A 57671-nucleotide genomic window follows, 5' to 3' on the forward strand; every position below is an offset into this window, starting at 1 on the left:
TAACTGCAATAAAATTGAAGAATTTTAACCTTTAACTAGATAATAAATAGTACCGCTAGATATCAATAGCTACTTTAAAAAACCAAAAATGAATTATAAACATACCTAAAAAAAGCTTAATTTCATTTAAAGTGCTGTTTAAAACAAATTACAATGGATTCTTAACCTCTACTACATACAACATTCTATTATATCATAAACATAATCAAGAAAAACAATAAAAAATAGGTTAAATTTATAGAAATTACACTACTATTAACCACCATATAACCAAACCAAAATGAAAGATTTTTTTTTACTCCTACTACTTCTTACAACCTTTTCTTGTAAAAATACCTCTAAACCAGAAAATAAGAATACAACCCCAAAAGAAACTATACATACAGAAAATCATACTCACTACGATGACTCTAATACCCCCTCAGAAAACTATTTAAAGTTTCAAGTAAATGATAAAGAAATAAAAGAAGTTAGTTATAATTTTAGCAGTACAGGAACTAAAGATATTGGGTTAAAGAGTAAATTTAATTTCGAGATACCCCAAGATGTTTTTGATGATAAAATTCATGAAATCTATTTTAGTGCACTAAAAAACTCTTTACCTCATAAACTACAGGTAGGCAGTTATAGTATAGAAGGGATTGAAAATGATCAAAGTGTCCTTAAAAAAGACGATAAATTTTATTGTATGAAAGCATTAAGCTTAAGTACTTATCAAAAAATGGTAGAAACATATGGAAAAATGAGCGAAGAAGATTTTCTAAAAGTTATACATTTTGATTTTATTGTATTGCCTGATGATAACAATAAATTTAATATCCAGTCTATAAAAAAAATACCAGGAACTAAAGAATTCATAGAAATTTCTGACGGAAAAGGTATGACCAGAAATACGTTTTTGATACAAGGAAACATTCAGCTAAAATTAATGAAAATATCCTCTAAAAAAGAATTTATAATTAATACTCAATTCCGATCCAACTATGAATATACCTACTCCGATTTTTAATAGATGCTAATACTTATAGTATAAGTATATCTAAAAAGTTTTACCTTATTAAGACCTATAGCCTTCTAATGCAATTATGAGGGTTCTCTCCTACCTATTATCATACTCTAATATGGCGTAAACTTAATCTCAAAAAAAGAGTAAACCACCTCGGAACAAACATACAAGGCATTTGTTAAAAAAATAGTTTTGGTATCGAGGCAAGCCTCAGAACATTAAAATCTCACTTAATCAGTAAAAAATAAGTTAGATTTGTAAAAAAATAGAATCGGTATTGCTATACTCATATCTGTATAGTCGTATAAAGTATACTGTAAATGAGCCTCAACAATTCAATCCTATCAGAAATCTTTAAAGACGTCTCTTTCTCACAGAAAGAAATAAACCTTATCGAAAGTAATATCGAAAAATTGAGTTTAAAAAAAGGAAGCACCCTACTAAAAGCAGAAGAGATAGTTAACAATCAATATTATGTCTATGAAGGATGTTTAAGAACTTATTTTATTGACAAATCTGGTAAAGAACACACCCTACAATTCGCGATCAATGATTGGTGGATAAGTGACTATACAGCCTTCTTTACTACAACCAAAGCCATAATGAATATAGAAACTATTCAGGATGCAACTCTATATAAAATTTCTAGAAAAAGTATGGAAGATTTGTTTTGCAAAATACCACAATTAGAAACTTTTTCTAGAAAAAAAATGGAAAGAGCTTTTGTAAGCTTCCAAAAGAGAATATTAGCCAGTTTAACACAATCAGCCAAAGAAAGATACGTTTCTTTTATACATACCTACCCTAATATCGAAAAGAATATAAAAAACTATCATATCGCTTCTTATCTAGGGATTACAACAGAAAGCCTAAGTAGAATTAGAAAAGAACTAACGAATAATTAGGTTTATTACCATACATCAATTTCTACCCCCTTTTTTCATTATAATTTTGTCACTCCCAAACAATCAATTCATTCTCTAATGAAACGAATAACAATAATGATAATCAGTATAGTTTTATGTTTCTCTTGTAGTAAAAACACAAAAGAAAGTAATCCTATCAAGCAAAAAATAAGCACTAACACCAAAAAAAATATCGCAATGAAAAAAGTATTATTTGTAGTAACAAGCCATGAAGACTTAGGAAATACAGGACACAAAACTGGTTTTTGGGTTGAAGAATTTGCAACTCCTTATTATATCTTAAAAGATAAAGGAATTAAAATCACTATAGCATCACCAAAAGGAGGACAACCACCAATTGACCCAAAAAGTAATGAAGCCGATTTTCAAACCCCTGCAACAGTAAGATTTAATGACGATAAAGAAACCCAAGAAATCTTATCTAAATCAGTAAAATTAGAAACTGTAAACCAAGCAGATTATGATGCTATATTTTATCCCGGAGGACACGGACCATTATGGGATTTAGCAGAAGATAAAAATTCAATCGCCTTAATAGAAGGTTTTTATAAAAATAATAAACCTGTTGCTGCTGTTTGTCATGCTCCAGCTATTTTTAAACACACCAAAAACACCGATGGAACACCCCTAGTTAATGGAAAAAAAGTAACCGGATTTACCAACGGAGAAGAAGAAGCTGTTCAATTGACTTCTATTGTTCCCTTTTTGGTAGAAGATATGCTAAAAAGTAACGGTGGTATCTACTCTAAAAAAGCAGATTGGAATCCTTATGCTGTAGAAGATGGTCTATTAATAACCGGACAAAACCCTGCCTCTTCTGAATTAGTTGCCGAACTTTTATTAGAAAAATTGAACTAAAAAACATTCATAATCATATAGTGAAGATATAAAATAAGCTTGGAAAGCAACTCTAAAGAAAAATTTACGGATTTGTAAAGCAAACTGGGAGTAATATTAACAACAATATTACATAAAAAAGCGACTTTGATACTATCAAAGTCGCTTTTTTATATATTTACTGAAGTTGCTACCTAATATTTAAGACAATTTCTGTGACAACAAACTAAAAAAAATTGAACCATGAAAATAGAATTTGAAATTGACGACAAAGAAACAATTCTTTTGCTCGATGTAATAAAAAGATTCATGGGGCAAACTGGAGACCCTAATGTGCTTAAAACGCTTTCAAAAATTGTAACTGAAATAGAATCAGACCTAAAAACCGGAGACGAAACCTTTAAAAGAGTAAGATATAGACTTTCTCCATATACAAATGGTAATAAGATATTTCCTGAATCTACTATGAAAATTTATCTAGGAATCAATGAAAATTTTATAACAAGACCAGGAGGGTTAGAAGAACAAGCTAGTCTTGTTCTAAAAAATCTTGTAAAGAAATATAAACCTGAGTATGACCTTAGAAAATTAAAGAAAATTCCCTTGACTGAAATAAAAAAGTGTAAAAAAATTGCAGATGTAGTTTCACTAATACAGAGTAAGTATGAAAAATTATGATGCAATACTACTCCTATTTTATTTTTGTACATCACTAAGTGCTTACTCCCAAAATATTAGCATCACCATAGGAGAATCTACTACTAATAAATTAACCAAAAATAAGTCAGCGCAGGTTTTAGCAACATTTCCTAAAAATGATACACTTGATAACAGTTGGCTTGTTAATGGATATTTAGAACTAAAATTAGATAGTATCGGAACATCAAATTATAGTATTGGAATACTAAATGAGATTCATAAAAATACTCTTATCTCTAAAGAACAAGATAATAGACAGTTCGGAGTTTCCTTAGAAAAAGATTTTTTGATTAAAAAGAAAACAATCAACTATGACGGAAAAACAGAGCAAGCTACCAAAGCAAGGTTTATCACAAATGCAACATTCAAACATTCTTATAATGTACTAAAAAAAGAAAAATCCTTTATTGCTAATCTGGGTACTTCATTTTCACTCGAGCGAAGTAAGAACCTGAGGTTTTTACAAACCAATACTCGTTTAATAAATATAAACAAAGGCTTTGGAAAAATTCTTACGGTTACACATAACCATAATTTTGGAATTAGCTACTTAGGTGGTTATGATAATGTTTTACTCGGAGATGCCTCTTTTAGTATTAAATTACTGCCTCTTAGTGGATTAATGAACCAAATTAAACAACCTGATTTTTTTCAGGTACAGTATCATATTAATGTAAGAACAGAAATTCTTGGAAATACAGAAAAAGATTTAAATACGCTTCATACCTTATCAGCCGGTATTCAGTACAAAATCGATAAGAAATCCTCTGTAGGTATTTCATATGGATTCCAAAAAGGAGCAAATCCATATACTGCGCTTGAAGATCAAGAATTTGAAACGATATCTGCTAGATTAAGGTTAGTACTTGAATAAAAACGAATGGTAACACCCCTACACAATAAAACAACCCCCGAGGAAAACCGCACTAACAGGTTTTCTATACAAATAATACATCAGCCTACTCTACTTCTATATATCTATATATGAGGCAAACAATACCCCTAGATTAAATCAAAAAAGAATACTAAAAACTACCCCCAAAAGAAACTAACATTAATATAAGAAAGAGCTAACCGATAGTACTTTTAGTAATTTTTAAAATACCTTTTACTTGCCCATTAGGCAAAAAGAAAATTTCTTAGTTTTGTATAAATATAACACCTAGCCTTGTAAATTCTATTGACCTAATAACTTATCTTCGTTAGTACTGCATAAACGATTTTAAGTAATGGTACTAAGATTATCTTTAGTACGATGCATCTATAACATAAAAAATGAAATTGTGAAAAATGAAATCAATACTATTTGGATTGACTTAAATGAAGAACTTTACAAGTTTATTTTAGGAAAAATAAAAGATGAACAAATAGCAAAAGACATTCATCAAGAAGTTTTTTTAAAAATTCAGACCAAAATACATCAACTAAAACACACTTCGAAACTCACATCTTGGGTATATCAAATCGCTAGAAATACAATTCTAGATTACTTCAGAAAAGCAAACCATAAAAATACCTCCATAGATGATATAGACATTCCTGAAACCGAAATTGAAAATTTCGATTATTCAAAACTTAGTAATTGTATCAATCAAAAAATAGAAAACCTATCTTCTCAGCATAAAGAAGCAATTGTTCTAACTTCTTTTCATAATTATTCCCAAAAAGAATTAGCAGAGCATTTAAAAATATCTTACTCAGGGACTAAATCAAGAGTTCAAAAAGCTAGAGAAATTCTAAGAGAAAATATTTTAGATTGTCCTAATACTGAATCAGATGACTCAGGGAAATTACTAGGTTTCGAAAATACTTAACATTTACTACGTCTTTTTATAGATCATCTCGTCCATTAGATATAACTAATAAAAAAAACAATGGACAAGTCAAAAACAATACAAGTACACATTATTAATGCCTTTGTAGAAAATGACAAAGGTGGTAATCCTGCGGGTATGGTCTTAAACGCAGATAAGTTATCCTATAAAAATAAACTTGAAATAGCAAAAAAAGTAGGGTTATCAGAAACTGCCTTTGTTTCAGAATCTAAAACCGAAGACTTTAAGCTAGATTTCTTTACCCCAAACAAACAAATAGCACATTGTGGACATGCCACAGTAGCTACATTTTCTTACCTAAAACAAATAGGAATTCTAAAAAACGATTGTACTTCTAAAGAAACTATAGATGGAAAAAGAAAAATATGCATGATGGGAGAGGTAGCATTTATGGAACAATTAGCTCCAAAATATATAGACGTGAGTTCAAAGGAACATCTAATTTTAAAATCTTTAGGATTACAAAAAAATGACCTCATACATAATGCTCCTATTAAACTAGTAAACACAGGAAACTCATTCATGCTAATTCCTGTAAAAAATGAAGTTATTTTAAAAAACCTGATTCCTGATTTAAATCTAATAAGTGAAATTAGTCAAGAGTTTGATTTAATTGGATATTATGTATTTTCTACTAAAACAGAGAATCCTAAGAGAGATGCTACCGCAAGAATGTTTGGACCTTATTACGGTATTTTAGAAGAAGCCGGAACAGGAATGGCAGCAGGACCTCTTGCTTGTTATTTATTTGATATTTTAAAACTCAAGAAAGAACGATATAATATACAACAAGGTAAGTATATGAACATACCATCACCTAGTGTAATCATCGTAGATTTAGTAATTAAAAATGAAAAAATAAAGAGTGTAATGGCAGGGGGTAGTGGGCTTGTAAAAACAAAACTAAATATCAAAATAAATAGCTAAAAATCAATACATCATCAAATACCCCTACTAAAATAATTAAGTATCATACTAAAACTCGCATATAGAACTACCCATAAGGGAATTCATCTCCGATAACTAAAAGGTGTAATGTATGCTAGATAAAGGTAAAAAAACAACCCCTAGTGGTTAACAACTCCTCTAGGGGTCTAGGCCGAAACGTAAAATTAAACTAACTCAACTTACACTCAATTAAACCTGCTTCAGCTTCTCTTACATAGTATTCTATAAAACATGTTTTGGGGATATTTGACAAAAAATCATAAATCAAAGTATAAGACTTAGAGTTGTCAACCATGTTAAGTATTTCTTTTTTCCTATTATATTAAGATAAATAATTTTTATGATTATTCCCTATTTTTTCATAAAAATCTAATAATCAACACTTAAAAATATTTTATTTCTTTATGCTTTATTAAAAAAACAACCTTTCATTAAGCTTTATTTAATTTTTCTTTAATATTTTCTAGACATAAATTATTAATACTTCCAATATGACTATGTGTTGTATTTTTATCTGGTTTATAGTTTCCCTTTTCTATATCCTGACCTATTTTTATATAAGCATCTCTAAAAGACATGCCTTGCATCACTAATTTATTTAATGTATCTACACTAAACAGATAATCGTACTTAGTATCATCTAGGATAGTAGTATTCACCCTAATTGTATCCAAAGCATACGTTGTCATCTCTATAGATGCTTTTAAATTCTGAATTGCTGGTATAATCCCTTCTTTTAGCAATTGCATATCTCTATGATATCCGCTTGGTAAATTATTAGTTAACAAACTTAATTCATAGGGTAATGCCTGAATCTTATTACACTTCCCTCTTATTAACTCAAAGACGTCTGGATTTTTCTTATGTGGCATAATACTCGATCCTGTTGTAAATTCTGTTGGAATATGTATAAAACTAAAGTTCTGACTCATATACAAGCACACATCCATCGCAAATTTAGATAATGTTCCTGCTATACTGCTCATGGCAAAGGCTACTGATTTTTCGGATTTCCCTCTACTCATTTGGGCAGCTACAACATTATATTTTAATGTTTCAAAACCTAATTCTTTAGTTGTAAAGTCTCTATCTATCGGAAACGAACTCCCATATCCTGCTGCACTTCCTAGCGGGTTTTGGTCTACTACTTTTAAGGCTGCGTTTACAAAATATAAATCATCTATAAAACTTTCTGCATAGGCAGAAAACCATAACCCAAAAGAGGACGGCATTGCAATCTGTAAATGTGTATATCCTGGTAATAGCACATTCTTATATTTTTCTGCTGCAATTAATAGATGATTAGATAATTCTTTAATCTGTGATTTAAGTTGTAATAATTCATCTTTTAGATATAGATGCATTGCCACTAATACTTGATCATTACGCGATCTAGCGGTATGGATTCGTTTACCTGCATCTCCTATGCGCTGTGTTAGTTCAAATTCAATTTTGGAGTGTACATCTTCAAACTCATCTTCTATTATAAAAGTTCCTTTTTCAATATCTTCTGCCAGATTAGTTAATTCTCGTTCGATTCCTGAAATATCCTCATCAGAGAGTAAACCTATTTTGTATAACATTTTAGCATGTGCCAATGTTGCCTGTACATCATACTTTGCAATTATCAAATCTAACTGTCTATCATTACCTACAGTAAATGCATCTATTTTTTTATCTGTTGGCAGTCCTTTATCCCAAAGTTTCATTGTATCGTAATTTATATCATTTTAATATATTATAGTATTCCTTCTAGAATAGCAATATACAGAGCTACTCCTTCTCTGATTTCTTCGGTATAGATATATTCATTTGCTGAATGTGATCGAGTAGAATCTCCCGGTCCCAATTTTAATGAAGGACAATTTAATACAGATTGATCTGATAATGTTGGAGACCCATAAGTAGTTCTTCCTAATCGTACCCCTGATTTTACAACAGGGTGATCTATTGCTATTGAAGAAGATCCTAAATCTAATGATCTGGGAGTTACTTCCACTCCATCTGGCATCGCTTGTAATACACTCTCTAAAACCTGCGCATTGTTATAGTGATCATTTACTCTAATATCAATAACTAAATCACAACTTGCTGGTACTACATTATGTTGATTACCGGCATTAACTTGTGTAACTGTCATTTTTACTTTCCCTAAAGTATCGGATACCTTCGGGAATTGATATGATCTAAACCACTCTATTATTGGTATCGCATTATATATGGCATTATCATTATTAGGGTGTGCTGCGTGACTAGCTGTTCCTTTTACTGATACATCTAGCACTAATAATCCTTTTTCTGCAACTGCCAATTGCATTAATGTTGGTTCTCCTACAATGGCAAAATCTACATTCTCAATATATTTTAATACACTTTTTAATCCTAATGGACCACTACTCTCTTCTTCTGCTGACGCTACAATCACAAAATTGTACTTTAGATCTCTTTTTTGATAAAAATACGTAAATGTAGCAATCAATGAAACTAAGCATCCTCCCGCATCATTACTTCCCAGACCAAATAATTTTCCTCCCTCTTCAAAAGCTTTAAATGGATCGTTAGTATAATTTCCATTTGGTTTTACCGTATCATGGTGAGAGTTTAATAGAATAGTAGGTAAAGAGTTATCATAATATTTATTGTATGCCCATATATTATTGTTCTCTCTCTTAAAAGGAATATCATTTTTTATAAACCAGTTTTCAATCAGTTGAGCTGTTCTATCTTCTTCTGATGAAAAAGATGGAGTCTCTATTAATTTATGTAAAAGTTCTATTGCTAGATCTGTTAGCTCTTTAATTTTCGAATCATGGAGTAATTGAGCATGTAAGCCCCCAAGTACTTCTCCATCACTGTTATTTATTTGCAAATTATTTTTAGCATTCTCTAACTTTTCCATTTTTATATTTTTAAAACTAATTATCGAATCATTAATACGCTCACTTTATCACCTCTTTATTGTTTAAGCGCTTATGCGCCAAACTAATCATAGGCTTAAAGTGGTGTGTTTAGTGGTATTATCTTTTATAAAACTTGCATTGGCAATATGTACTGTACTTACTTGTTTCTGTAATGCTTCAAAACAATTTTGAAGTTTAGGAAGCATCCCATCTGCAATTATCCCCGCATTCATTAATTCAGTATATTTTTCTAAATTGATATGTTCGATTACCGAGTCTTTATCATTGATATTCTCTAACACTCCTTTTAATTCAAAACAATAATAAAGCGACACTTCATAATCAGTACTCATCTCTGCAGCAATTTTGGATGCAATAGTATCTGCATTAGTATTCAATAATTGCCCTTGACCATCATGCGTAACTGCACAAAAAACAGGTGTAATCTCCTGATCTAAAAATGCTTTAATAATTTTATGATCTACTTTGCTTACATCGCCTACATACCCATAATCAACAAATTGTACTGGTCGTTTCTCTGCTATAATTACATTAGCATCTGCTCCTGTTAATCCTAAAGCATTACATCTATGGTTTTGTAATCTCGCAACAATCGTCTTATTTAACAATCCTGCATAGGTCATTACTACACTATCTAAACTCTCTAAAGAAGTGACTCTTCTTCCATCAATCATCTCTGTTTTTACTCCTAATTTAGCAGCCAATTTAGTTGCTGATTTTCCTCCTCCATGAACTAAAATTTTTGGGATCTCTATTTTAGAAAAATCACCTAAAAAAGAAGCTAAAGCGTTTTCATCTTCTATAATGTTACCTCCTATTTTAGCTACTAACAATTTATTATTCATATTTCTAAAATTTTTCAAGTATTTTCTTTAAGACTAATTGAGCTGCATACGTTCTATTATTTGCTTGCTCGATTACAATAGTAGTTTCACTATCTAGTACACTATCATCGACTACTACGTTTCTCCTTACTGGTAAACAATGCATTAATTGGGCATTATTAGTGAGCTTCATTTTTTCTTCTGTAATTTTCCATGCAGTATTATTATGATCTACTTTACCATAATCAATATAAGAACTCCAATTTTTTACATATACAAAATCGGCATCTTTTAATGCATTTTCTTGGTTGTAATCAATAGGCACCTGTTTAGTAATCTGACTGGCTAACTCTAACCCTTGGGGGTGGGTAATTACAAAATCTGCGTCCATACGTTGCATCATCTCTACAAAAGAATTAGCAACTGCCTGGGGCAAAGCTTTTGGATGCGGCGCCCATGATAATACAACCTTTGGTTTATTTATTTTTTTATACTCGGTAATTGTTATAGCATCTGTTAATGCTTGTAATGGGTGTCTTGTAGCACTTTCCATATTAATAACAGGAATAGAAGCATATTTTATAAAACCACTCAACACCTTTTCATTATAGTCTTCTGTTCTATTTTTTAATTTTGCAAAAGCTCGTATCGCCAATATATCACAGTACTGAGAAATTACTTGCGCCGCTTCTTTTATATGTTCTGAGTTTCCTTGATCCATTATAGTGCCATCGCCATATTCTAGTGACCACCCTTCTGCTGTAAAATTCATAACAACTACATCCATCCCTAGATTTAAAGCTGCTTTATGTGTACTTAATCGCGTACGAAGGCTAGGATTAAAAAAAAGTAATCCGATAGTTTTACCCAAACCCAATGTTGTGTTTGCTAATGGTTTTTTCTTTATTTTAATAGCTTCATCTACCCAATCAGATAATGAATCTATATCCTGTATAGAAAAGTAATTGTTCATTTTTTTTATCTTAAATAATGGGAACTTCAGTTCCTACATTTTGTAATGCTTTTATAAAATGGTCTATCGCTTTTTTGCCTATCGTTAGAGGCGGTAGGATTCTCAATAATTTTTTGTTCATTGCTCCTCCTGTAAAAATATGCTGGTCGTGGATCATTTTTTTTCTTAATTCACTAACTTCAAAATCAAACTCTAAACCTAACATCAACCCCTTTCCTTTTACTTTTTGCACTCCGGAAAGATGCTTTATCTGAGATAAAAAATAATCTCCTACTAGTGCTACATTTTCTATGAGATTTTCGGTTTCTATAACTTCTAACACAGATAATGCGGCAACACAGGCAAGATGATTCCCTCCAAAAGTAGTCCCTAACATACCATAATTAGATTGTATATGTGGTGCTATAAGTATACCTCCTACAGGAAAACCATTTCCCATACCTTTTGCTATAGAAATAATATCAGGAGTAATCCCATGATATTGATGTGCAAAGAATTTACCACTTCGTCCATACCCCGATTGTACTTCATCTAATATTAAAACTGCTTTAAATTCATTACATAAGATTTCTAATGCTGTAAAGAATTCTGTAGTTCCTTCATCCAATCCTCCTACTCCTTGTATTGGTTCTATAATCACAGCACATACATCCCCTTTTTCTAATTCTGCTTTTACAAGTTCTATTTTATTTAATGGTAAAAAAGTAACGTTTTGCTGTTTATTTATAGGTGCATTGATCTTTGCATTATCTGTTGCGGCAACGGCAGCGGAAGTTCTACCATGAAAACCGTTATAAAATGCAACTACTCTAGATTTACCCGTATGAAAAGAGGCTAGTTTTAATGCATTTTCATTAGCTTCTGCTCCAGAATTACACATAAATAATTGATATTCTTCATACCCCGATAATTCTCCTAGCTTTTTTGCTAGCTTTTTTTGTAAACTATTTTGTACTGCATTAGAATAGAAACCTATTTTCTCTAATTGCTCTTTAAGTTGTTTTACATAATGAGGATGTGAGTGACCAATCGAAATCACTGCATGTCCTCCATACATATCGAGATATTCTTTTCCTTTTTTATCCACCACTATACAGTCATAAGCATTTACCGGTTCTACATCGTACAATGGATATACATCAAATAGTTTCATAATATTCGTTTTTGGTTGATCTTACTATTTATTTTATGGTGTTTATTTTTTCATAAGAAGCCATTACTCCTTTTATTACAGATGAGCTTAATCCTTGATGTTCCATCTCATTTAAACCTTCTATAGTACATCCTTGGGGTGTTGTTACTTTATCAATTTCGCGCTCTGGATGTGTTCCATTTTCTGCTACTAATGTTGCTGCACCAATAGCTGTTTGTACTGCTATAATTTGCGCCTCATGAGGGTGAAACCCCATTTGAATACCTCCTTGTATCATTGCTCTTAAAAATCTGAGAAAAAAAGCAATTCCGCTTGCACCCAAAACTGTTGCTGCCTGCATTAAACGTTCTTCAATCACTAAGGTTTCACCTATAGTATCAAACATTTTCTGAACGATTTCTAATTCTTCTTTTACTTCTTCGTTTGCAGCAATACAAGTCATTGATAATTTCTTAGATGCTCCTGTATTAGGCATTACTCTTACTACTTTATTAATAGGGATTGTTTCATTAATTTCAGCAATTGATATCCCCGTTACAGTAGAGATTAATATTTGGTCTGCTGTTACGATGTCTTTAATTTCCTTCAAAACAATATCTAATTGTCTTGGTTGTACACAGAGAATCACCCATTTTACACCTCTTATAGATGTTGTAATATCTTGTGAAGTCGATACACCAAGTTCTTCTTCTATTGCTGTTAAGTTATATTTTGATTTATCTACTACAGTAATATTTTTTACTTCAAACATGGTACTATTGGCTAATCCTGACAGGATTGATTTACCTAAGTTGCCTCCTCCTATAATTGTTAATTTATTCATGATATTGTTTATTTTGTCAATATAACAGCTACATTAAAAGGCGCTTGCTTTTAATTCTAACCCCATTTTTTCTTCTAATCCAAACATTAGATTCATATTATGAATAGCTTGTCCTGATGCTCCTTTAATTAAATTATCAATCACTGATGTAATGATCAACATCCCATTTTTTTTACTGATGTGTAGGATGCATTTATTCGTATTTACGACCTGTTTTAAATGGATTTCTTCATCTGAAATCATAGTGAATTGTGCATCTGAATAAAATGATGTGTATAACTCTTTTGCTTCATTTTCATCCCCTTCATATTTCGTATATAATGTGGCATAGATCCCTTTACTAAAATTACCTCTATTAGGAATGAAAAATAATGGGGCATCAAAACCTACTTGCAACTGTTCTATACTTTGCTCAATCTCCCCTAAATGTTGATGTGTAAATACTTTATAACTAGAAAAATTATTATCTCTCCAACTAAAATGAGTCGTTCCTCCTGGCATTACTCCTGCTCCTGTACTTCCTGTAGTTGCATTGATATGTATTGTATCTTTTAATCTACCTGCTGAAGCTAATGGTAATATTGCTAATTGAATTGCTGTTGCAAAACATCCTGGGTTTGCAATATTTGTAGCTGATACGATTTTTTCTTTTTGTAATTCTGGTAAGCCATATACAAAATCTCTCCTTAAGAATTTTTTATCTTTATGTAATCTAAAATCATTTCCTAAATCAATTATTTTAGTGCTTTCTGAAAAAGTATTTGTTTCTAAAAATGATTTTGATCTCCCGTGTCCTAAACATAGAAATAATACATCTACATTAGAGTTTACAGTATCTGTAAATTTAAGATCTATTTCCCCTATCAAATCAGGGTGTTGTTTGTAAATTGATACTCCTGCATTAGTAGTACTGTATACAAAATTTAATTGTACTTGTGGATGATGTACCAATAACCTTAATAATTCTCCTGCTGTATAACCTGACCCTCCTATAATTCCTACTTGTATCATGATTCACTTGGGTTTACATTATGATATATTTTATTAGCATTACCATAGATTTTAATAAAACCTTTTGCATCGTCTGATGTCCAAGAATTATTCATCTCTCCGTACTGTCCAAAATCTGATTTCATCATATCATAATCAGACTCAATTCCTTGTAATGTAAAATGATATGGTTTTAATAATACGGTTACATCTCCTGTTACCGATTTCTGAGCATCTTCCATAAATACTTCTATATTTCTCATTACAGGATCGAGATAATTCCCTTCGTGTAATAACATTCCATACCAATTAGCTAATTGCTCTTTCCAATATTGTTGCCATTTGGTAAGTACATGTTTTTCTAGTAGGTGATGTGCTTTTATAATAATCATTGGTGCTGCTGCCTCAAAACCTACTCTTCCTTTAATTCCTATAATAGTATCTCCTACATGAATATCTCTTCCTATGGCAAAGGCACTTGCTATTTTTTCTAGTTTTTGAATATTCTTAACTGGTGAATCTTTATGACCATTTATCCCTATAAGCTCTCCTTTTTTAAAATTAAGAGTGATTGTTTCCTCTTCTTCTTTCTGAAGCTGACTAGGATATGCTGTTTCTGGTAAAGTACTATGAGAAGTTAGTGTTTCTTTTCCTCCAACGCTTGTTCCCCATATACCTTTATTAATAGAATATTGTGCCTTTTCCCAGCTATACTCTACCCCATGTTTTTGAAGATATGCCATTTCTTCTTCTCTAGAAAGTTTTAAATCTCTAATTGGAGTTATAATCTCTATCTCTGGGGCTAAAGTTTGAAAAATCACATCAAATCTAATCTGATCATTACCGGCTCCTGTACTACCATGTGCTATATATTTTGCTCCTATTTTCTTAGCATAGTTAATCACCTCGATTGCTTGAAAAATTCGCTCTGCACTTACTGATAATGGGTAGGTATTATTTTTTAGAACATTTCCAAAAATCAAATATTTAATCGCTTTATTATAAAAGTCATCCAATATGGTTTTATTAATATGAGAAGAACTTCCTAATTTGTATGCTCTCTTTTCTACTTCATCTAACTCTTTTTCTGAAAACCCGCCTGTATTTACCAAAATGGAATGTACCTCTAAGTTTTGCTCGTAAATAAGATATTTTACACAATATGAGGTATCTAATCCTCCACTATATGCTAATACTACTTTTTCCATAACACTAATTCTATATTGTTTGTAAGCATAGTTTGCTTGATTTTTTTTAATCTTTTTAATACTTTTTTATCAAACCATTTCTGTTTTTTCTTCTTCTTTTGTGATGGATCATATAACATCCCTGTACATAGGCACATTTTATGATCTTTAGAAGTTAAAATAGAATAGTTTGTACATGTTTTACACCCTGCCCAAAAATTAGGATCATCTGTTAATTCTGAAAATGTAACAGGTTTATATCCTAACTCAGAATTGATTTTCATAACGGCTAATCCTGTTGTTATCCCAAATATCTTAGCCGTAGGATATTTTTTTAAGGAATGATTAAATGTAAATTCCTTAATTTTTTTTGCTAATCCTAAGTTTCTGAAATCTGGATGTACTATTAACCCCGAATGTGCTACATGTTTTTCATGTCCCCAAACTTCGATATAACAGAATCCAGCAAATTGTTTTCCTGATAAAGCTATAATAGCATTTTTATTTTGCATCTTGGTCTGTATATATTCTGGGGTACGCTTAGCAATACCAGTTCCTCTTATTTTGGCTGAATCAGATATCACATCACATATTTCTTTTGCATAATGAAAATGAGTTTCATCAGCAATTATGATCTCTATTTTTCTCATCTGTCAGTTTTTCTTTTTTTAGTGGTCAAACAGATTTTAAAACAACAATGATCTTTATAACTATAAAATATACTATTGTGTCCCATTTTATAAACGATTTACATTTATTAAAGAAGTTTTGATATTAAATTATTTCTGATTTTTATAAACATCTAAATTGAATAAGTAGTTTTAGCTCTCTTGTTGGTGAGATGCATTTTTTAAACAATAAGAAATCTGCTCTATATCTTTGCTTAAAATAAATTTTACTTAAATAAATTTGGCACTTAAATAGGAAATAGGGCGCACCTATTTCAGAAGAAAATTAAACCCCCAAGGGGCGACGAAAGCGGCGTGTAGGAATAGTGGTATCACCAAATGTGTTCAAAAACTGAACCTTAACTTCTGTAGATATGTAATTTACCGTTTTCATAATAGTAACTCTAAATCGTCGGCTATAGCCCCTTTCGTTAACTAGATAGTGCAATATTACGTAAAAATTTAATAGGTAAGGTATATCTTAAGTAAAACTAACTAATTTTTAAAGCCTTTTTAAAATTAGTTAGTTTTATTAGTCAATATGATATTTTTTTACTTCATAAATGGAGAAAATAAATCTTATACAACAGTTTTTTTAGAGATGCTTGAAGATCAAAATCAAGATTTTTAATTATGAATGAAGTATTATTTTTAAAAACATAATAGAATTAAAATATCTAACATACTTCTTCTTTCACATAATCTTTTGAAAAATTGAAACAACCTGTCATTTATTTTTATCAAACATCTTACATTCAATTATTTTTTCTTAGGCAAAAGATATAAAAAAGGCTTTGGAAGTACTATATCTTAAAGAAAAAACAATTAAACCTAAAGTTCAGTTAATTAGATATAAATCAAATTAAACAACAAAAATTGATTCTATATTTATTATCATTATTAACTACTTAAATATTATTGTTATGAAAAAAAAAATGTATTTACTCTCTCTTTCTTTAATTTGGGGATTGGGTATTAAAGCACAAATTAGTGAATCTGGAACTCCTCACTTTCTCAATGAAAGTAAATCGAAATCAATAACGATTCCAAAAGTAATCATGCCTTTAATTGATTTCATCAAAATTCAACAAGAACAAAGATTAACAAAAAACAGAGAAAAAGACGTTCCTCATCGTTTTGCTTATGCTCATAAAGTAAATATAAATCCAGACAATACAGGGCGATGGTTTACTAAACCAAATGGAGATAAATATTGGTTATTAGAAATTCAATCTAAGGGAGCTAAATCCTTAAATTTCACATTTTCTGATTTTTATTTACCAAAGGGGTCAAAATTATTTTTTTATAATAAGGAACATTCTGATATCAAAGGAGCTTTTACTTCTAAAAACAACAAACCCTATCGCAAACTGGGAATCACTCCTATAAAAGGGGATAATGTCATTATAGAATATTATCAACATTCTAGTGTTACAGAGCGACCTGCATTACAGATTTCTACTGTAGCACATGATTATGAGGATATCTTTAAAATAGCTGATGCTATATACAAATCAGAAATTAATACTAAAAATTTTGGAGATTCTGACCATTGTAACGTTAATGCGTCTTGTAAAAAAGCCCAACCTCATAGAAATCAATTAAGGTCTGTTGCATTAATTATTGATAATCAAGGAACTGGATTTTGCTCAGCAGTACTCATAAACAACACTAACATGGATAAAACTCCTTATCTAATTAGTGCTAATCATTGTTTTAAAAAATTCTCTGCTGAAACGTCTAGATTTATATTTAACTATCAATCTAATACTTGTGAAAACCCTAAACAAAACCCATCTATGCAATTATCAATATCTGGTGCTCAGATATTAAAACCGGATGAGTCAAAAATTTTACATGAAGGACCTAATAACACCATAACTAAAGAAGAAAAAGCAGCTTCTGATGTTACGCTCTTAAAACTTTCTACAAACATCCCTGAAAATTATTTTGTGTATTATAGTGGTTGGAATACTGATCGAGTAATCCCTCCATACAGCTATGGATTTCATCATCCACAGGGTGATATTAAAAAATTTAGTTTTACATCTCATATAAAAAATGGCTACAGAGGTACTCATGGGTTTAATTTTAATACAAGACAATATAACTTTTTTTGGTCTGTGCAATGGCAACTAGGAATTACCGAAGGAGGTTCTTCTGGCTCTCCTTTATTTAATCCAAATGGACAAGTTACAGGAAGCTTGAAGTCTGGAACTTCATATTGTCATACCCCTAAATCATATGATCGTTATCTTAAATTTTCTCGTACACTTTCTCTATATAAGAAATATTTAGCTCCCAATAGTGATCTTCTTTTAATTGATGGTATCGATAGTAACAAAAATAATAAAACCTTATTAAGAGAAGAATTAAATTCTTCTCAGAATATTTCTATATATCCTAACCCCGTCCAAAATAATCTATTTATTAAATCTAACGTAGAATATTCTAAAATAAAGGTTGTTGATATCATAGATATTTCTGGAAAAATTATTCATAGAAAAAACTATACTATTAAAAAAGTAAATGATAATTTATTAAAAGTTTCTGTTCTAAAGTTACCTAAAGGTAGTTATTTCTTAAAAACCACAAATGAAGATTTATCATCCTCTATCAAAAAAATTATTATTTCTAAATAGTATATCATTTTTTTATAATAATGAGTATGTATTTTGCTAGTCATAAAAGGAAATGATACAACGCTATTAAAGAATTAATTATAGAAGCTTTCTAAAACTAGTTTTAGAAAGCTTCTTAATGTATGATGCTGTCTTGATTTTTAATGCTCATACCATATTTATGTATGATAAGATTAACACTATAACTAATCAATCCATAGCTTAAGATGGTTCTACTAATTAGAAATATTATATAGGATAATCAAACTAAAAACTGAAACAAATCTGGTTTGTCATTTAGATAATCTCCAAAGAAATTTAGTGCTTTCATTCTAGAAATCAAAGGCTCTAAATCTTTCTTATCTTTTAATTCAATCCCTACTACTGCTGGACCGTTTTCTCTACTTGATTTTTTAGAATATTCAAAATGAGTGATATCATCATTAGGGCCTAATACTTCTCCCACAAATTGTTTTAATGCTCCTGCTCTTTGTGGAAAACGAACTATAAAATAATGTTTTAATCCTGCATATAACAATGCTCTTTCTTTTATCTCTGCTGTACGTGTAATATCATTATTACTACCACTTACAATACAAACTACGTTTTTACCTTTGATTTTATCTTTATAAAATTCGAGCGCCGCCAAAGTAAGTGCTCCTGCTGGTTCTACTACAATAGCATCTCTGTTATATAAATCTAAGATTGTTTGGCATACCAATCCTTCTGGGATCGTATACATATCTGATAGGTATTCTTTACAAATATCAAAATTGAGACCTCCTACTTTTTGAACTGCAGCACCATCAATAAACTTATCGATATCAAAAATTTTGGTATTCTCATTATTTCGGATAGAAGATAACATGGAAGGTGCGCCTTCTGGTTCTACACCTATAATTTTTGTATTTGGGGACAAAGCCTTCATTGCTCCACATAACCCAGAAGCTAGCCCTCCTCCTCCAATACCTACAAAAATATAATCTATTGGCACATCTGCTTGTTTAAAAATTTCGAGCCCTATTGTTCCTTGTCCTTCTATCGTTTTTGGATCTTCAAAAGGATGTACAAATGTTTTTCCTTCGGATTTACAAATTTCCATCGCTGCATTAAAAGAGTCATCAAATGTATCTCCCTCAAGAGCTATTTTTACATAATCACCTCCAAACATTTTTGTTTGCTCTACCTTTTGTTTTGGTGTTACAGAAGGCATATAGATAGTACCGTTTATTTTCATATGATTACAAGCAAACGCTACTCCTTGTGCATGGTTTCCTGCACTAGCACACACTACTCCTTTTTTTAGTTGTGCCGTAGTAAGTGAACTTATTTTATTAAAAGCTCCTCTAATTTTATAAGAACGAACACGCTGAAGGTCTTCTCTTTTCAACAAAACATTAGCTTCGTATCTACGAGAATACCGAATACTATTCATAAGAGGTGTAACCATAGCTACTTCTTTTATAGTAGAAGCGGCTTTTTGGATATCCTCTAGCTTAGGAAAATATATATCGGTTATACTACTCATAATTAAAATTCAATACCATATTTAGTTCACCTAGATCCATTAAAGACTATACAATACACATCTAAACAACTTTAACAGACCCGGGTAAACAAATAAATAATTTATACTATAGGTTTCATTGCAGTCATAGAGGCTCTTAGTCTAGCTCCAATAACTTCTATAGGGTGATTTCTAATTGCTGCATTTACTTCTATTAATTTGGCATTATCAACACCTTTGTTTTTTCCTTCATCATAAAACGTTCCTATTACATCTGTATTTATGTTCTTCATAAAATCAACTAATAGAGGTTTACAAGCATGATCAAATAAATAACAACCATACTCTGCTGTATCAGAAATCACACGATTCATCTCGAATAATTTCTTACGTGCAATTGTATTAGCGATCAGTGGAGTCTCATGTAGAGACTCATAATATGCTGATTCTTCTATAATTCCTGAGTCTGTCATTGACTCAAAAGCTAATTCTACTCCTGCTCTTACAAAAGCTACCATTAATACTCCATTATCATAAAATTCTTGCTCTGATATTTCTACATCGCCTGCAGGAGTTTTTTCGAATGCAGTTTCTCCTGTAGCAGCTCTCCAGGATAATAAGTTTTTATCATCATTTGCCCAATCTTCCATCATTGTCTTAGAAAAATGTCCTGAAATAATATCATCCATATGCTTCTGAAATAATGGACGCATAATATCTTTTAGCTCTTCAGAAAGTTCAAATGCTTTAATTTTAGACGTATTAGATAATCTATCCATCATATTTGTGATTCCTCCATATTTTAATCCTTCGGTAATAGTCTCCCAACCATACTGAATTAACTTAGAGGCATACCCTGCATCGATTCCTTTTTCTATCATTTTATCAAAACATAAAATAGAACCTGTTTGTAATAGTCCACAGAGAATAGTTTGTTCCCCCATAAGATCTGACTTTACTTCAGCAACAAATGATGATTCTAACACTCCTGCTCTATCTCCTCCTGTTCCTACTGCGTAAGCTTTTGCTTGATCAAAACCGTGTCCTTGAGGATCATTTTCTGGATGTACTGCTATTAATGTAGGTACTCCGAATCCTCTTTTATATTCCTCTCTTACTTCTGATCCTGGGCATTTTGGTGCAACCATAATTACAGTAATATCGTCTCGTACTTGCATTCCTTCTTCTACAATATTAAATCCATGTGAATATGATAATGTAGCTCCTTTTTTCATAAGAGGCATTACTGTATTTACTACTTGTGTATGCTGTTTATCTGGTGTTAAATTAATCACAACATCAGCATTAGGAATTAATGCTTCATATGCTCCTACATTAAATCCGTTTTCTGATGCATTTTTAAAAGATTGCCTCTTTTCTTTGATAGCTGCTTCACGAAGCGCATATGAGATATCTAACCCCGAATCTCTCATGTTTAACCCTTGGTTAAGTCCTTGAGCTCCACATCCAATGATCACTATTTTTTTACCTTTTAATGCATCGACTCCTGATGAGAATTCTTCAGAATCCATAAATCTGCATTTTCCTAATTGTGCTAATTGATCTCGTAATGATAGCGTATTAAAGTAATTTGCCATTTCTTTATTAATTTGTTGTGATTTCCTTTAGGAAATTTGATTTAGTTTTATTTTTAGTTGTTCTATTTTTATAGTGTATTTCTGAAATAAATTCAAGAGCTAGGCTATTTCACTATGTTTTCTTATTTGAATACTTTGACCAGTATTAGAATAACAATCAAAAAAAGATGTTATTCCTAATTCTTTATGCTGTTTCCATTCCAAAATTTTCTATGATTTTAGATATATGCATCTTTTCTTTTGTTATTGCAATTCTTCCAGAGCGAACAAATTGCATTAAACCGAATGGTTCTAATTTATGATATAATGCTTCTACTTCTCTACGTCTTCCTGTTTTTTCTATAACAAAAAACTCTGGAGTAACGGTAACAATATTTGCATTACTGTTTTTAATGACATTCTGAATTTGGCGTTCTTCAAATAATAACTTTGATGCCACCTTAAATAAAGCTGTTTCTTGATAAATAGTCTCCTCATCTTTATGATAAAAAGCTTTAATAACTTCGATTTGTTTTTCTATCTGTCCTATAATTTTTTTTACTTGATCTTCTGTTAACTTTACTACAATTGTAAATCTAAATACATCTTTTATTTCTGAGGCAGATGCGGTCATACTATCTAAATTAATATGCCGTCTTAAAAATATTGCAGAAATTCTATTCAACAATCCTATATTATTTTCGGTATATACCGAAATGGTATAATTCTCTTTTTTCATTATTACTATATTATATTGTTGTATATACTATAATCTCTAGGGTTAAGTAAACAAAGTTTTATTACTCTAATCGTACATCAGAAACCGATGCTCCGGTAGGAATCATTGGAAATATATTATTTTCTTTTTCTACACATACTTCTAGGAAATAGGAATCTTTACAAGCTATCATTTCCTTAATACTTTCTTGCAAATCTTCTCTACGAGTTACTTTTTTAGACTTGATATGGTATCCTTCTGCTATTTTTACAAAATCAGGATTTACCATTTCTGTAGACGCATATCGTTTATCAAAAAACAATTGCTGCCATTGTCGTACCATTCCTAAAAATTCGTTATTTAACACTACAATCTTTACAGGTACTTTTGTTTGAAAAATTGTTCCCAGTTCTTGTATTGTCATCTGATAACCTCCATCTCCTATTATAGCGACTACTTCTCTTTCTGGAGCTCCCATTTTTGCACCAATAGCTGCTGGCAAAGCAAATCCCATTGTTCCTAATCCTCCAGAAGTGATATTACTCTTGGTTTTTATAAACTCAGCATAACGACAAGCTATCATTTGATGCTGTCCTACATCTGATACAATAACTGCATCTCCTTTGGTTTCTTCATTAATCCCTCTAAGTACTTCTCCCATAGATAATCCTTCACTTTTAGGGTATAATTCATTTTTTATAACCTTATCATACTCGATAGTGTCATAATCTCTAAATTCCTTCAACCAAGAATCATGAGAACTCTGTGTTACTAAAGGGAGTAATTGTGCTAATGTATTTTTAACATTTCCCATAACAGCAACATCTGCTTTTACATTTTTATCAACCTCTGCTGGGTCTATTTCGAAATGTATAACTTTAGCTTGTTTAGCATAGTACTCCAAATTACCTGTAACTCGATCATCAAAACGCATTCCTATAGCTAATAACAAGTCACATTCATTAGTCAATTTATTAGGTCCATAATTACCATGCATACCTACCATACCTACATTTAATGGATGAGCTGTTGGTAATGCTGATAACCCCAAAATTGTCCAAGCAGAAGGGATTCCTGCTTTCTCTATAAAACTTTTTAATTCTTCTTCGGCTTCTCCCAAAATAACTCCTTGTCCAAATACTACCATTGGTTTTTTGGCAGTATTTATAAGTTTTGCTGCTGCTGCTATACTTTTGGGGTCTGTTTCTGGTACTGGTTTATAACTCCGTACTCCTTTACATTTTTCATATACAAAATCTAATTCCTCAAATTGTGCATCTTTTGTAATATCAATCAATACAGGACCTGGTCTTCCTGAACGAGCAATATAAAAGGCTTTTGCTAATACAGCAGGAATATCTTCGGCTTTAGTTATTTGATGATTCCATTTAGTAATTGGAGTAGAAATCCCAATAATATCTGTTTCTTGAAACGCATCAGATCCTAAGAGGCTCGATCCTACTTGACCTGTAATACAAACCATTGGTGTAGAATCAATCTGAGCATCTGCTATTCCTGTTACAAAATTAGTAGCTCCTGGTCCCGAAGTAGCAATAGCGACTCCCACTTTACCACTAGTTCTAGCATACCCTTGTGCTGCATGGGTTGCTCCTTGTTCGTGTCTTGTTAATACATGGTGTAGTTGATCTCTATATTTATATAACTCATCATAAACTGGCATAATTGCCCCTCCGGGGTATCCATAAATTAAATCTACTCCTTCTGCTAAAAGGCATCGAATTACTGATTCTGCTCCCGTCATACGCTCAGTTGACATTTTAGTTTGTTTTTTTATCGTTTGCGTTTGTGTTTCCATACACTCCTAATTTTTAGAGGCTAGACTTTTAGAAACTAGAGTCTAGACTTTTTTTAGATTCTGATCTACATCAGAATGATATTTTATTGGTTGCCAGCATCAAAGTGCTAGAATATTTTTTTAGATTCTAATACAAATTAGAGTCATATAATTCATCTAAAACATTAGTTTTAGATATTTTAAAATTCATCTGTTACACACCCTTGGGATGCAGATGATACTGTATGTGCATATTTATACAATACTCCTTTAGTAAATTTTAATTCTGGTTGAACCCATAAGTTTTTTCTTTTTTCAATTTCAGCTTGATCAATAGCTACTGTTATTGTATTTGTTTCGGCATCAATTGTTATGATATCTCCATCTTCTACTAATGCTATTAGACCTCCTTCTTGTGCTTCTGGAGTTATATGTCCAACAACAAACCCGTGTGTTCCTCCTGAAAATCTTCCGTCTGTAATCAAGGCTACATCTTTTCCTAACCCTGCTCCCATAATTGCTGCGGTAGGTTTTAACATTTCTGGCATTCCTGGTCCTCCTTTTGGTCCTTCATATCGTATTACAACAACATCTCCTTTTTCCACTTCACCATCTCTAATCCCATCGTTAGCGGCATACTCTCCATTAAAAACTTTAGCTTTTCCTTGAAAACGTAACCCTTCTTTTCCCGTAATTTTTGCAACACATCCTTCTTCTGCCAGATTACCAAACATAATTCTAAGATGTCCTGTATTCTTAATCGGGTTTTCTATAGGTCTTATCACATCTTGCCCCTCGGTAAGGTCTGGAATGTCTAATAGATTTTCTGCTATTGTCTTTCCGGTAACAGTTAAACAATCTCCATGTAATAAACCTTTTTTTAATAGGTATTTCAATACTGCCGGAATTCCTCCTACCTCATGTACATCTTCCATCAAATATTTACCACTTGGTTTTAAATCTGCTAAAAAAGGAGTGTCATCACTAATTCTTTGAAAATCTGCTAAGGTAAAATCTACATCTGCAGCTCTGGCTATTGCCAAAAAGTGTAATACGGCATTAGTTGATCCTCCTAATATTGTTACTAATCGAATAGCATTCTCTAATGATTTCTTAGTTACAATATCTTTGGGCTTTATATCTTTCTCCAACAGTAATCGCATAGCACGTCCTGCCTGAATACTTTCTTCTTCTTTATCTTTACTTATTGCTGGATTTGATGAGTTATATGGTAATGACATCCCTAATGCTTCAATTGCAGAAGCCATTGTATTTGCAGTATACATTCCTCCACAAGCACCTGCTCCTGGACATGCTTTCTCTATAACACTTTTATATTCTTTTTGTGTAATTGTACCGGCTACTTTTTCTCCCCAAGCTTCAAAGGCAGAAACTACATCTAATTTTTTTCCTTCATGACATCCAGAAGCTATAGTTCCTCCATATACTAAAATCGAAGGACGATTTAACCTAAGCATTGCCATCAAAGCTCCAGGCATATTTTTATCACAACCTACAACAGTTACCATTCCATCATAAGACATTGCCTGAACTACAGTCTCCATAGAATCTGCAATTACATCTCTTGATGGTAATGAAAAACGCATTCCTGGTGTTCCCATAGAAATTCCATCACTTACTCCAATCGTATTAAATATAAGCCCTACTACATCTTCTGATATAGTTCCTTTTTTTACTAATTTTGCAAGATCATTAAGGTGCATATTACATGGATTCCCTTCATAACCTGTACTAGCAATTCCTACTAATGGCTTTTTAAAGTCTTCATCACTCAAACCAATAGCATGAAGCATTGCCTGTGCGGCAGGCTGCGTATCATCCTGAGTCACTTGTTTACTATATTTATTGATGCTCATCTTATTCTAGATATTTTTTTTACGAATTATATAAAATTTTAACCTTTATTTTAAACTATTTATAACATTACAAACAAGTAACAGTATAAAGCTACCTTGTTAGTTGAAAAAAATTACATATCATTTAACAATCTTACAACATTCAAAAACAACATTAATCTTTTAAAACACTTACAACCAACTAATTACATTCAAAATATTTACAATCACTATTCTTTTTTTTTATGAACATTTATTTATTGATCAAAAAAAAACCCTTCATTATATGAAGGGAGTTGTATCTAATTATAGTATATCAATATCCCTTCATTATGGTGAAATAATCACAATAATATTACTAATGACATTGATAATTATGTTGCTACTTATTCTCATTATATAACTTTATACTGCACTAATTTTAAAATTAGATTCTGATTTTTCTTTAAATAAAATCAAAATTTGATTGTATGTATTATAAAAAAAATCCCTCTACTTACGTAAAGGGATTTTTAATATTGTATCTATTATATCAATTATATCCCTTATTGAGGTAAAATAATTACCTCAATACTAATGACATGTGTATGTATTCTATTCATTTATAGCGCTAATATAATAAAAAATCGAAAACATGTTTATAAAAAATTATTATATATTAAGAAGTTTATTCTTTATACAATAAATAACAACGCCTATTCTAGTTTTCACTTCTAGTTTTTTAAATACCGCTACTCTATAATTCTCTACTGTTTTAGGACTTACCCCCATCTCTACAGCAATATCTCTATACGTAAGTTCGGTACATGCATGTTTTAAAAACACTCGTTCTCTTTCTGTTAATTTTTCTTCTAAGTTTCTATATGCAAGATGATCATCTGAGTTTTTTAATGCACTTTCTATTTTACCAGAATAGAAAAAACCTTGATCTATAACCATTTTCATCGCAAACTCAAAGTTATCAGGATGGATATCTTTTAGTAAATATCCTTTTGCTCCCAGTCTAATCATTCTGATAATAGTATCTTCATCATCTTCCATTGTTAAAGCCAATGCTTTTTGCATAGGTCGGTTTTCTTTAAGCCATCGCATTGTTTGCACACCATCCATTACCGGCATTTTTATATCTAATAATACAAGATCCGGTATTCTTCTTTTATGTGTATAATACTGCACAAGTTCTTTACCATTTTTTAAAATAGCTAATACTTGATATTCTTCAAGTTTTGAAATTAAACTCTCTAATGATTGTGCAAATAGCAAATGATCATCAACAATAACTATAGTCTTCTTTTTCATAGCTTACAAACATTTGCTTTATAATAGCATTTCACTTTTATATCTTACAACTTCATTTTAAAGTAGTAGTAATAAAAAAATAACTGCTTTTCTATATGATATAGGTTTTTAAAGTTAAACTGGTAATACTAATTAGTATCAATTATTAAGCGAATGTAGCTAATTTCTAATAAGATCAAGAATACCTTACTAATATTAGCAAATTTTTAGACTTATTATTTTCTATACAAATGTATTAAATTCGTTCTTTATGTACTATAGGATAGGATAAGGTAAGTACAACTCCTTTTCCTAATGCGGACTTATAATCTAGTGTTGCTTTTACTAGAGCAGCTCTACTTTTCATGTTTAATAACCCAGAATTTGACTGAACGGATTTCATATCAAAGCCTACTCCATCATCTTGGATTTTTATATGTAGTGCATCTGACGTATATTTTAGTTCTACATCCAGAGTAGAAGCTTCTGCATGTTTAATTGTATTAGAGAAAAACTCTTGAATAATACGATATAAAATAATTTCATCTTTAGGATTAATGTATATTTCTTCACCAATTACCACTAAAGAAGGAGTTAAAAAATTAAGTTTCTCAAAACGTTTGAGCTCCACGCTAATAGACTTCTCTAATCCTACATTCTGAATCACCTCATGATTTAGGGTTTTAGATAAACTACGTATCTCTTGGAGACTATCTCCTACTAATTTTCGAACATCTTGTAATGATTCTGCTGTTTTCTGATCGATAGAAGTTCCCATAATATTGATTTGCATTACTGCTGTAGATAACAATTGACCAATATTATCATGCAACTCCCAACTTACATTTTTAAGCGCTTGTTCTTGGATCTCTATCCGCGATTTAAAAATTTCATCTTCATAACGCTGTTCTGCTTTATGCTTTTCAAAAATTAATTTATTTTTTCTACGCTGAAAAGCAATAAAAAATATAATACCGAATACCAAAAAAAAGAGAATGATAACAGTAAAATAAATAATTAATAAGATTTGTTCTTTCGCGAGCATATTATAAAACCTATAGTATAACAAGTATACATAAAAATATTTGCTACAGTCAAAATAATCTTATAAATCTGAACAAATTCAGGATCTTTAGAATTACTATAATACGAACCATAAATAAAAATTGGGGTTACACTAAGATGAAATATTATTGCCCCTATAGAGACATAGAAAGTAATTGACTTGTAAAAAGTTAAAATTTTATCACTTTTAAATATTTCAAAGAAATAAAATATCACGCCTAAAAATATTAAGATTGAGCCAACTATATATATAAAAGATGATACTCGTAAAAAAAATGCATCAGTTAAAAACAAACTTACAACACTTCCAACCACATACAATAGAATCATTAAATTCGAGCTTACAATAAACTCTTTTTTTTTAAAATAATTCCGAAAATAAAAAATATAAAAAGCAAAACTCACTATATAATACAAATTATAAATTGGATAATTATTTTTCTCTAAAAATGTTCCTTTAAAAAATGAAAAACTTTCAAAATGATAAATACAAACCGTAAACCACCCAAACACAACCTCTACAAATACTGTAATCCAAAGAAAATAAACAAAATATCGAGTTAAATTATCAACTCGATATTTTGTTATATATATAGCTCCTACAATAGCAGCCATTAATTCTACTATATTTATTATAGCTAAAAACATTTTTAATAAAAGAAAGGAGGATTACCTGCTCCACCACCATTATAAGGAGCTATACTATAATTATTTGGTTCGTTAGCCCCTCCTTTCCCTTGCTCGCCTTCGGGTGCTCCTGCAGGTGCCAAAAATACGGTAGCATACCCTCTATCCATTTTACATTCTTCTTTAGGGTAGGCTCCAAAATAAACTCTAATTCCTGGATTTTTAATCCCTTGCTTCCTAGATTCTTTTTTTACATATTTAAGATATTGCTTTAATTCCTTAACACTCCAATAAAATTCTCTGGTATCTTCAAACCCTAAACATTTATCGATCTCTGGTGTTCTAGTATCGCACCATGCTTTCTGAAGCTCTTTTGCTCGCTCTACAGTAATACATTTTTCAGGTTTTTTCCTCCACTTTGGTAACTTTTTTCCCATAACTATGCTTTGTTTATGTTAATAAACGCTAATATATTCAAAAAACGATGTGCAAAGCAAATATCCTCTACCTTTATAATAAAAACAAAAACAAAAAAAACACCATAATATACTTAAAATCAATTCATTAAAACTAACTCCATAATGACAAAAATAATTAACCAGGGGACTTTCCCCCTGCTATTATAAGGGGATTTTATCCCCCATCCCTTATAACTAGCAAAAACTCACTTAATTCTGTATAAAAATCAAAAGAACGCGCTACTAAATTACCAATATATACTATTTTAAAATACAAAAGGAATCTGCTTTTTTTAGCACTTCATCAGTTAACAATTCTAAAATTAATTTTTTCACCCATTCTCATTTGTGCTATACTATTAATCGCCGATTCTGTTAATTGTAAAACACGAGGATATCCTCCTGTGGTTTGACAATCTCTCATTAATACAATTAATGCACCCGAAGGGGTCAACTGTACTGTACCTGGTAATACTGGAGATGTCAGTATAGAAGCTATTGAATTTGGTATTTTTTCTTCTAATTGAATCGCCATTCTACTAATCGTTTTAGAAACCGTAAAAGATGAATTTATTAGCATTGATTTTTGAGAAGCTGATAGTGTATCAAAATCAGCACCTTTATAAACTGATAACTCACCAGAGTTTGAATCATCCATAGGTGCTGAAATAGTTGAAAACTGCTCTCTGTACTTCACCGTACTATAATACTCTAAATATTCATTAACTCTTAGGATATAATCATTCGTTATTGACTTATAATATGATCTACTCCCAAAAGCTATAGGTGTTAAAAAACCGCTCTTTACTCCTACATAACCATACATTTTATTCTTACAAAATGAAAAATTTAAAACATCATTTTTGAATACTCTGATTTGGTGATACATTTCGACTGGTTTATCATTCAAAAAGGCATCAACACTAGCTCCTGTTAAAGAGATTATTGTTGGTCTTAAAAATTGCAAAACTGGTGGTTGTAACACCCATTCTATACAAGCGTCATCTTCATCATTATCTAACAATAGATTAGCAAAATTATAGGACATTTGATCCATTGCACCGCTTTTAGGTATCCCAAATTTAGAAAAACCAAACCGCCCTTTATCTTGTATGGTAGTACAAAAACCAGGTTTTAATATTTTAACTTCTCCTATCATATTGATATAGATTTTGGAATATACTTACCACTTATCACATCAGATTTTATAGCGTTATATTCTTGTTCTTCTATCGATATAAACTGAACAACATCTCCTGAAGAGATGAAGCAACATTCTTCTACACTAGGTTTAAAAAAATCTATTGGAGACATTCCTATCACATGCCAACCACCAGGACTATCTATAGGGTATACTCCTGTCTGATTTCCTCCGATTGCCACTGATCCTTTTTTTACACTTAAAGAAGGTGTTGTTTTTCTAGCCATCTGTAACTGGGAATCTAAACCTCCTAGATATAAAAACCCAGGTAAAAAACCAATAAAATAAACTGTATAAAATGGAGTAGTATGCAAAGTTACCACTTCATCTATTGTAAGTGATTTACTTTCTGAAAACTCTTTTAAATCCGATGCAAGAGACAGTGAATAACAAACCGGAATTTTCCAAAGTTTGTTTTTTAAAACTACATTTTCATTTTTGGAATCATATATCGATTTCAATTCAAAAATACTACTATAAATATCCTCTATAGCTAAGGTATAAAGAACTAATAATGAGTTATATCCAACTACTACCTCAACAATCAATTTATCATAAAAAGACTCTATTGATTTTTTATACAAAAGTAAATCATGAAGGGTATTTTTATCTATTCCTGAAGGCCATTCTATTAAAATTGTTTTCTCAGAATATCTTTTATATTGCAATTCATATTTCATAAATCCCTCGTTACATTAAGCCTAAACTTAAAAATTCAGTATACAAATATTTTAAAATATGAACCGATTTTGGATTATCACCATGAACACATATCGTATCAAAAAAAATCGGTAACTCTTCCTCTTCCCTAGTTACTACTTTTCCTTCAGAAACCATTTTTAAGACATGCTGAAATACAGTTCTTGGATTTGTCAATACCGCATCATTCTCTAACCGAGAGACTAATGTTAAATCTTTATTATAATTACGATCCGCAAAAACTTCATGCTTTACTTCTAAATCTTTATCACTAAGGTAAGACAATTTTGAATTACACGAAGTAATTAAAATCAAACTTCTATCGACATTTTTTACAGATTCAATAATTGAACAAGCTACTTTCTCATCTACGACGGCTGTATTATAAAGTGCTCCATGTGGTTTTACATGATGTAGTTTTGCTCCTGCTTTTTCTGTATAAAATTTTACTAGCTGAATTTGCTCTGTTATTGTTTTTACTAAATCTTTATGTGGCATATTCATCTTAGCTCTACCAAAATTTTCTTGATCTGGATATGATGGATGTGCTCCAATTTTCACATCGTGATCAATCGCCATCTGAATGGTTTTTTGGATTATTTTTTCATTGCCTGCATGACTCCCACATGCAATATTACACCATGAAATATAAGGCATGATTTCTTTATCAAACCCTGCTTCTTCTCCTACATCTGCATTAAGAATAATTTCCCTCATATTCCTACATTATTTTTTTATATTCTTACAAACTCTGAATTACTTTCCAGATCCCTTTAAACCCTAAAAAACAAGTTATAATCAGGATAAAAACTCCTATGAGATTTTGTCTCCAAGTATTGGTATATTTACCTAATATATTTTGCTGATTCATTACCCATAAAAGAAAAGTTGCTATTACAGGTAAAAGAAGTCCGTTTGCAATCTGTGCAAATCGAATAATCACTATTGATTTTATATCTAAAGAAGAGAATATAACTCCTAACAAAAGAATAAACATCCATACTGCTCTAAACGATTTACTTTTCAGTCCTTTTTTCCAACCTAAACATCCTTTTACTACGTAAGCAGCTGCTAAAGGTGCTGTAATTGCCGAAGTAATTCCTGCTGCAAATAAGCCTATAGATAATACGTATTTTGCAACTGAGCCAAAAACTGGCTCTAGTCCTTTTGCTAAATCAGCAGCATTATTGACTTCTGTTTCTTGTATTGCTGCTCCAGCAACAATAATTGCCATAGATACTACTCCTCCTAGGATTATAGCGACAATAGTATCTTTTTTTGCTTCTGGCAAGTCTTCTGTAGATTTCCATTTTTCACTAACGATAGATGCATGCAAAAAGAGGTTATACGGAACAACGGTAGTTCCTATTAACCCTACAATTGTAAGTACATTATCTACTGAAAAATCGGGTACAAATCCCTTAAAAAGCATCGAGATATCTGGTTTTGTTACTATAGCAGTTACTATAAAAGCAATACTCATTAATAATACGAGTACAATAAGACTTCGTTCTAAAACCTTATAGTTACCTATGTACAAGAGTATAAAAGCAATTATACCTATCCCCATACTTAGATATCCTTTTGGAATACTACTAACTCCTTCTGTGGATTCTAGAATTGTAGATATCCCTAATACTCCTCCACTAATATTACCTGCCTCGTAGGCTGCATTACCAATAAAAATAGCTGATAATATCAATGCTATAAGAATCCCTCTTATAATTTTATTATCGAATTGAGATTTTAATACCTCACTTAATCCTCTTTGGGTAACTACTCCTAATCGTGCTGCCATTTCTTGCAAAACAATACAAGAAATAATCGATAGTACTAGTGCCCATAGTAGTGAATACCCAAACTGTACTCCTGCTAATGTACAGACGGTTACGGTACCTGGTCCTATAAAAGCAGCAGTTACCCACGTCCCTGGTCCTATATTAAAAAACTTCTTCATCTATTTTCTATTAATATCTAATGTGTAAATGGCAAATGATCCTAACCAATGCCCTCCTTCATAACTATCTCCTACTAGATTAGGTAGAGAATAGTTTACATGCATATTTGCAATAGAAAAAAGGTGGGTATATTCTTTATATTGTTTTGCTAATCCATATAACACCCATGCTCTACTAAAATTAAGTCCATCTAGATGGACTAATTTACCATCTGTACGATCAGATACTTCTCCTACTGCAATTGTGAAGTTTTTAGCGTTAAGCTGAGGCATAAAATCAGATATCCAACCATCAAACTCTTCTTTACTTAATATTCTTCTCATGATATCTATTTCTTCAAAACATGGAGATAAAAAATCATAACCGCTAGGCTCCCACTCTATCGGACATTTTTTATCATGGAGATAAAATTCTCTTGCTCTAGTTTCAATAAGTGATTTCAATTCTTGATTTCCTACAACATTAGCATAATCCCATGCAAAGGATAGCCCAAAAGCTGTATTCGTATGTTCTCCTACTCGTATAGGGTATTTTAATTTTGGTAAAAAATCAATATACCTCTGAACAATAATAGCTGTTAGAGGTTGTAAGTTTTGTTCTAACTCTCTAGCCAAAGGATTATCCCATGTATGCAATTCTTCTGCTAGTTTAAGCAACCAAGCCCAACCATATGTTCTCTCATATGATTTATTATGCTTTTCATTAAAGTATGCTATTTCTATTGCTATATTTTCTTTAGAGATATTTTGAAGTAGTTTCGCTGTTGCTTCTTCTTTCTTTTCTAGATTAGGGAAGTTTTTCAAAAGTTTTATTAATGACCAATGCCCGTGAACTGAAGAATGCCAGTCAAAACAACCATAAAATGCAGGATGTAACTCATGTGGTTCTCCTATATTCTCTTTTCTTCCTAAAGTTTGCCCTAACTTATTAGGGTATTCTACTTGTAAACATGCTAAAGGAAGCTCTGCTAATGTATTTGCATGTTTTATTGTAAGCCTTAAGGGTTCCTCTATAGGGGTATCATTTTTTTGTTTTTTCGCTTTTTCTGAAGCTACTTCTCTGGTTTTCAAATTATCATTGCAGCCAAAAAAAATAGCTATCAAAAGAAAAAAAAGTATTCGATACATAATCAATATTTAGAATTTACCTCTCTAAAATATTAATTTCTTAAAATATCTTATACACATTGTTAATAACAACAGAGAATAGTTTATAAAATCTATGCTAGTTAGCCCAACCAACCGTCACGATCCAAACTACGATATTGTATTGCTTCTGAAATATGGTCACCTTGTATAAGTTCAACTCCTTCTAAATCAGCAATAGTCCTTGATACTTTAAGAATACGATCATATGCTCTAGCAGAAAGATGTAAGCGTTCCATGGCAGTTTTTAACAACTCTTTTGAGTTTATATCTAATGCACAATGTTCTCTTATTTGCTTTACTCCCATCTGTGCATTATAATGAATCGTAGATAAGGTTTCAAATCTGTGTGTTTGAATCTCTCTAGCTGCAATGACTCTCTTTCTTATCTCTACACTCGATTCTCCTCTTTGTTCTTCACTCAATTTATCAAAGGGCACAGGAGTAACTTCAATATGAATATCTATTCTATCCAATAGAGGTCCTGATATTTTACTGAGGTAGCGTTGCATCTCTGCAGGGGAAGAGGTCACTGGTGCATTAGGGTCATTAAAATATCCTCCAGGGCTAGGATTCATACTAGCAACCAACATAAAACTAGATGGGTAGGTTACGGTAAACTTGGCTCTTGATATGGTTACTTCTCTATCTTCTAAGGGTTGTCGCATCACTTCTAACACATCTCTCTTAAATTCGGGTAACTCATCTAAAAACAAAACTCCATTGTGTGACAAAGATATTTCTCCTGGTTGTGGATAACTCCCTCCACCTACTAATGCCACATTTGATATCGTGTGATGAGGGCTACGGAAAGGGCGTTGTGCCATAAGTCCTACATGATCTTTGATACGCCCTACTACACTATGTATTTTTGTAGTTTCTAAAGCTTCTTGCAATGACATTGGAGGTAAAATACTTGGTAGTCTTTTACTTATCATTGTTTTCCCACTTCCTGGTGGGCCTACTAGAATTATATTATGCCCTCCAGCAGCAGCTATTTCCATACATCGTTTTATACTTTCTTGTCCTTTTACATCTGCAAAATCAAACTCTGGATTGTCTAGCGCTGTATAAAATTCCTCTCTGGTATCAACTATAGTGGGTTCTAATATTCCTTTTTCATCAAAAAAATCAATAACTTCTTTGATGTTATCTACTCCGTAAACTTCTAAATTATCGACTATTGCTGCTTCTTTAGCATTCTGCTTAGGAAGTATAAATCCCTTGAATCCTTCTTCTCTTGCTTTAATTGCAATGGGCAATGCTCCTTTTATAGGCTGTAAACTCCCGTCTAAGGATAGTTCTCCCATTATTAAATATTCAGAAATCTCCTTTCCTTTAATCTGAGAGCTTGCAGCAAGAATCCCTAAAGCTAAGGTAAGATCGTATGCCGAGCCTTCTTTTCTTAAATCTGCAGGAGCCATATTAATTGTAATCTTTTTTCCGGGTAGTTTATAGCCATTGTTTTGTAATGCTGCTGCAATACGGTAACTACTTTCTCGTATGGCATTATCTGGCAAACCTACAAGGTGATACCCTATCCCTTTATCAATATTAACTTCGACTGTAATAGATGTAGCCTCAACTCCAAAAACAGCACTCCCAAAAACTTTTATAAGCATATCTTATGTTTTGTGTATATACAAACATAAGAACTATGAGTTTTAAAAAATGAAACTGGTATTTTGTATAGGGAAGTATAAAAACTTAAAAAAAACTACTCTACAGTAATTACAGTTTGTGTAGACACAGGTACTCCTTCATTAGTAAAACCCTCTAAACTAATCTCATAGTCTCCTATATTATCAGAGGTAAAGAAATCAATCTTTATTTCTTCTTTATCAAGTATAAAATCAGGAATCCACAATAATTGCTGTCTAAAGTCGGGAATTCGATCTGTACTAGACGTTATAGTTTCATTATATTTTTGATAAAAATATTTTTTTTCAGGTAATGGTTTAAATAATTCTATAGTATGAATGTTGTTACTTGTTTTCTTTCTATAATAATCTTTATCTACGGTTTCTAAATCAATGACTCCTAAAAACATATGTGATCCATAAAAATATTTCTTTCTAGATAATTTTATTCTTTTTATCTTTTTAGGGTTATAATTTATTAAATCATTATGGTCTTGAATCATAAGACCATCTATAATAACTAAAGGCAATAAATCAACTTTATTATATGCTGAATAATTTTTTCTACGTACTTTAAAAACTTCTTTTCCTTTTCTTGTTTTATCTATCCAAACATTATCAATAATTTCTACTATTGTTTCTTTTACAGTAGGAAATCTAGTATATTCATCTAAGTTATATACTTCTATATCATCTCCATAAAAAGGAGTTGCTTTTTTGAACGGCTTAATAGTATCAGGTTTTACAGAAAAATATGCATTATTTATTTGGTTATATATACTCCGTTTTAGAATCATATCTTTCATTTGGGGAGTAATCGTAAATGTATTAAATATAAGGTTAGAGTAATCTATGTCTTTAGGTCTATGAAGTTGTATATCATATTGCTGTTTTTCATCTCCTAAAACTTGAATTAAAGCTTGACTTCCACTATATTTTTTATCTAAATTAAATTTAAAAAAACCTTTTTTATCTGTTGTTGCAATTTTAAGCTGATATTGCTCTTCTTCAGGTATAGATATTACTATTTTTTTATTAGATTCTTTAAAATCTGGGGTTTTTGATTTTATTTTTCCATAAATCAACTCTCCACGTAACTCGGGGGTAAAAAAATGCTGCTTTACTTCTTTTGTATAGTTTATTTCTGTTTTCTTATACTGTTCTGAGTTTTTTTTTGCGGTATGCTTAGAAGGAATTAATATGGTGTCAATTTTTCTAACTGAAAGAGAATAATTTCCATAGCTCAAAGATTTCTTCAAGCTTTTTACCAGTACTGATACAGCTGATCTTTTAGTATTATTCTTAGCATTAACAACTAGTTGTACGTTCTCATCATCACTCTCATAGATTACATCCTTAAGAAGGTTATTAGTAGATTGATTATTATCATTTAATTTTTTTTCCTTTTGAAGTCTTTGATATGGGTTAATAATATTAATATCGCTTTGAAAAAAACTAGAAAGTCCTTCATTTTTCATCCATTGTGTATATCCTATCAGTTTATAATTACCTGATGCGACTGCTACTGGAATAAAAAAATCACCTTGTCCATGCCCTTCTTCTAATCTTATTTTATGCCTAAAAACAGTTTTTTTATCCTCTCCTACTAACTCTACATAAGCAATTTTACTTAAGTAACTTTTCTTTTGAGTTTTTAAATCAATACAGTAGACTTTATAGTACAGATATTCTCCAGAGAATAACAGTGTTGTATTATGGTGTATAAAAATGTGTTCCTTGGGGAGTATATCTATCATCTTACTGATATCTGAGTTTTCATTAACTACAGTTTGTCCCTGCACAATATATATACAACAAAAAAAAGAAATAATATATACTAGTATATTCATTATCATAAAAAATTAATCCTCCCAAAAATCAGGAGCAATATTATTACCAAAAACTGTACAATCACCACATCCTTTTACTACCATTTTATAACTCCCTGAAAGTGGGTTAAAACTATAAAGTTTATCTCCTCGTTCGATTGCTTTATACAAATCTGCCCCAACATTTAGGTATTCTTTAGTAACACAATCAATAACATAAAAAGAAGTAGAATCACCTAGAAAAATATCTTGATAGTTAAAATATATTCTTTTTGATGAAACTGCGGCAACATCAAAGAAACCTACCACTTTTTCATTAGGATTATTTTCTGAAAAAATATTTCCTTCGAAAAAGCCTGGTTGAATTTGAGAAAATAAATCACCATCCACCGAAGAGAATTTTTTTAATGTTTCATAAAATGTATAAGCTTCCTTAGACTGTACATATTGTTTTGCCAAAATACTATATCGATATGTTGCACTATGATGCCTTCTTTCTATAAATCGGATCGGAACTCCTACTAACCTATCTTCGCTTAAATCATTTGTATTACCTATAATAATTTCATTAGATTTCTTAGTAATATAACACTCTTGTTCTTCCTTGTTTTTTTGCACAAGAGATACTCCCGCTGGAGCACCTTGAGCATTTCGATTAATCACAATATCAAAACGTCCCCAATACTGAGCTACAATTTTATAAGTTTCTTCATACTCATACTTATAAAATACAGAAGTTCCTTCTGGATTATAACTATCTATAAAAACACCTATTCCATCAAGACCGTTATCATTTGTTGTACGAGAAAAGTACATTTTATCTATCTGAGCTTCTGCAGTCAAAACCATAGGACTAGAGAGGTATGTATTGGCATTACTTGTGGTGATTGATAAGGTATATTTTCTGTTAGAGACGGCTTTAAATTCGATAAGTGATATATATTTACCAGGTGATGTTTCTTTAAAAATAAATTCGTTTTGTTGATCATCAGTTATTTTAACAACTGCATTAGCTTCTGCAAAGGGAACATCTGTATCATAAGGCACTTCTTCTTTTAACTGAAATGAACGAGAGACTAAAATCTCATGTTTTTTTAGCTCATTAGTTAGTCTAGCTTCTATAACCAATATACTTTCTCGTTTTTCGGTTTCGAAATCATAAGACTCGACACATCCTTGAGTAATACAACTGATAACGACTGCTATAAAAATTTGATATTTTTTTCTAAATCTCATGTTAATAAATTGTGATACATACATTAAAACTTAAAATTATATGTAATTGTAGGTATTGGAATTGAAAAAACAGAGCTTTGATATGCTTTAATTTCTCCTTCTTCTGTTACAAAAAATACGGAAAACGGATTATTTCTACCTAAAACATTGTATACAGAAATACTCCAAAAACTGTGTGCTTTTTTCTTCTTCTTATGGTTTCCTTCTATATTAAAACCTATATCTAAGCGGTAATAATCTGGGATTCTAAATTCATTACGATCACTATATAACACATATTTTTCTCTCTGTAAGATATAACTTCCAACAGGAAATGTTACAGGTCTCCCTGTTTGATAAACAAAATTAGTAGAAAAACTAAAACGCTTTGTAAATTTATAATTTGCTACTAAACTTATGTCATGTGGTTTATCAAAATTAGATGGAAAATAATCCCCTCCATTTACTCTTTCTTCACTAAATTTACTATCCAATTTAGTAAAAGAACGAGAATAGGTATACCCTAACCAACCATTTAGTTTTCCTTTATTTTTCTTTATTAAAAACTCTACTCCATATGCTTTTCCGAGTCCTTGCAATACTTCTGTTTCAACAGTTTTATTAAGTAGCAACTGAGACCCTACTTTATAATCGAGAATATTTTTTATCTTTTTATAATAGCCTTCAATACTAAGTTCATAGATGTCATCTTTTAGATTTTTAAATACTCCTAATGAATATAAACTAGCTTGCTGAGGTTTTATATTTATATCAGAAACCTTCCATATATCAGTAGGGGATGCTGTTGTATTATTAGTTAATGTATGAATATATTGAAATGAATTATTATAACCAGCTTTAATTGATAAGTCAGATGCAAGTAAATACCTTCCTGATGCTCTTATTTCAGGGCTCTGATATGTTTTAACAACCTCATTAGTATCAAAAGACAATGTCTCTTTTATTGTACTCTCGCTCTTAGGGTTATCATATATTCGTTGTTCTGATTCTCCTAATACTGCATATAATGAATATCTGATTCCAAGATTAAATGATAGCTTTTTACTAATATCAAATTTTCCCTCAACAAATACTGCTGACTCTAAAGCTCTTTCTTTAGGAATAGCCAAACTTTCTGTAATAGATTTAGCTCCTTTTGGCTTTATACTTCCTGGGTGTACTTCATATAACTTACTAGAAAATCCATAATTAAATTTATATTTAGAACTATATAGATAATTCATTTTTAGCTTCAATTCTGTTTCATTAATATCATACCCTAGCTCAAAATCATTGTTTGATTTTCCTTCATACTTAATCCCAAAATTATACTTACTGTTAGTTAGCAATAAACTTCCACTATTTTTATCATTAAATCTATGATTCCATTTTAATGATAGTAATCTATTACTATAGTTAAACAAAGAATCTGAGGTTACACTAAAAACATCACTACTGTAATATCCTGTTGCCTGAATATTATTATCATCATTAATCTTATAGTGATATTTAGCTATAAGATCATAAAATGATGCTTTACTATTTTTTAGTTTTTCTTCATCAAGAGATTTTAAGATCCAATCAGAATATGTACCTCTTCCTCCTATCATTAAAGAAGATTTATTTTTAATAACAGGAATTTCTATAGCTATGTTACCCGTTACTGGTCCTATCGAAGCTTCTCCTGAGAATTTTTCTGTATTCCCATTTTTTGTTTTTAGATTAAAAACAGAAGATAATCGACCTCCATACTCTGCTGGAATACTTCCTTTATATATATTAACACTCCCTACTGCAAACGGGTTTAAAGCTGAAAATATTCCGAAAAAATGCTGAGGATTATAAATAACACCATCATCAAGTAAGGTAAGATTCTGATCAGCTTTACCTCCTCTTACATTATATCCTGATGCTCCTTCTCCACTTGTAGTTATACCTGGTAATGTGGTGGCTACTTTTAATACATCTCTTTCTCCTAAAACTAAAGGAATATTCTTTGATTCTTCTACGTCTATCTCTTCTGTTCCTGTAGTCACTTCTTTTACATTTTTATCTGCATTAGTTTTTATAAGCACTTCTTCTAATGCTTCTAAACTTTCACTTAAATAAAGGTCTAATTGTCCATCATTATATATAATCACTCTTTGTCGAGAATCCTCTACTCCTAGAGAACTTGTTTCTATATAATTTAATCCTACAGGTAACTCTATACTATAAAAACCTTTAGCATTTGTTTCAGCACCTATATTCTTCCCTTTAACGATTAGTGCCACATTAGAAATAGGCTTACCTGTTCTTAAATATTTTACATACCCAGTAAGCGTATAATATTCTTTTCTATCCTTTTTTACTTCTTTTCCTATCCTGTATGTTTTTATTATTATTTTCTTCTTCGATGTTTCATTCCCTAAATAAAATAATGGATTGATTGCAATAGTGCTATCTTTTACAACTTCTTTAGATCGATTAAAAAAATGATCTGGGAGTTTATCATATATAATAGTATTACGTGTTAATACAATTTCTTTTTCTGTTAACACATAATAATTAAGTATTGATCTTTTAAGAAGCTGTTCTACTATTGTCGTTACTAAAACATCAGTGTATGTTCCTGAAATTAACGGAACATCATCTAACCACGCTCTAACATAATAAAAACGAAAACTTGTTATTGCTTCTATCTGATGTAATGCTTCTTCTATAGTAACATTATCAAATGTTATTGTTATTCTTTTTGTATCTTTTTGAGCTGAAACCCAATATACATTGAGAAATAAAATGATGACTAAAAAAACTCTCATTCTTTTTTAATTATTTTTTCTCCATGATTAATGTATCTATCCGTTTTAATAAAGTGGTAAGAAAAGTATCTAAATCAGATTTTTGAATTGATCGACTATCTTTTTTATAATATAAATTTATAGTTTCCTTGTAGTCAGGAAATATGTTGGTTATATCTTTTTGACTTTTAATTCTGTAGTATAGATCGTTATAAAAAAGAATATAGATATGCTTATCAAAAAACTCATAAGACATTTTTTTATTTTCTAAGCGTTGTTTTTTATTCTTTTTATGTTTCTTATAAAGTATAAAAGAAGTATTCTTTACAAGCACCTCATAAAAACCAATATCAGCAACCTCTTCTATCTTTTTGGTATGGATTCTATAAAATTGGTGATTATTAATAGTAAAATTATCTATTTTATTTTTTATGAGTTGTAATACCACTTCTCCAAATCCATCTTGTAATTTTACTAAAACCTCATCTCCATAGACATCATATTTAAGCGATAAATCGAAATAAGATTGTTCATCATATTTAATGGTTCCTTTCATAAAATCATTTGAGATAAAAAACCTATATCTATCATTTTTTACAATATACTCTTCTTCATATAAAACCCCATTATATAAACCCGAGGTATTACTTCCTACTACAGTATCAAACCAATTATAATATGCTGGTATATCATAGGTTGATTGGCTATAAAAAAATATAGGATTTAGCATAAATAAAAAAAGTAGAACAACTAAAACATTGTTTTTTTTCTTCATTGTTTTTATATCAATAATTATAATATAGATAGGTTAAATATAGAAGTTGTAACTAAATCATTAATTATATAGCGTCCTTCTATGAATGTTTATCATGGTATAAATATTTATTTTACTTATATCATGATAAACATGTAAGTGTGTTTTTTTAAGTAGTAGATTAAAAAAGTGCACACTAATTACGTAACTAATGTAACATAAATTTCATGATACAAAAAAATTGGTAGCACATTTATTTTTCACAAAGTCATCTTTTACGCTATTAACATATTATCTAGGTTAATTTTATAGATATTTTATAATAACTCCCTTACACTGTGAATTTGTCACTTTCTTTTTTGTAAATAATAATGAAGTTATTAGACTTTTTTGAGATATTCAGGAACTCTGTTCCATCTTCGCCTTGTTAAATATTAAGCATTCAATATTCTTATTGTGTACAAAACTATAGGTTATATATAATAGAGAGAAGATATTTAAAAAAGTAGGGGATATCTTTACTGGGAATATTTAGATATTATTAAAAAGATTACACCCTACTTAGTTTTATGTACAAATACATAACAAACACTATACAACTGCTTCTTTTTTTTGAGTCTGAAACAGTTTTTCATTTAAAAATCTTAATGTTGGTATTTTATCCTTAGTATCTACCAAAAGAGAAATATTATTATTACTCCCTCCATAAGAAACCATACGTACAGGTATATAATTTAATATTTCGAATAATTTATATGAATTCTTATCATTAATAACAGATTCTCCTACAATACAGATAATACTATGATCTTGTTCTACTGTTATCTCAGCATAAGCCTCTATTTCTTTAATAATTTTATCTAAATTATTTATATTATCAATTGTTAATGATATTGCAATCTCTGATGTTGTAATCATATCTATCGAAGTATTATGATTATCAAATACTTCAAAAATTCTTCTTAGATATCCATGTGCCATTAACATTCGATTGGATTTAATCTTAATAGCGGTAATCCCATCTTTTGCTGAAATCGCTTTTAATCCTTTTTTATATGTTTTATTAGAAATTACAGTTCCAGAAGCTTCTGGATCAAAAGTGTTTTTTAATAATACAGGGATATCTTTACCTACTACAGGAGAAACTGTTTGTGGATGAAGAATTTTAGCTCCAAAATAAGCTAATTCTGCTGCTTCATTGTAGGTAAGGTGTGAAATTGGATGTGTATCATCAACATATCTAGGGTCATTATTATGTAATCCGTCGATGTCTGTCCATATCTGTACTTCTGAGGCATATAATGCTGCCCCAATAATTGTAGCAGTATAATCACTACCTCCCCTTTTTAGATGACTGATTTGTCCTTTTTCATTTTTACATACAAACCCCTGGGTAATATATAATGAAGATTGTTCTTTACTTTTTAATATTGCTTTTAGTTTATTACCAACCTTATCTAGATTAGGGTTTTCAATAACATCTACATGCATAAACTCCTTTGCATCTAATAATACATTAGTGATTCCTACTGAATTTAGAAAACCAGAGAAAATATATGTTAACAATGTTTCTCCGTAAGTAATAATTTTAGAATTTATAATTTCTGAATACTCCTGACTAGATATTTCAAACATTTCTGTAATCATAATAGATACACCATCTTTAAGTGTATTTCTTATCTCTTGGTCTTCTATTAGTGTATCTATAACATCTGTATGTTTACTTTCTAGCTTATGTAGATTTCTAGTAATAGCATCCGTATCATTAAATCTTATATTTTCTACTAGTCGAACTAACTGGTCTGTTACTCCCGACATGGCAGAGCAAACTACAATTTTATCGTCTTGATCAGAAGTCAAAATTTCTCTTACTCTATTAAGATTTTCAACAGATCCTACCGATGTACCTCCAAATTTTAAAACTCTCATCAATCTTGATTTTATTATTTTAACATATTGCATAATTAGTTAATAACCTACAAATAGTAAATATTTTAAAAATAAAAACATAAATTTGCACAGAAAGTTAAATATATAACAATGAAAACAATCACAGATTGTGTGCATAACATACTAAGGCATCAACCGTTTCTAGAAGATGCATTATCTAGAGATATTATAAATTTTAGTTCATTAGCTGTTGATTTATTACCCAAAGTAGAAAGAATTATGAAAAAGCCAGTTAAACCTGGTTCAATTGTAATGGCATTAAGACGCTACTACCCCAGACGAATAAAACATATTGATAATTTAAAAAACCTGGGAGATATTGTAGTAAGATCTGGTATAACAGAATATACATTTTTAAATTCTAATAGTATCCTAAACAGCCAGAGTAATCTTTTAGAAAGTGTAAAAAATGAAGCTAAAGCATATTTTACATATTCTAGCAATTTTCAAGAAAGCAACATATTAGTTACTTCATCTCTTAAACACACTGTAGAAAAACATTTTAAAAATGAAACATGTATTTCTGTTACTGATAATTTATCCTCGATTTCTATCGCACTTCCAGAAGATAATTCTAAAGCAGTCGGTTTATACTTCTATCTTTTTAAATTATTAGCGTATGAAGGCATTCCTGTATTTGAAATTATCTCTACTTCAAATTATTTTACTTTATTCTTAGAAAAAGAATATGTAAACAAAGCTTTTTTGTTAATGAACGAGATAAAAGAAAATTAAGTTTGAACTCGTTTGTATTTTTATATTCAAAAACATAAAAATGCTGCTTATTTACTTGAATAAGCAGCATTTTTATAACTCATATAGTTAAAATATAACTATAATATTTGTGCTGTATGATCTTTTGTTTTTACCTTAAGAATAATCTCTGATATCATTCCTTTTTCATCAATGACAAAAGTAGTTCTATGGATTCCATCATATTCTTTACCCATAAATTTTTTTGGTCCCCATACACCAAAAGCTTCAATTACTTTTTTATCTTCATCTGCTAATAGCGGATAAGGTAATTCATATTTATTTTTAAAATTTTGTTGTCTTTTAGCACTATCAGCACTTACCCCAATAATCTCATATCCCTGATTCTGAAAAGTTTGATAATGATCTCTAAGGTTACAGGCTTCCGCAGTACATCCTGGTGTACTAGCTTTAGGATAGAAAAAAACAACTAATTTTTTTCCTTGATAATCATTTAAAGTAATTGTATTCCCATCTTGATCTAATGCCGAAAAGCTAGGAGCTTTATCTCCTATTTTTAATGTTGTCATTATATATTTAAATTATACATGATTTAGAAGCATACAAAATGAGAAAATATAGTATCTCTCATCACTAAATAAATATAAAACTTCTAACTCCTATTTTTTTTATGATTTAGTTACCATAAATGTAACGTAAATTATGAAATTTCAAAATATTATTTCTTGTAATATATTAAGAAAATATAGATCTATAAAACTCAACATAGATACGTCAGAAGTCTTTGTTTTTTTACCCCCCATTCGTATTAATTATATTTTACGATGCAACCTCATCCATGATTATTAAGAAAACTATTCGCAAATAAATATTTTTAGTTAAACATCATACTAAAATACAGTCCTTTCCATCTTCAAAAATGAGTTATTTTATATTCATATTAGTTTTCATAATATCTGATGTCATTATGTTGATAAGCGATGTATTCATCCTTCTAAAAAACTGTTACAATCAACACATTAAAAATCTGAACGCAGAAAAAAATATTTAATCTAAACATGATAAATATCATAGTTTTTATATAAAAGAACATATAGTTTTGGAAAATATAAAACCAACATATTATGCAAAAATCTTCATCAACACCTAATTTTTTTTGATAATACTATAGTATTTCTCGTCTCATGAACACCTACTTCAAGAGAATCAGAGAAAGATCAGTGTTATCTCGATAAGACCTTGTTCTTCATGGTAAGAAGAAATACTTCTGCCATGAAGAACATTAATCAACAACCTCAAAACCCCTAAACCCCCAAACCCCCAAATAAAATGAACCTACTTAAAATCATGGCATTAGCATGCCTATTTATTTGCTGTACTGCAGCAGATGATGATCAAATTCCTTTAAATCCCAAATTGATATTTATTGATAATCCAGAAAAAACTATCAAAATAGATATTATCTATGTTCTTCCGTCTACTCAAATAAATCAATCTATTTATAATCTTAATGAAATGGATTTGATTAATCATCTTAATGGTAGATTTTTTCACAGATATAACATAGGATTTATATTAGGAGAAACAAGAACTCTTATTAATAAAGAACTTTATGATCTTAGAGATAATCGAGGCTCTGAAGCAAGTGTGTTTTTTATGGAAACAAAAGAATCTTACAAAAAAGACAGAGTAAATATGTACATAATTAAACGAGACCATACAATTGGTATAGCTGGTTTAGGCAGAAATCAAAGAGCGCTGATTACTGATAAATTTTTATACAAAACTACTTGTCCTCATGAAATAGGGCATGCATTAGGTTTATTTCATCATGCAGATGAAAATAATATTATGTGTCAAATCAACTCTCATTCAAGAATCATATTTCTAGATAGTCAAGTAAAAAAAATGAAGGAATCTATTCAAAAAATAAATTCTAGCTATTAATTACATTCATATAAGTTTATAATGCCGTATGGTAATGACGTCATCTTTTACATAGAAGTGATTTAAACTTTTTTAGTTTTCCTTTTTTTGATTTTTTTCAGCGCTATAACAAAGAAAGCTAGGTAGTTAAAACCTTTCCAGCTTTCTGTTGTGGTATCAAATCGATTTAATAGTGATCTGAAGCTATCCATCCAAGCATTGGTGCGTTCTACGGCATAACGTTGGTCATATAAATCTTGGTCAAAGTACTCTTCTCTATCTTGAGTATTTCCGTTTCGCTTGTTAAAACATACATTGGCATTAATCTCTTTTTTATCACAAGCTTGTCTAAAATTTTTTGAATCAAATCCAGCATCAGCGTTTAAAAACATCCCCTGAACTGAGATATCTGCTTGTTCGAGTGTGGCTGTAACCACTTCAAACTGTACTTCAATATCATGAAGGTCATTATGATTACCAGATACGGGTTCGCTCATGGCAAGGGGCAAACCCTGTCTATCAGTCAGATAGAGAGCATTGGTAGTCTTCCGTTTCTTTCTAGCTTGATATTCTACCTGATCACCACCTCTTAAAGCTGGCGTATGACTCCCGTCTAAATCAACACTAGAAAGGTCTAACTCTTTTTTATGAGCCTTAAGGAATGTAATCCAGCTATGCTTTAATATATCTGATAAACACCACTTTCTATAATGGTAGTAGACCGCATTCCAAGTAATGGCTTGATGTTCAAATAATGCTTTGACCGGAAGTTGATACCATTGAACCCCAGTCTTGAGCTTATAAAGTATCGCATTAATGATTTCAACAAGCGGAACCGTCGGTGGAAAACCTCGTTGTGTTTTTGGTAAAAGTGGAACTATTTCCATTTCTATTGTATCTTTGTCTAGTACAGTGTACATAATGGGTTGTTTTCAAATATTTTACGTGTAGTAACGCAAATATCGACAACCCTTTTTTATTTCTTATAAAAAGTTTAAATCACTTCATAATAAAGAACGGAGTCAACATACGGCATTTTGAATTTAAAATGGTTTACAAAAAGGAATTCTTATTTTAATATATCTTTGACAAGAAGAAGTTTTATAAATTTGCTTCATAAGCATCACCTTTACATGCTTTCTTATAAAAAGAATAATAAAACCTTATATTTTGAGGGAGATGTAAGTAAGTTTATAATTTATTAGTATGAAAAAAATTACCCTTTTTACCTGTATTTTTCTTACAGTTTTCAGCACTTTTGGACAAAACAAAATTAAGGTTGATTCACTTTTACAAATATTGAAAACCAAAACTAAAAAAAAAGAGAAGGTTGACATTTACATTCTATTAGCTAAACAATATTCCAATTCTGATCATATAAAAACTTCATATTATGCTAATCAGGCTGTTGATTTATCAAAGCAGATTGAGCATATAGAAGGAATTTCTGATGCTTATTACACAATGGCTAAGGCAATTATAAGAATTAAAGATTATACTGAAGCAACCAAAATATTTCAAAATATGCTGAAGGTATCTCAAAAAGAAAAATATGTTAAGGGTGAAGCAAATGCCTATAATGGACTGGGAATCATAGCATACAAACAAAATACTCCTACCCAAGCTTTAGAATATTACTTTAAAGCTTTAAAACTAAAAGAAAAATTAGGAGATGAAAAAGGAGTGGCTAGTATTTTTTACAATATTGGAATCGTATATAATAATCAAAACAATTACTCTTTAGCATTTAAATATTATACTAAGTCTTTAAAGCTAAAGGAAAAATTGAATAATAAAAAAGGTATCGCTAATTGTTACATTAGCATTGGACATGTTGCTAATGATCAAAATAATTACCCTCTCGCATTAGAATACTATTTTAAAGCTTTGAAAGTCGCTACAGAAATTGATCAACAAAAAGTAATAGCCATTTGTAATAATAATATTGGGATCACTTATAATAAACAGGCTAAGTATACACTGGCATTAAAACACTTAAACAAATCACTAGTTATCAAAAAAAAACTAGGAAATAAAAAAGATATCATTTCTGCCTATAATAATATTGGAAATATTCATTCTAAACAAGGTAATTATACTAAATCACTAAAGTATTATTCCGAAGCTTTAAAAATTGCAAAAAAATATGATCATAAATACATATTAACATCAACTCATAATAATATTGGAAATACTTACAGGGAACAAGCCAATTATGAAGAGGCATTAAAGCACCTCTTTAAGTCATTAAAGATCAAAGAAGAGATCGGTGATAAAAAGAAAACAATTTCTAATTACAATAATATTGGAGGTGTTTATTATGAACAAGGTAATTATATTGAATCTTTAAAATATAGTTTCAAAGCATTAAAAATTGCAGAAGAGTATAATGATAAGCATGGAATAGCTTCTAGTAATAATAATCTTGGGAGTATTTATGAGAAACTCTACAATTACCCTTTATCTTTGAAATATTTTTATGAATCTTTAAAAATTGCCAAAGAACTGGATGATGAACATCAAATTTCTTTAGTTTATAATAATATTGGAGAAATATACTTCTATCAAAAAAAGTTTGACAAGGCTATTAATTATTATTTCAAGTCACTAAAAATTGCAGAAGAGCTAAATAATAAATATTTGATCGCTATAAATTTTAATGATCTAGGTACAGTACATCAGAATAAAAACAATTATTCTAAAGCATTATATTATTTACAAAAAGGTTTAAAACTCAATCAAGAGATTGGTGATAAAGTAAACTCTATAGAAGTTTTAATTCAATTAGGTATAATTAATTGGAATTTAAATAATTATATACAATCCGAAAAGTACCTTATCAAAAGTATTTATCTTTCTCAAGATATAAATTATCCAACAGGAATAAGAGATGCTTCAAAAACTCTTGTTAAAGTCCAAAAAGCTATGAATAATCATAAAGCAGCGTTAGCTTCTTATGAACTATATCATGCTACATATGATTCTTTACTTGGTAAAGAAAAATCTAAACAATTATCCCAGCTACAGGTGCAATATGAAACCGAAAAAAAAGAGCAGGAAATCAAGAATTTGGCACAACAAGCCTCTATCCAATCCTTAGAACTAAAACAAGCTAATTTTAATAAAACTATTTTTGCAATCGTGAGTATAGCTTTACTACTTGTCGGATTGGTACTCTATTTAGTAAATAGGCAAAAACGATTAGCATTACAACAAAGAGCACAGGATATAGAACAAAATTTATTACGTGTACAGATGAATCCGCATTTTATCTTTAATGCCATGACCTCTATACAAGATTATATGAATCAAGGAGATGCAAAAAAGGCAAGTTTGTATTTGGTAAAATTTTCTAAATTAATCAGGCAAGTATTAGACAATTCTAGAAGTGAGTTTATTAGTCTGGATCAGGAAATCAATATGCTAGATAATTACCTAAGTATCCAAAACCTAAAACGTGATCATCCTTTTACTTTTACTATCGAAGTAGAAGAAGGTTTAGATACTGATGAGATTGCCATCCCTCCTATGTTTGCGCAACCCTTTATAGAAAATGCTATAGAACATGGTGTAAAAACTATAAAAGAAGGAGCAACTATTACTATTCATTTTTCTATGAAAAAAGACCATCTGGTCTTGAAGATATTGGATAATGGATATGGGATAGAAGAAACCATGAAAATTAAGCGTAATGATCATGTGTCTCATGCCATAAAAATAACAGAAGAACGAATAGATCTCTATCGTAAAATGCAAAAGAAAAGAATTGGATTTAATATACAAAACCTTTCTCAAGGAACACAAGTAATGTTTAATTTACCAATTCAATACATATAAATGAAAGTAGTTCTTATAGAAGATAACCCCGCAGCAAGAAGAAGTTTTTTAGAATTACTTAATGAATACTATCCTAATGTACATTTTATAGGTGAAGCTACAAATGTAGAAGAAGGAATAGCATTAATTACTATCAATCAACCAGATCTTGTTTTTCTAGACATTGAGATGCCAGATGGTACCGGATTCGATTTATTACGAAAATTTCCAAAAATCAATTTTCAAGTAATATTTGTTTCTTCTCATGAAAAATACGCATTAAGAGCTATAAAATTTAGTGCTTTAGACTATCTACTGAAACCCATTGATCCAGAAGAATTAATAGAAGCTATCGAAAAAGCAAAATCTGAATTTGAACATCATAAAACTCAGCAAAGAGTACAAACGCTTATAAATAATATTAATAGTCAATCAAAAGAACCAACGCAGTTAGTACTAAAAGATAAATATGGTATTCAGATTGTAGCTGTTAAAGATATCATACACCTAGAAGCTAATGGTAGTTACACTATTTTTTTTATCAATAAGCAAGATAGTTTGTTAGTCTCCAAAGGTCTTAAAGATTATGAAAATATACTTTCTTCCCAACAATTTTTTAGATGTCACCAATCTCACTTAATAAATTTGGATTATTTATTGAGGTATGATAAAAGAGATGGGGATTACCTTATATTAAAGGACAAAAGTAAAATCCCATTAGCTACCAGAAAAAAAGAAATTTTGCTTAAGCTAATAAATGACCTCAATTGATACCTCTATATTTAATAAAAAATCAACCTTTTTATGAAAATCGTTTGGTTACATCATAGAAATCGAATTGACTTGATTTTCTTACATAGAATTCAGGGTAATATATTATCTTTTTAACCTCATAATAACTAATAATTTCTTCATAATCATTATAATCCATGCATCTGCATTATTTTTGAAATATGGAGTCTTAGGTTACTGATTTTATTTTTAATTTTAATGCAAAATTATTTTACAATATGACTAAACAGGAAAAGGTAGATTTTACTATTAAGACACTTCAGGAATTATACCCAAAAATTCCAATTCCATTAGATCATAAAGACCCTTACACTCTTTTGATTGCCGTATTAATGAGCGCACAAAGTACAGATGTAAGAGTAAACAAAATCACACCACTCCTATTTGAAAGAGCAGACAATCCGTATGCAATGATTCGATTATCAGTAGAAGAAATTCGAGAGATTATAAAGCCTGTAGGCTTAAGTCCTATGAAAGCAAAAGGTATTTATGGATTATCACACATATTGATTGATAAGCATAATGGAGAAGTTCCTCAAAGTTTTGAAGCCCTAGAAGAATTACCTGCTGTAGGTCATAAAACTGCTGGTGTAGTACTATCTCAAGCATTTGGTATACCTGCATTTCCTGTAGACACACATATTCATAGATTGATGTATAGATGGGGACTTACAAATGGTAAAAACGTTGCCCAAACTGAAAAAGATGCTAAAAGATTGTTTCCAAAAGAATTATGGAATGATTTACATCTTCAAATTATATGGTATGGGAGAGAATATTCTCCTGCTAGAGGTTGGAGTCTTGATAAAGACATCATCACTAAAACTATTGGAAGAAAATCTGTTTTAGCTGAGTATCAAAAAAATAAAAAGCCTATTAAGAAATAGGCTTTTTATTTAAATAATTTAATTTAAAATCGTTTCAAATTTAAAGTTATTATATTCTATAACTTGTAACGATTTTGAATAATTAAGAAGAAAATCTATTGTTCTTCTACTAGGTGTTAAATGTTTTTCTTCTCTTTCAGAAGGCTTAAAGTAAAATTTTGCCATATTAGTAATCTTATAAGTTTAAAAAGTTATTATAAGATTATAACGGTGTTATTATTACTTTATTACACAAGTAAGTTATTAATTTGTTAAAACTATATTGTTTTTTTCTATTACTTTTCTCAAATTGATCAATGCATATCGCATTCTACCAAGAGCAGTATTAATACTAACACCTGTTTTATCAGATATCTCCTTAAAACTCATATCTTTATACATTCTCATTACTAAGACCTCTTTTTGATCTTCTGGTAATTCCTGAATTAAATTACGTAAGTCTTCTTCTACTTGATCTTTTATTAATCTTTTTTCTGCATTTAAATTTCCATCACTAATCACTGAAAAAATACTAAACTCACCATTATCTTCAAACTTCGGCATACGGTTTCCTTTTCTAAAGTGATCAATCACTAAATTATGAGAAATACGCATAACCCAAGGAAGAAATTTTCCTTCTTCGTTATATTTTCCATTTTTTAATGTCCGTATTACTTTAATAAAAGTATCCTGAAAAATATCTTCAGAAATATCTCTATCAAATACTTTGGAATATATAAAACTATAAATACGTTGTTTATGACGTTCAATTAGAACAGAAAGAGCGCATTCGTCTCCTTTGATGTAATTATTAACCAGAACTGCGTCTGACAGACTATAATCTTTCATACCTTGACTCTATTTTAATACAAACAAGCTTGGGGCTCGTGCTACGTTAAACTTAAAAAGTAAAGGTGTTTTATAGGCTATTAGATTTTGGTTTTTATGTACTATTTTGACTGCTAATATAATAACTCTCATCCAATATCAAACTATTTCTTGTTAATTTTTTTAACTCAACTTTCAATATGTATAGGCTAGAATACTTGTTTACTAATCCTTATATTTGCGATCATACCGCATAATTACTATGATTCAAGACATTACAACCTTTGATCCCAAAGAGAATATAATTATAAAAGGAGCTAAGCTTCATAATCTAAAAAATTTAGATGCTGTAATCCCTAGAAATAAGTTAGTAGTCATCACAGGACTATCCGGTTCTGGAAAATCTAGCTTAGCTTTTGATACTCTATATGCAGAGGGGCAACGTAGATATGTAGAAAGCCTTTCATCCTATGCAAGACAATTTCTGGGACGTCTTAATAAACCAAAAGTAGATTATATTAAAGGTATTGCACCAGCGATTGCCATAGAACAAAAAGTTAATTCTACTAATCCTAGATCTACTGTTGGTACTACAACAGAAATCTATGATTATCTAAAGTTATTTTTTGCAAGAATAGGCAAAACCTACTCCCCTATTTCGGGTAATCAGGTAAAAAAAGATAACGTTACAGATGTAACTGAGTATGTAAAATCTTTTGAGAATGGAGAAAAATTATTATTACTCGCTCCAATTCATATCGAAAAAGGTCGCACACTCGAAGGAAAGCTAAAGGTATTACAGCAACAAGGATATGCTCGAATAAAATGTAATGGTAAGGTATCCAGAATAGAAGAAGTAACTATAAATGAAAATGATGATTTTTATTTAGTTATAGACCGTATTATTAAAAGAGATGAGGACGACTTCTATAATCGTTTAGCTGATGCTATCGATTCTGCTTTTTTTGAAGGTAAAGGCACCTGTTATATCGAAGCATTAAATAATGGAACCCAACGACAGTTTAGTAATAAGTTTGAACTAGATGGACTATCATTTCTAGAACCAAATGTTCACTTATTTAGCTTTAACAATCCCTATGGGGCATGTTCAAAATGTGAAGGATATGGCGATATTATTGGCATAGATGATGATCTTGTCATCCCTAATACCGCATTAAGTATTTATGAAGGAGCTGTTTTCCCCTGGAAAGGTGATAGTATGAGTTGGTATAAAGATCAATTAATTAACAGTGCATATAAATTTGATTTCCCTATTCATAAACCATATTTTGAGTTATCCGATGAAAACAAAAAACTTCTTTGGGAAGGAAATGAATATTTTGAAGGTATTACTAGTTTCTTCGAAGAATTAGAAGCTAAAGCTTATAAAATTCAGAATCGCGTAATGCTTTCTCGTTATCGCGGAAAAACAAAATGTACTAGTTGTAACGGAAAACGTTTACGCCAAGAAGCTAATTATGTAAAGATTGAAGGAGCAACATTAACGGATCTAGTAGAAAAACCACTTAATGAATTAGCGGATTTCTTTAAAAATCTTACATTAAATGAATACGATTCTAGAATAGCTAAACGTCTCCTTAAAGAAATCAACAGTCGATTAGAATTTTTACAAAATGTAGGATTAGAATATCTAACACTTAATCGCAAATCAAATACTTTATCAGGAGGTGAGTCACAACGTATTAATCTCGCTACTTCATTAGGAAGCAGTCTAGTTGGTTCTATGTACATCTTAGATGAACCTAGTATAGGATTACACCCAAAAGATACAGAAAAATTAATTAAAGTGCTACAATCACTTCGAGATCTGGGTAATACAGTTATCGTTGTAGAACATGATGAGGATATCATGAAAGCTGCTGATGAAATTATTGATATTGGTCCTGAAGCAGGTACTTATGGAGGTCATGTAGTTGCTACAGGTACTTTTAATGAAATTCTAAAAGCAGACTCTCTTACTGCAAAATACTTAAATGAGACCTTTAAAATCGAAATTCCTGATACCCGAAGGTCTTCTAACTATTATATCGAAATTATTGGCGCTCGTGAAAACAATTTAAAAAATATTAATGTAAAAATTCCTCTCGGTATATTCACTGCTATCACAGGAGTGTCTGGTAGCGGAAAAAGTACATTAGTAAAAAAAATAATCTACCCTTCTATACTAAAACAATTAGGGGGCTATGGAGAAAAAGCAGGGCAGTTTACAGAATTAAAAGGTAATTATAGTAATATAAAACATGCAGAATTTGTAGATCAAAATCCAATTGGAAGATCATCTCGATCTAACCCTGTTACCTATATCAAAGCGTATGATGATATCCGAAATTTATTTGCTGCTCAAAAATTATCTAATATCCGTAATTATAAAGCAAAACATTTTTCATTTAATGTAGATGGTGGTCGATGTGAAACATGTAAAGGAGAAGGAGAAGTAACCATAGAGATGCAATTTATGGCGGATGTACACCTAGAATGCGAAACTTGTAGAGGAAAACGTTTTAAAAAAGATGTTCTCGAAGTAACGTTTCATGAAAAAAATATTCATGATATCCTATCTATGACTATTGATACTGCAATTGATTTCTTCTCTGACCATAATCAGACTAAAATTCAGAGAAAATTACAACCATTACAAGACGTAGGTCTTGGATATGTACAATTAGGACAAAGTTCTTCTACTTTATCTGGTGGAGAAGCCCAACGAATAAAACTTGCTTCTTTTTTAGTAAAAGGTACAACTAAAGATAAAGCACTATTCATTTTTGATGAACCTACTACAGGTCTTCATTTTCATGATATTAAAAAACTATTAAAATCTTTTAATGAACTGATTTCTAAAGGACACTCTATCTTGGTTATAGAACATAATCTAGATCTTATTAAATGCGCAGATCATATCATTGACTTAGGGCTTGAAGGCGGTAAAAATGGAGGAAATCTTATTGCTGAAGGCACTCCAGAAGAAGTTATAAAAATAAAAAAGTCGTATACAGGAAAATACCTGAAAGAAAAATTGTAATACCCTGTTCTGATATAAACTGAATTAAACAACTATTAATTCAAACAAAAAAAGAAAATATAAAGAGATGATTTCTTTGAGATAAGTAATACAATATTCAATTCATTATATATATTATTAAATTGGAAGTTCCAATCTATGTAACTATGATTGGAACTATCCACTTAACAGTTTTTATAATAATTCAGAAAACTATTATAATAGAATATTAATTTATCGTTTTTTTAATATTAGGTTAAGTAAGAAAAGAATAACTATTGCTCCAAGAGCACCTGTAAGTATAGATCCAATCCATCCTGATCCAAGATTAATACCAAATTTTCCTAAAAGCCAGTATCCTAAAAAACTTCCTACAATACCAACTATAATATTTCCAATAATCCCAAGGCTACTTCCTTTGTATATAGTGCTACCTAACCAACCAGCTACTGCTCCGATAATAATTGTTACAATAAGTCCCATTTTTTTAAATTTTTAAATAATTAATATATTCATTTCTAAATTTCATTAACAATAACCTATAATTATAAGTTGGTCATTGAAAACAGAATACTGAAAGTACATATCTTAAGGTATGATACCAAATATATTGATTTATTTTTTTGCTTTTTTCATATTCAAACTAAAAACCAATTATAACTATGCACTATTTTATTTACAATAATTTCATATAAAATTGATGCAAGAAACTAACGCAAATAATTTTTATTCATCCCATAAATGTAATGTAATCATTTTGTTTTCGGCTAACATGTTTCAATTATAAAAACAAAACAATGTCACTCACCGAAGATTTAAAAGCTCGTTCAGAAATATCCGCAAAAAAATATTCTGATAGTATCCATACTATAATGAATAAAGGAATACAAACTATAAGAGATTCTAATCTAATCTCAAAAGCGTTAAAAACTGGAGATCAAATTCCTGAAATTATACTCCCTAATGCTGCACAAATAAATATTTCAGTTCAAGAACAGTTACTAACTAAAAAAGTAATATTATCCTTTTATCGTGGTGGATGGTGCCCTTATTGTAATCTAGAGTTAAATGCCCTACAAAAAGCACTCCCTGAGTTTGAAAAAAACGGAGCTACTCTAATTGCTATAAGTCCAGAAATTCCTGATAATTCACTAACACTTTCAGAAAAAAACAACTTAAGCTTTGAAATCCTTTCGGATCTAAATAATAAAATTGCAAAAGAATTTAATCTTGCATTTACTTTA

Annotated in this window: 46 protein-coding genes and 1 pseudogene (1 of these 47 only partly in view); 15 read left to right on the forward strand and 32 right to left on the reverse strand. The window is 30.4% G+C overall.

Annotated elements, in window-relative coordinates:
- Positions 1-280: 280 nt before the first annotated feature.
- The 7 genes from N456_RS18045 to N456_RS18075 all read left to right on the forward strand — a co-directional run bounded on the left by N456_RS18045 (position 281) and on the right by N456_RS18075 (position 6230).
- A complete protein-coding gene (locus tag N456_RS18045; protein WP_062060210.1) occupies positions 281-1009 on the forward strand; it encodes a hypothetical protein in 729 nt (242 codons plus the stop codon).
- Positions 1010-1326: 317 nt separating this feature from the next.
- Positions 1327-1911, forward strand: coding sequence for a Crp/Fnr family transcriptional regulator (locus N456_RS18050; protein WP_062060212.1), 585 nt, complete (start codon positions 1327-1329; stop codon positions 1909-1911).
- Between the two features lie 78 nt (positions 1912-1989).
- The gene (locus N456_RS18055; protein WP_062060214.1) at positions 1990-2790 is read left to right on the forward strand and encodes a type 1 glutamine amidotransferase domain-containing protein; all 801 of its coding nucleotides are present in this window, start codon (positions 1990-1992) and stop codon (positions 2788-2790) included.
- 222 nt (positions 2791-3012) lie between these two features.
- Positions 3013-3447 carry a hypothetical protein gene (locus N456_RS18060; RefSeq protein WP_062060216.1) on the forward strand — a complete coding sequence of 145 codons (435 nt, stop codon included), beginning with the start codon at positions 3013-3015 and terminating at the stop codon, positions 3445-3447.
- A complete protein-coding gene (locus N456_RS18065; RefSeq protein ID WP_062060217.1) occupies positions 3434-4342 on the forward strand; it encodes a hypothetical protein in 909 nt (302 codons plus the stop codon). The genes N456_RS18060 and N456_RS18065 overlap by 14 nt, the downstream gene beginning before the upstream one ends.
- Positions 4343-4751: 409 nt before the next feature.
- Complete coding sequence (locus N456_RS18070; RefSeq protein ID WP_062060602.1) at positions 4752-5282, forward strand: sigma-70 family RNA polymerase sigma factor; 531 nt, start codon at positions 4752-4754, stop codon at positions 5280-5282.
- A 60-nt stretch (positions 5283-5342) separates the two neighbouring features.
- Entirely contained in the window at positions 5343-6230 is an 888-nt protein-coding gene (locus N456_RS18075) for a PhzF family phenazine biosynthesis protein (RefSeq protein ID WP_062060219.1), read from the forward strand.
- A gap of 452 nt (positions 6231-6682) precedes the next feature.
- On the opposite strand, the gene argH is transcribed toward N456_RS18075, so the two are convergent.
- From argH to N456_RS18120, 9 genes are all read right to left on the reverse strand, one after another.
- Positions 6683-7960: an argininosuccinate lyase gene (argH, locus tag N456_RS18080; protein ID WP_062060221.1), complete on the reverse strand. Its 1278-nt coding sequence runs from the start codon at positions 7958-7960 to the stop codon at positions 6683-6685.
- Positions 7961-7989: 29 nt separating this feature from the next.
- On the reverse strand, positions 7990-9150 hold the full coding sequence (locus N456_RS18085) for a M20 family metallo-hydrolase (RefSeq protein WP_082422585.1): 1161 nt from the start codon (positions 9148-9150) through the stop codon (positions 7990-7992).
- An 87-nt stretch (positions 9151-9237) separates the two neighbouring features.
- A complete protein-coding gene (argB, locus tag N456_RS18090; RefSeq protein ID WP_062060223.1) occupies positions 9238-10017 on the reverse strand; it encodes an acetylglutamate kinase in 780 nt (259 codons plus the stop codon).
- Between the two features lie 4 nt (positions 10018-10021).
- On the reverse strand, positions 10022-10969 hold the full coding sequence (locus N456_RS18095; protein ID WP_062060225.1) for an N-acetylornithine carbamoyltransferase: 948 nt from the start codon (positions 10967-10969) through the stop codon (positions 10022-10024).
- A 10-nt stretch (positions 10970-10979) separates the two neighbouring features.
- Positions 10980-12122: an aspartate aminotransferase family protein gene (locus N456_RS18100; protein WP_062060227.1), complete on the reverse strand. Its 1143-nt coding sequence runs from the start codon at positions 12120-12122 to the stop codon at positions 10980-10982.
- Between the two features lie 28 nt (positions 12123-12150).
- Entirely contained in the window at positions 12151-12945 is a 795-nt protein-coding gene (gene proC, locus N456_RS18105; protein ID WP_062060229.1) for a pyrroline-5-carboxylate reductase, read from the reverse strand.
- 33 nt (positions 12946-12978) lie between these two features.
- Entirely contained in the window at positions 12979-13956 is a 978-nt protein-coding gene (gene argC, locus N456_RS18110) for an N-acetyl-gamma-glutamyl-phosphate reductase (protein ID WP_062060231.1), read from the reverse strand.
- A complete protein-coding gene (locus N456_RS18115) occupies positions 13953-15143 on the reverse strand; it encodes an argininosuccinate synthase (RefSeq protein WP_062060233.1) in 1191 nt (396 codons plus the stop codon). Before N456_RS18115 ends, argC begins: the two co-directional genes overlap by 4 nt.
- Positions 15131-15772, reverse strand: a complete 642-nt coding sequence (locus N456_RS18120) for a GNAT family N-acetyltransferase (RefSeq protein WP_062060235.1) — start codon at positions 15770-15772, stop codon at positions 15131-15133. Before N456_RS18120 ends, N456_RS18115 begins: the two co-directional genes overlap by 13 nt.
- A gap of 941 nt (positions 15773-16713) precedes the next feature.
- Here N456_RS18120 and N456_RS18125 point away from each other — a divergent pair.
- Entirely contained in the window at positions 16714-18432 is a 1719-nt protein-coding gene (locus N456_RS18125; protein WP_062060237.1) for a T9SS type A sorting domain-containing protein, read from the forward strand.
- 241 nt (positions 18433-18673) lie between these two features.
- Here the strand turns inward: N456_RS18125 and ilvA are convergent, their stop codons facing one another.
- The 19 genes from ilvA to N456_RS18225 form a co-directional block, all read right to left on the reverse strand.
- Positions 18674-19939 (reverse strand): threonine ammonia-lyase, encoded by a 1266-nt coding sequence (gene ilvA / locus N456_RS18130; protein ID WP_062060239.1) that lies wholly within the window; start codon positions 19937-19939, stop codon positions 18674-18676.
- 101 nt (positions 19940-20040) lie between these two features.
- Positions 20041-21516 (reverse strand): ketol-acid reductoisomerase, encoded by a 1476-nt coding sequence (ilvC, locus tag N456_RS18135; RefSeq protein ID WP_062060241.1) that lies wholly within the window; start codon positions 21514-21516, stop codon positions 20041-20043.
- Between the two features lie 184 nt (positions 21517-21700).
- Positions 21701-22234 carry an acetolactate synthase small subunit gene (gene ilvN / locus N456_RS18140; protein WP_062060243.1) on the reverse strand — a complete coding sequence of 178 codons (534 nt, stop codon included), beginning with the start codon at positions 22232-22234 and terminating at the stop codon, positions 21701-21703.
- 61 nt (positions 22235-22295) lie between these two features.
- A complete protein-coding gene (gene ilvB, locus N456_RS18145) occupies positions 22296-24029 on the reverse strand; it encodes a biosynthetic-type acetolactate synthase large subunit (RefSeq protein WP_062060245.1) in 1734 nt (577 codons plus the stop codon).
- A gap of 179 nt (positions 24030-24208) precedes the next feature.
- Complete coding sequence (gene ilvD, locus N456_RS18150) at positions 24209-25885, reverse strand: dihydroxy-acid dehydratase (RefSeq protein ID WP_062060247.1); 1677 nt, start codon at positions 25883-25885, stop codon at positions 24209-24211.
- A 630-nt stretch (positions 25886-26515) separates the two neighbouring features.
- On the reverse strand, positions 26516-27163 hold the full coding sequence (locus tag N456_RS18155) for a response regulator transcription factor (protein WP_062060249.1): 648 nt from the start codon (positions 27161-27163) through the stop codon (positions 26516-26518).
- 235 nt (positions 27164-27398) lie between these two features.
- On the reverse strand, positions 27399-28187 hold the full coding sequence (locus N456_RS18160; protein ID WP_062060251.1) for a sensor histidine kinase: 789 nt from the start codon (positions 28185-28187) through the stop codon (positions 27399-27401).
- A gap of 670 nt (positions 28188-28857) precedes the next feature.
- Positions 28858-29271, reverse strand: a complete 414-nt coding sequence (locus N456_RS18170; protein ID WP_062060255.1) for a hypothetical protein — start codon at positions 29269-29271, stop codon at positions 28858-28860.
- A 325-nt stretch (positions 29272-29596) separates the two neighbouring features.
- The gene (locus N456_RS18175) at positions 29597-30451 is read right to left on the reverse strand and encodes a 5-oxoprolinase subunit C family protein (protein WP_062060257.1); all 855 of its coding nucleotides are present in this window, start codon (positions 30449-30451) and stop codon (positions 29597-29599) included.
- On the reverse strand, positions 30448-31173 hold the full coding sequence (gene pxpB / locus N456_RS18180; protein ID WP_062060259.1) for a 5-oxoprolinase subunit PxpB: 726 nt from the start codon (positions 31171-31173) through the stop codon (positions 30448-30450). Before pxpB ends, N456_RS18175 begins: the two co-directional genes overlap by 4 nt.
- A gap of 10 nt (positions 31174-31183) precedes the next feature.
- Positions 31184-31909: a 5-oxoprolinase subunit PxpA gene (gene pxpA / locus N456_RS18185; RefSeq protein ID WP_062060261.1), complete on the reverse strand. Its 726-nt coding sequence runs from the start codon at positions 31907-31909 to the stop codon at positions 31184-31186.
- A gap of 25 nt (positions 31910-31934) precedes the next feature.
- Positions 31935-33149, reverse strand: coding sequence for an Nramp family divalent metal transporter (locus tag N456_RS18190; RefSeq protein ID WP_062060263.1), 1215 nt, complete (start codon positions 33147-33149; stop codon positions 31935-31937).
- Positions 33150-34277 carry a DUF2891 domain-containing protein gene (locus tag N456_RS18195; protein ID WP_062060264.1) on the reverse strand — a complete coding sequence of 376 codons (1128 nt, stop codon included), beginning with the start codon at positions 34275-34277 and terminating at the stop codon, positions 33150-33152.
- A 101-nt stretch (positions 34278-34378) separates the two neighbouring features.
- Entirely contained in the window at positions 34379-35917 is a 1539-nt protein-coding gene (locus N456_RS18200; protein WP_062060265.1) for a YifB family Mg chelatase-like AAA ATPase, read from the reverse strand.
- A gap of 95 nt (positions 35918-36012) precedes the next feature.
- On the reverse strand, positions 36013-37692 hold the full coding sequence (locus tag N456_RS18205; RefSeq protein WP_148639374.1) for a hypothetical protein: 1680 nt from the start codon (positions 37690-37692) through the stop codon (positions 36013-36015).
- Positions 37693-37797: 105 nt separating this feature from the next.
- Positions 37798-39000, reverse strand: coding sequence for a DUF4249 domain-containing protein (locus tag N456_RS18210; protein WP_158447931.1), 1203 nt, complete (start codon positions 38998-39000; stop codon positions 37798-37800).
- A 23-nt stretch (positions 39001-39023) separates the two neighbouring features.
- Positions 39024-41780 carry a TonB-dependent receptor gene (locus N456_RS18215; RefSeq protein WP_062060268.1) on the reverse strand — a complete coding sequence of 919 codons (2757 nt, stop codon included), beginning with the start codon at positions 41778-41780 and terminating at the stop codon, positions 39024-39026.
- 10 nt (positions 41781-41790) lie between these two features.
- Positions 41791-42534: a hypothetical protein gene (locus N456_RS18220; protein WP_062060270.1), complete on the reverse strand. Its 744-nt coding sequence runs from the start codon at positions 42532-42534 to the stop codon at positions 41791-41793.
- A gap of 570 nt (positions 42535-43104) precedes the next feature.
- Complete coding sequence (locus N456_RS18225; RefSeq protein WP_062060608.1) at positions 43105-44442, reverse strand: aspartate kinase; 1338 nt, start codon at positions 44440-44442, stop codon at positions 43105-43107.
- Between the two features lie 111 nt (positions 44443-44553).
- On the opposite strand from N456_RS18225, the gene N456_RS18230 reads away from it, so the two are divergent.
- Positions 44554-45198 carry a hypothetical protein gene (locus N456_RS18230; RefSeq protein ID WP_062060272.1) on the forward strand — a complete coding sequence of 215 codons (645 nt, stop codon included), beginning with the start codon at positions 44554-44556 and terminating at the stop codon, positions 45196-45198.
- 98 nt (positions 45199-45296) lie between these two features.
- On the opposite strand, the gene bcp is transcribed toward N456_RS18230, so the two are convergent.
- Positions 45297-45746, reverse strand: a complete 450-nt coding sequence (gene bcp / locus N456_RS18235; RefSeq protein WP_062060274.1) for a thioredoxin-dependent thiol peroxidase — start codon at positions 45744-45746, stop codon at positions 45297-45299.
- A 760-nt stretch (positions 45747-46506) separates the two neighbouring features.
- Between bcp and N456_RS18240 the strand changes: the two genes are divergently transcribed.
- Positions 46507-47124 carry a matrixin family metalloprotease gene (locus tag N456_RS18240; protein WP_148639375.1) on the forward strand — a complete coding sequence of 206 codons (618 nt, stop codon included), beginning with the start codon at positions 46507-46509 and terminating at the stop codon, positions 47122-47124.
- A gap of 62 nt (positions 47125-47186) precedes the next feature.
- On the opposite strand, the pseudogene N456_RS18245 reads toward N456_RS18240, so the two are convergent.
- A pseudogene (locus tag N456_RS18245) lies at positions 47187-48064 on the reverse strand (IS5 family transposase).
- A gap of 245 nt (positions 48065-48309) precedes the next feature.
- Between N456_RS18245 and N456_RS18250 the strand changes: the two are divergent.
- From N456_RS18250 to N456_RS18260, 3 genes are all read left to right on the forward strand, one after another.
- The gene (locus N456_RS18250) at positions 48310-50940 is read left to right on the forward strand and encodes a tetratricopeptide repeat-containing sensor histidine kinase (RefSeq protein WP_062060278.1); all 2631 of its coding nucleotides are present in this window, start codon (positions 48310-48312) and stop codon (positions 50938-50940) included.
- Complete coding sequence (locus tag N456_RS18255) at positions 50941-51690, forward strand: LytR/AlgR family response regulator transcription factor (RefSeq protein ID WP_062060280.1); 750 nt, start codon at positions 50941-50943, stop codon at positions 51688-51690.
- Positions 51691-51929: 239 nt separating this feature from the next.
- A complete protein-coding gene (locus N456_RS18260; RefSeq protein WP_062060282.1) occupies positions 51930-52598 on the forward strand; it encodes an endonuclease III domain-containing protein in 669 nt (222 codons plus the stop codon).
- A gap of 243 nt (positions 52599-52841) precedes the next feature.
- Here the strand turns inward: N456_RS18260 and N456_RS18265 are convergent, their stop codons facing one another.
- Positions 52842-53426 carry an RNA polymerase sigma factor gene (locus N456_RS18265; RefSeq protein WP_062060284.1) on the reverse strand — a complete coding sequence of 195 codons (585 nt, stop codon included), beginning with the start codon at positions 53424-53426 and terminating at the stop codon, positions 52842-52844.
- A gap of 241 nt (positions 53427-53667) precedes the next feature.
- On the opposite strand from N456_RS18265, the gene uvrA reads away from it, so the two are divergent.
- Positions 53668-56448: an excinuclease ABC subunit UvrA gene (gene uvrA, locus N456_RS18270; protein WP_062060286.1), complete on the forward strand. Its 2781-nt coding sequence runs from the start codon at positions 53668-53670 to the stop codon at positions 56446-56448.
- Positions 56449-56661: 213 nt separating this feature from the next.
- On the opposite strand, the gene N456_RS18275 is transcribed toward uvrA, so the two are convergent.
- The gene (locus N456_RS18275; protein WP_062060287.1) at positions 56662-56910 is read right to left on the reverse strand and encodes a GlsB/YeaQ/YmgE family stress response membrane protein; all 249 of its coding nucleotides are present in this window, start codon (positions 56908-56910) and stop codon (positions 56662-56664) included.
- 314 nt (positions 56911-57224) lie between these two features.
- Between N456_RS18275 and N456_RS18280 the strand changes: the two genes are divergently transcribed.
- Positions 57225-57671 carry the 5' portion of a peroxiredoxin-like family protein gene (locus N456_RS18280; protein WP_062060289.1) on the forward strand. It continues 198 nt past the right edge of the window, so the window shows 447 of its 645 coding nt (coding positions 1-447); the start codon lies at positions 57225-57227; the stop codon falls past the right edge of the window.

Source organism: Aquimarina longa SW024, assembly GCF_001401755.1.
Taxonomy (GTDB): Bacteria; Bacteroidota; Bacteroidia; order Flavobacteriales; family Flavobacteriaceae; genus Aquimarina; species Aquimarina longa.

Bases quoted from the DNA above. Each gene is read 5' to 3' on its own strand.
- N456_RS18045 (WP_062060210.1), top strand. From the start codon at position 281: ATGAAAGATTTTTTTTTACTCCTACTACTTCTTACAACCTTTTCTTGT.
- N456_RS18050 (WP_062060212.1), top strand. From the start codon at position 1,327: ATGAGCCTCAACAATTCAATCCTATCAGAAATCTTTAAAGACGTCTCT.
- N456_RS18055 (WP_062060214.1), top strand. From the start codon at position 1,990: ATGAAACGAATAACAATAATGATAATCAGTATAGTTTTATGTTTCTCT.
- N456_RS18060 (WP_062060216.1), top strand. From the start codon at position 3,013: ATGAAAATAGAATTTGAAATTGACGACAAAGAAACAATTCTTTTGCTC.
- N456_RS18065 (WP_062060217.1), top strand. From the start codon at position 3,434: ATGAAAAATTATGATGCAATACTACTCCTATTTTATTTTTGTACATCA.
- N456_RS18075 (WP_062060219.1), top strand. From the start codon at position 5,343: ATGGACAAGTCAAAAACAATACAAGTACACATTATTAATGCCTTTGTA.
- argH (WP_062060221.1), bottom strand. From the start codon at position 7,960: ATGAAACTTTGGGATAAAGGACTGCCAACAGATAAAAAAATAGATGCA.
- N456_RS18085 (WP_082422585.1), bottom strand. From the start codon at position 9,150: ATGGAAAAGTTAGAGAATGCTAAAAATAATTTGCAAATAAATAACAGT.
- argB (WP_062060223.1), bottom strand. From the start codon at position 10,017: ATGAATAATAAATTGTTAGTAGCTAAAATAGGAGGTAACATTATAGAA.
- N456_RS18095 (WP_062060225.1), bottom strand. From the start codon at position 10,969: ATGAACAATTACTTTTCTATACAGGATATAGATTCATTATCTGATTGG.
- N456_RS18100 (WP_062060227.1), bottom strand. From the start codon at position 12,122: ATGAAACTATTTGATGTATATCCATTGTACGATGTAGAACCGGTAAAT.
- proC (WP_062060229.1), bottom strand. From the start codon at position 12,945: ATGAATAAATTAACAATTATAGGAGGAGGCAACTTAGGTAAATCAATC.
- argC (WP_062060231.1), bottom strand. From the start codon at position 13,956: ATGATACAAGTAGGAATTATAGGAGGGTCAGGTTATACAGCAGGAGAA.
- N456_RS18115 (WP_062060233.1), bottom strand. From the start codon at position 15,143: ATGGAAAAAGTAGTATTAGCATATAGTGGAGGATTAGATACCTCATAT.
- N456_RS18120 (WP_062060235.1), bottom strand. From the start codon at position 15,772: ATGAGAAAAATAGAGATCATAATTGCTGATGAAACTCATTTTCATTAT.
- N456_RS18125 (WP_062060237.1), top strand. From the start codon at position 16,714: ATGAAAAAAAAAATGTATTTACTCTCTCTTTCTTTAATTTGGGGATTG.
- ilvA (WP_062060239.1), bottom strand. From the start codon at position 19,939: ATGAGTAGTATAACCGATATATATTTTCCTAAGCTAGAGGATATCCAA.
- ilvC (WP_062060241.1), bottom strand. From the start codon at position 21,516: ATGGCAAATTACTTTAATACGCTATCATTACGAGATCAATTAGCACAA.
- ilvN (WP_062060243.1), bottom strand. From the start codon at position 22,234: ATGAAAAAAGAGAATTATACCATTTCGGTATATACCGAAAATAATATA.
- ilvB (WP_062060245.1), bottom strand. From the start codon at position 24,029: ATGGAAACACAAACGCAAACGATAAAAAAACAAACTAAAATGTCAACT.
- ilvD (WP_062060247.1), bottom strand. From the start codon at position 25,885: ATGAGCATCAATAAATATAGTAAACAAGTGACTCAGGATGATACGCAG.
- N456_RS18155 (WP_062060249.1), bottom strand. From the start codon at position 27,163: ATGAAAAAGAAGACTATAGTTATTGTTGATGATCATTTGCTATTTGCA.
- N456_RS18160 (WP_062060251.1), bottom strand. From the start codon at position 28,187: ATGCTCGCGAAAGAACAAATCTTATTAATTATTTATTTTACTGTTATC.
- N456_RS18170 (WP_062060255.1), bottom strand. From the start codon at position 29,271: ATGGGAAAAAAGTTACCAAAGTGGAGGAAAAAACCTGAAAAATGTATT.
- N456_RS18175 (WP_062060257.1), bottom strand. From the start codon at position 30,451: ATGATAGGAGAAGTTAAAATATTAAAACCTGGTTTTTGTACTACCATA.
- pxpB (WP_062060259.1), bottom strand. From the start codon at position 31,173: ATGAAATATGAATTGCAATATAAAAGATATTCTGAGAAAACAATTTTA.
- pxpA (WP_062060261.1), bottom strand. From the start codon at position 31,909: ATGAGGGAAATTATTCTTAATGCAGATGTAGGAGAAGAAGCAGGGTTT.
- N456_RS18190 (WP_062060263.1), bottom strand. From the start codon at position 33,149: ATGAAGAAGTTTTTTAATATAGGACCAGGGACGTGGGTAACTGCTGCT.
- N456_RS18195 (WP_062060264.1), bottom strand. From the start codon at position 34,277: ATGTATCGAATACTTTTTTTTCTTTTGATAGCTATTTTTTTTGGCTGC.
- N456_RS18200 (WP_062060265.1), bottom strand. From the start codon at position 35,917: ATGCTTATAAAAGTTTTTGGGAGTGCTGTTTTTGGAGTTGAGGCTACA.
- N456_RS18205 (WP_148639374.1), bottom strand. From the start codon at position 37,692: ATGATAGATATACTCCCCAAGGAACACATTTTTATACACCATAATACA.
- N456_RS18210 (WP_158447931.1), bottom strand. From the start codon at position 39,000: ATGAGATTTAGAAAAAAATATCAAATTTTTATAGCAGTCGTTATCAGT.
- N456_RS18215 (WP_062060268.1), bottom strand. From the start codon at position 41,780: ATGAGAGTTTTTTTAGTCATCATTTTATTTCTCAATGTATATTGGGTT.
- N456_RS18220 (WP_062060270.1), bottom strand. From the start codon at position 42,534: ATGAAGAAAAAAAACAATGTTTTAGTTGTTCTACTTTTTTTATTTATG.
- N456_RS18225 (WP_062060608.1), bottom strand. From the start codon at position 44,442: ATGAGAGTTTTAAAATTTGGAGGTACATCGGTAGGATCTGTTGAAAAT.
- N456_RS18230 (WP_062060272.1), top strand. From the start codon at position 44,554: ATGAAAACAATCACAGATTGTGTGCATAACATACTAAGGCATCAACCG.
- bcp (WP_062060274.1), bottom strand. From the start codon at position 45,746: ATGACAACATTAAAAATAGGAGATAAAGCTCCTAGCTTTTCGGCATTA.
- N456_RS18240 (WP_148639375.1), top strand. From the start codon at position 46,507: ATGAACCTACTTAAAATCATGGCATTAGCATGCCTATTTATTTGCTGT.
- N456_RS18250 (WP_062060278.1), top strand. From the start codon at position 48,310: ATGAAAAAAATTACCCTTTTTACCTGTATTTTTCTTACAGTTTTCAGC.
- N456_RS18255 (WP_062060280.1), top strand. From the start codon at position 50,941: ATGAAAGTAGTTCTTATAGAAGATAACCCCGCAGCAAGAAGAAGTTTT.
- N456_RS18260 (WP_062060282.1), top strand. From the start codon at position 51,930: ATGACTAAACAGGAAAAGGTAGATTTTACTATTAAGACACTTCAGGAA.
- N456_RS18265 (WP_062060284.1), bottom strand. From the start codon at position 53,426: ATGAAAGATTATAGTCTGTCAGACGCAGTTCTGGTTAATAATTACATC.
- uvrA (WP_062060286.1), top strand. From the start codon at position 53,668: ATGATTCAAGACATTACAACCTTTGATCCCAAAGAGAATATAATTATA.
- N456_RS18275 (WP_062060287.1), bottom strand. From the start codon at position 56,910: ATGGGACTTATTGTAACAATTATTATCGGAGCAGTAGCTGGTTGGTTA.